Annotated in this window: 60 protein-coding genes (2 of these 60 cut by a window edge); 41 read left to right on the top strand and 19 right to left on the bottom strand. The window is 65.1% G+C overall.

The genetic code is table 11. The features are described 5' to 3' along the window. The 6 genes from mutM to AC1ROT_RS08495 all read left to right on the top strand — a co-directional run. Positions 1-585, top strand: partial view of a bifunctional DNA-formamidopyrimidine glycosylase/DNA-(apurinic or apyrimidinic site) lyase gene (gene mutM, locus AC1ROT_RS08520; protein WP_492998404.1) — the 3' portion only. It extends 240 nt beyond the left edge of the window; 585 of the gene's 825 nt are visible here — the last part of the coding sequence; its start codon lies off the left edge, out of view; its stop codon occupies positions 583-585. Positions 586-738: 153 nt separating this feature from the next. Beyond that, positions 739-1,113 (top strand): hypothetical protein, encoded by a 375-nt coding sequence (locus AC1ROT_RS08515; RefSeq protein ID WP_492998402.1) that lies wholly within the window; start codon positions 739-741, stop codon positions 1,111-1,113. A gap of 31 nt (positions 1,114-1,144) precedes the next feature. Beyond that, the gene (locus AC1ROT_RS08510; RefSeq protein ID WP_492998400.1) at positions 1,145-1,921 is read left to right on the top strand and encodes an enoyl-CoA hydratase; all 777 of its coding nucleotides are present in this window, start codon (positions 1,145-1,147) and stop codon (positions 1,919-1,921) included. Between the two features lie 14 nt (positions 1,922-1,935). Further along, on the top strand, positions 1,936-3,105 hold the full coding sequence (locus AC1ROT_RS08505; protein WP_492998398.1) for an ATP phosphoribosyltransferase regulatory subunit: 1,170 nt from the start codon (positions 1,936-1,938) through the stop codon (positions 3,103-3,105). Between the two features lie 114 nt (positions 3,106-3,219). Next, positions 3,220-4,515 (top strand): adenylosuccinate synthase, encoded by a 1,296-nt coding sequence (locus AC1ROT_RS08500; protein WP_492998396.1) that lies wholly within the window; start codon positions 3,220-3,222, stop codon positions 4,513-4,515. A 198-nt stretch (positions 4,516-4,713) separates the two neighbouring features. Continuing rightward, on the top strand, positions 4,714-5,400 hold the full coding sequence (locus tag AC1ROT_RS08495) for a hypothetical protein (RefSeq protein ID WP_492998394.1): 687 nt from the start codon (positions 4,714-4,716) through the stop codon (positions 5,398-5,400). A gap of 92 nt (positions 5,401-5,492) precedes the next feature. On the opposite strand, the gene rpoH is transcribed toward AC1ROT_RS08495, so the two are convergent. Further along, entirely contained in the window at positions 5,493-6,392 is a 900-nt protein-coding gene (gene rpoH, locus AC1ROT_RS08490) for an RNA polymerase sigma factor RpoH (protein WP_492972648.1), read from the bottom strand. A 186-nt stretch (positions 6,393-6,578) separates the two neighbouring features. On the opposite strand from rpoH, the gene AC1ROT_RS08485 reads away from it, so the two are divergent. Beyond that, entirely contained in the window at positions 6,579-7,538 is a 960-nt protein-coding gene (locus AC1ROT_RS08485; protein WP_492998392.1) for a dienelactone hydrolase family protein, read from the top strand. Between the two features lie 12 nt (positions 7,539-7,550). Here AC1ROT_RS08485 and AC1ROT_RS08480 read toward each other — a convergent pair whose 3' ends face one another. After that, positions 7,551-8,594 carry an RluA family pseudouridine synthase gene (locus AC1ROT_RS08480; RefSeq protein ID WP_492998391.1) on the bottom strand — a complete coding sequence of 348 codons (1,044 nt, stop codon included), beginning with the start codon at positions 8,592-8,594 and terminating at the stop codon, positions 7,551-7,553. Between the two features lie 22 nt (positions 8,595-8,616). Between AC1ROT_RS08480 and AC1ROT_RS08475 the strand changes: the two genes are divergently transcribed. From AC1ROT_RS08475 to AC1ROT_RS08465, 3 genes are read left to right on the top strand one after another with little or no spacing between them, the layout of a single operon-like run. After that, a complete protein-coding gene (locus AC1ROT_RS08475; protein ID WP_492972651.1) occupies positions 8,617-8,955 on the top strand; it encodes a hypothetical protein in 339 nt (112 codons plus the stop codon). Beyond that, positions 8,952-9,380, top strand: a complete 429-nt coding sequence (locus tag AC1ROT_RS08470; protein WP_492998389.1) for a M67 family metallopeptidase — start codon at positions 8,952-8,954, stop codon at positions 9,378-9,380. The genes AC1ROT_RS08475 and AC1ROT_RS08470 overlap by 4 nt, the downstream gene beginning before the upstream one ends. 4 nt (positions 9,381-9,384) lie before the next feature. Further along, complete coding sequence (locus AC1ROT_RS08465) at positions 9,385-10,416, top strand: threonine aldolase family protein (protein ID WP_492998387.1); 1,032 nt, start codon at positions 9,385-9,387, stop codon at positions 10,414-10,416. Positions 10,417-10,420: 4 nt separating this feature from the next. Here AC1ROT_RS08465 and AC1ROT_RS08460 read toward each other — a convergent pair whose 3' ends face one another. Next, on the bottom strand, positions 10,421-11,335 hold the full coding sequence (locus AC1ROT_RS08460; protein ID WP_492998386.1) for a LysR family transcriptional regulator: 915 nt from the start codon (positions 11,333-11,335) through the stop codon (positions 10,421-10,423). Between the two features lie 114 nt (positions 11,336-11,449). On the opposite strand from AC1ROT_RS08460, the gene AC1ROT_RS08455 reads away from it, so the two are divergent. Then, complete coding sequence (locus tag AC1ROT_RS08455) at positions 11,450-11,677, top strand: hypothetical protein (RefSeq protein WP_492998384.1); 228 nt, start codon at positions 11,450-11,452, stop codon at positions 11,675-11,677. Positions 11,678-11,755: 78 nt separating this feature from the next. After that, positions 11,756-12,547, top strand: coding sequence for a DODA-type extradiol aromatic ring-opening family dioxygenase (locus AC1ROT_RS08450; protein WP_492998382.1), 792 nt, complete (start codon positions 11,756-11,758; stop codon positions 12,545-12,547). 4 nt (positions 12,548-12,551) lie between these two features. Here the strand turns inward: AC1ROT_RS08450 and AC1ROT_RS08445 are convergent, their stop codons facing one another. Continuing rightward, complete coding sequence (locus AC1ROT_RS08445; RefSeq protein WP_492998380.1) at positions 12,552-13,091, bottom strand: hypothetical protein; 540 nt, start codon at positions 13,089-13,091, stop codon at positions 12,552-12,554. Positions 13,092-13,317: 226 nt separating this feature from the next. Between AC1ROT_RS08445 and AC1ROT_RS08440 the strand changes: the two genes are divergently transcribed. The 13 genes from AC1ROT_RS08440 to AC1ROT_RS08380 all read left to right on the top strand — a co-directional run bounded on the left by AC1ROT_RS08440 (position 13,318) and on the right by AC1ROT_RS08380 (position 28,910). After that, entirely contained in the window at positions 13,318-15,111 is a 1,794-nt protein-coding gene (locus AC1ROT_RS08440) for a flagellar hook-length control protein FliK (RefSeq protein WP_492998379.1), read from the top strand. A gap of 23 nt (positions 15,112-15,134) precedes the next feature. Further along, positions 15,135-16,238 (top strand): FlgD immunoglobulin-like domain containing protein, encoded by a 1,104-nt coding sequence (locus AC1ROT_RS08435; protein ID WP_492998376.1) that lies wholly within the window; start codon positions 15,135-15,137, stop codon positions 16,236-16,238. 95 nt (positions 16,239-16,333) lie between these two features. Then, positions 16,334-16,648, top strand: a complete 315-nt coding sequence (gene sciP, locus AC1ROT_RS08430; RefSeq protein WP_492972660.1) for a CtrA inhibitor SciP — start codon at positions 16,334-16,336, stop codon at positions 16,646-16,648. Positions 16,649-16,813: 165 nt separating this feature from the next. Beyond that, complete coding sequence (gene fliF, locus AC1ROT_RS08425) at positions 16,814-18,460, top strand: flagellar basal-body MS-ring/collar protein FliF (protein ID WP_492998374.1); 1,647 nt, start codon at positions 16,814-16,816, stop codon at positions 18,458-18,460. Between the two features lie 23 nt (positions 18,461-18,483). Further along, on the top strand, positions 18,484-19,497 hold the full coding sequence (gene fliG / locus AC1ROT_RS08420; protein ID WP_492972662.1) for a flagellar motor switch protein FliG: 1,014 nt from the start codon (positions 18,484-18,486) through the stop codon (positions 19,495-19,497). Positions 19,498-19,559: 62 nt separating this feature from the next. Continuing rightward, complete coding sequence (locus tag AC1ROT_RS08415; RefSeq protein WP_492972663.1) at positions 19,560-20,213, top strand: FliH/SctL family protein; 654 nt, start codon at positions 19,560-19,562, stop codon at positions 20,211-20,213. 47 nt (positions 20,214-20,260) lie between these two features. Continuing rightward, positions 20,261-20,596, top strand: a complete 336-nt coding sequence (gene fliN, locus AC1ROT_RS08410) for a flagellar motor switch protein FliN (RefSeq protein ID WP_492972664.1) — start codon at positions 20,261-20,263, stop codon at positions 20,594-20,596. Between the two features lie 40 nt (positions 20,597-20,636). After that, positions 20,637-22,007, top strand: coding sequence for a sigma-54-dependent transcriptional regulator FlbD (flbD, locus tag AC1ROT_RS08405; RefSeq protein ID WP_492998371.1), 1,371 nt, complete (start codon positions 20,637-20,639; stop codon positions 22,005-22,007). A 34-nt stretch (positions 22,008-22,041) separates the two neighbouring features. Beyond that, positions 22,042-24,168, top strand: a complete 2,127-nt coding sequence (flhA, locus tag AC1ROT_RS08400) for a flagellar biosynthesis protein FlhA (RefSeq protein ID WP_492972666.1) — start codon at positions 22,042-22,044, stop codon at positions 24,166-24,168. A 14-nt stretch (positions 24,169-24,182) separates the two neighbouring features. Further along, positions 24,183-25,256 (top strand): flagellar biosynthesis protein FlhF, encoded by a 1,074-nt coding sequence (locus AC1ROT_RS08395; RefSeq protein ID WP_492998370.1) that lies wholly within the window; start codon positions 24,183-24,185, stop codon positions 25,254-25,256. Next, positions 25,253-26,092, top strand: a complete 840-nt coding sequence (locus AC1ROT_RS08390) for a MinD/ParA family protein (protein ID WP_492972669.1) — start codon at positions 25,253-25,255, stop codon at positions 26,090-26,092. The genes AC1ROT_RS08395 and AC1ROT_RS08390 overlap by 4 nt, the downstream gene beginning before the upstream one ends. Positions 26,093-26,119: 27 nt before the next feature. Then, positions 26,120-27,910 carry a hypothetical protein gene (locus AC1ROT_RS08385; RefSeq protein ID WP_492998368.1) on the top strand — a complete coding sequence of 597 codons (1,791 nt, stop codon included), beginning with the start codon at positions 26,120-26,122 and terminating at the stop codon, positions 27,908-27,910. An 88-nt stretch (positions 27,911-27,998) separates the two neighbouring features. Next, positions 27,999-28,910: a DMT family transporter gene (locus tag AC1ROT_RS08380; protein ID WP_492998367.1), complete on the top strand. Its 912-nt coding sequence runs from the start codon at positions 27,999-28,001 to the stop codon at positions 28,908-28,910. On the opposite strand, the gene AC1ROT_RS08375 is transcribed toward AC1ROT_RS08380, so the two are convergent. Both AC1ROT_RS08375 and fliI read right to left on the bottom strand, forming a co-directional pair. Further along, on the bottom strand, positions 28,898-29,335 hold the full coding sequence (locus tag AC1ROT_RS08375) for a flagellar export protein FliJ (RefSeq protein ID WP_492972672.1): 438 nt from the start codon (positions 29,333-29,335) through the stop codon (positions 28,898-28,900). The two genes, AC1ROT_RS08380 and AC1ROT_RS08375, sit on opposite strands and share 13 nt — an antisense overlap. 26 nt (positions 29,336-29,361) lie before the next feature. Next, positions 29,362-30,690, bottom strand: a complete 1,329-nt coding sequence (gene fliI / locus AC1ROT_RS08370) for a flagellar protein export ATPase FliI (RefSeq protein ID WP_492972673.1) — start codon at positions 30,688-30,690, stop codon at positions 29,362-29,364. A gap of 272 nt (positions 30,691-30,962) precedes the next feature. Here fliI and ctrA point away from each other — a divergent pair, with 272 nt between their 5' ends. Both ctrA and AC1ROT_RS08360 read left to right on the top strand, forming a co-directional pair. Beyond that, on the top strand, positions 30,963-31,682 hold the full coding sequence (gene ctrA / locus AC1ROT_RS08365) for a response regulator transcription factor CtrA (protein WP_492972674.1): 720 nt from the start codon (positions 30,963-30,965) through the stop codon (positions 31,680-31,682). 67 nt (positions 31,683-31,749) lie between these two features. Next, positions 31,750-32,700, top strand: coding sequence for a DNA methyltransferase (locus AC1ROT_RS08360; protein WP_492998366.1), 951 nt, complete (start codon positions 31,750-31,752; stop codon positions 32,698-32,700). Positions 32,701-32,703: 3 nt separating this feature from the next. Here the strand turns inward: AC1ROT_RS08360 and AC1ROT_RS08355 are convergent, their stop codons facing one another. Beyond that, complete coding sequence (locus tag AC1ROT_RS08355; RefSeq protein WP_492998364.1) at positions 32,704-33,333, bottom strand: histidine phosphotransferase family protein; 630 nt, start codon at positions 33,331-33,333, stop codon at positions 32,704-32,706. A gap of 85 nt (positions 33,334-33,418) precedes the next feature. Between AC1ROT_RS08355 and AC1ROT_RS08350 the strand changes: the two genes are divergently transcribed. The 3 genes from AC1ROT_RS08350 to AC1ROT_RS08340 are packed head-to-tail and all read left to right on the top strand — an operon-like array spanning position 33,419 to position 34,982. Then, positions 33,419-33,598: a DUF3553 domain-containing protein gene (locus tag AC1ROT_RS08350; RefSeq protein ID WP_492972677.1), complete on the top strand. Its 180-nt coding sequence runs from the start codon at positions 33,419-33,421 to the stop codon at positions 33,596-33,598. Between the two features lie 20 nt (positions 33,599-33,618). Further along, positions 33,619-34,410: a 3'(2'),5'-bisphosphate nucleotidase CysQ gene (gene cysQ, locus AC1ROT_RS08345; RefSeq protein ID WP_492998362.1), complete on the top strand. Its 792-nt coding sequence runs from the start codon at positions 33,619-33,621 to the stop codon at positions 34,408-34,410. Further along, positions 34,410-34,982, top strand: coding sequence for a DedA family protein (locus tag AC1ROT_RS08340; protein WP_492998361.1), 573 nt, complete (start codon positions 34,410-34,412; stop codon positions 34,980-34,982). The genes cysQ and AC1ROT_RS08340 overlap by 1 nt, the downstream gene beginning before the upstream one ends. Here the strand turns inward: AC1ROT_RS08340 and trhA are convergent. From trhA to AC1ROT_RS08315, 5 genes are all read right to left on the bottom strand, one after another. Further along, the gene (gene trhA / locus AC1ROT_RS08335) at positions 34,979-35,647 is read right to left on the bottom strand and encodes a PAQR family membrane homeostasis protein TrhA (protein ID WP_492998359.1); all 669 of its coding nucleotides are present in this window, start codon (positions 35,645-35,647) and stop codon (positions 34,979-34,981) included. The two genes, AC1ROT_RS08340 and trhA, sit on opposite strands and share 4 nt — an antisense overlap. Before the next feature lie 74 nt (positions 35,648-35,721). Next, positions 35,722-36,282 (bottom strand): periplasmic heavy metal sensor, encoded by a 561-nt coding sequence (locus AC1ROT_RS08330; protein ID WP_492972832.1) that lies wholly within the window; start codon positions 36,280-36,282, stop codon positions 35,722-35,724. Between the two features lie 80 nt (positions 36,283-36,362). Next, positions 36,363-38,159, bottom strand: coding sequence for a feruloyl-CoA synthase (locus AC1ROT_RS08325; RefSeq protein ID WP_492998358.1), 1,797 nt, complete (start codon positions 38,157-38,159; stop codon positions 36,363-36,365). 99 nt (positions 38,160-38,258) lie between these two features. Next, positions 38,259-39,248, bottom strand: coding sequence for an acrylyl-CoA reductase (NADPH) (gene acuI, locus AC1ROT_RS08320; RefSeq protein WP_492998357.1), 990 nt, complete (start codon positions 39,246-39,248; stop codon positions 38,259-38,261). Between the two features lie 22 nt (positions 39,249-39,270). Further along, complete coding sequence (locus AC1ROT_RS08315; RefSeq protein ID WP_492998356.1) at positions 39,271-40,437, bottom strand: acetyl-CoA acetyltransferase; 1,167 nt, start codon at positions 40,435-40,437, stop codon at positions 39,271-39,273. A gap of 406 nt (positions 40,438-40,843) precedes the next feature. On the opposite strand from AC1ROT_RS08315, the gene AC1ROT_RS08310 reads away from it, so the two are divergent. The 5 genes from AC1ROT_RS08310 (at position 40,844) to AC1ROT_RS08290 (ending at position 44,365) form a co-directional block, all read left to right on the top strand. Continuing rightward, entirely contained in the window at positions 40,844-41,203 is a 360-nt protein-coding gene (locus AC1ROT_RS08310) for a peptidoglycan-binding domain-containing protein (protein WP_492998354.1), read from the top strand. A 252-nt stretch (positions 41,204-41,455) separates the two neighbouring features. After that, complete coding sequence (locus tag AC1ROT_RS08305) at positions 41,456-41,752, top strand: usg protein (protein WP_492998353.1); 297 nt, start codon at positions 41,456-41,458, stop codon at positions 41,750-41,752. Positions 41,753-41,868: 116 nt separating this feature from the next. Continuing rightward, the gene (locus AC1ROT_RS08300) at positions 41,869-42,435 is read left to right on the top strand and encodes a D-sedoheptulose-7-phosphate isomerase (protein WP_492998351.1); all 567 of its coding nucleotides are present in this window, start codon (positions 41,869-41,871) and stop codon (positions 42,433-42,435) included. A 4-nt stretch (positions 42,436-42,439) separates the two neighbouring features. Continuing rightward, a complete protein-coding gene (locus AC1ROT_RS08295) occupies positions 42,440-43,213 on the top strand; it encodes an alpha/beta hydrolase (protein WP_492998349.1) in 774 nt (257 codons plus the stop codon). A gap of 12 nt (positions 43,214-43,225) precedes the next feature. Further along, positions 43,226-44,365 (top strand): transposase, encoded by a 1,140-nt coding sequence (locus AC1ROT_RS08290; protein WP_492998347.1) that lies wholly within the window; start codon positions 43,226-43,228, stop codon positions 44,363-44,365. A 4-nt stretch (positions 44,366-44,369) separates the two neighbouring features. On the opposite strand, the gene AC1ROT_RS08285 is transcribed toward AC1ROT_RS08290, so the two are convergent. From AC1ROT_RS08285 to AC1ROT_RS08275, 3 genes are read right to left on the bottom strand one after another with little or no spacing between them, the layout of a single operon-like run. Further along, positions 44,370-45,704 carry a dihydroorotase gene (locus tag AC1ROT_RS08285; RefSeq protein WP_492998345.1) on the bottom strand — a complete coding sequence of 445 codons (1,335 nt, stop codon included), beginning with the start codon at positions 45,702-45,704 and terminating at the stop codon, positions 44,370-44,372. 5 nt (positions 45,705-45,709) lie between these two features. Then, positions 45,710-46,477, bottom strand: a complete 768-nt coding sequence (locus AC1ROT_RS08280; RefSeq protein WP_492998343.1) for a glycosyltransferase family 2 protein — start codon at positions 46,475-46,477, stop codon at positions 45,710-45,712. A 5-nt stretch (positions 46,478-46,482) separates the two neighbouring features. Next, positions 46,483-47,442: a glycosyltransferase family 9 protein gene (locus tag AC1ROT_RS08275; RefSeq protein WP_492998342.1), complete on the bottom strand. Its 960-nt coding sequence runs from the start codon at positions 47,440-47,442 to the stop codon at positions 46,483-46,485. A gap of 100 nt (positions 47,443-47,542) precedes the next feature. On the opposite strand from AC1ROT_RS08275, the gene ygfZ reads away from it, so the two are divergent. After that, positions 47,543-48,406: a CAF17-like 4Fe-4S cluster assembly/insertion protein YgfZ gene (gene ygfZ, locus AC1ROT_RS08270; protein ID WP_492998341.1), complete on the top strand. Its 864-nt coding sequence runs from the start codon at positions 47,543-47,545 to the stop codon at positions 48,404-48,406. Positions 48,407-48,414: 8 nt separating this feature from the next. Further along, the gene (locus tag AC1ROT_RS08265; RefSeq protein WP_492972693.1) at positions 48,415-49,041 is read left to right on the top strand and encodes a DNA-3-methyladenine glycosylase I; all 627 of its coding nucleotides are present in this window, start codon (positions 48,415-48,417) and stop codon (positions 49,039-49,041) included. A gap of 40 nt (positions 49,042-49,081) precedes the next feature. Here AC1ROT_RS08265 and AC1ROT_RS08260 read toward each other — a convergent pair whose 3' ends face one another. Next, positions 49,082-50,176: an acyl-CoA dehydrogenase family protein gene (locus tag AC1ROT_RS08260; RefSeq protein WP_492998340.1), complete on the bottom strand. Its 1,095-nt coding sequence runs from the start codon at positions 50,174-50,176 to the stop codon at positions 49,082-49,084. A 211-nt stretch (positions 50,177-50,387) separates the two neighbouring features. On the opposite strand from AC1ROT_RS08260, the gene AC1ROT_RS08255 reads away from it, so the two are divergent. Beyond that, positions 50,388-51,125, top strand: a complete 738-nt coding sequence (locus AC1ROT_RS08255; protein WP_492998338.1) for a winged helix-turn-helix transcriptional regulator — start codon at positions 50,388-50,390, stop codon at positions 51,123-51,125. On the opposite strand, the gene AC1ROT_RS08250 is transcribed toward AC1ROT_RS08255, so the two are convergent. After that, a complete protein-coding gene (locus AC1ROT_RS08250; protein WP_492998335.1) occupies positions 51,100-51,699 on the bottom strand; it encodes a DUF924 family protein in 600 nt (199 codons plus the stop codon). The genes AC1ROT_RS08255 and AC1ROT_RS08250 overlap by 26 nt on opposite strands. After that, on the bottom strand, positions 51,696-52,202 hold the full coding sequence (locus AC1ROT_RS08245; protein ID WP_492998334.1) for a PAS domain-containing protein: 507 nt from the start codon (positions 52,200-52,202) through the stop codon (positions 51,696-51,698). The genes AC1ROT_RS08250 and AC1ROT_RS08245 overlap by 4 nt, the downstream gene beginning before the upstream one ends. 106 nt (positions 52,203-52,308) lie before the next feature. Between AC1ROT_RS08245 and AC1ROT_RS08240 the strand changes: the two genes are divergently transcribed. Genes AC1ROT_RS08240 through AC1ROT_RS08230 form a run of 3 tightly spaced genes read left to right on the top strand, consistent with a single transcriptional unit; the run spans position 52,309 to position 54,044 of the window. Beyond that, the gene (locus AC1ROT_RS08240; RefSeq protein ID WP_492998332.1) at positions 52,309-53,061 is read left to right on the top strand and encodes an SDR family NAD(P)-dependent oxidoreductase; all 753 of its coding nucleotides are present in this window, start codon (positions 52,309-52,311) and stop codon (positions 53,059-53,061) included. A 16-nt stretch (positions 53,062-53,077) separates the two neighbouring features. Then, positions 53,078-53,416 carry a heat shock protein HspQ gene (hspQ, locus tag AC1ROT_RS08235; RefSeq protein WP_492972699.1) on the top strand — a complete coding sequence of 113 codons (339 nt, stop codon included), beginning with the start codon at positions 53,078-53,080 and terminating at the stop codon, positions 53,414-53,416. A gap of 25 nt (positions 53,417-53,441) precedes the next feature. Beyond that, positions 53,442-54,044: a BON domain-containing protein gene (locus AC1ROT_RS08230; protein ID WP_492998330.1), complete on the top strand. Its 603-nt coding sequence runs from the start codon at positions 53,442-53,444 to the stop codon at positions 54,042-54,044. A gap of 3 nt (positions 54,045-54,047) precedes the next feature. On the opposite strand, the gene AC1ROT_RS08225 is transcribed toward AC1ROT_RS08230, so the two are convergent. After that, positions 54,048-54,245, bottom strand: partial view of a sulfate/molybdate ABC transporter ATP-binding protein gene (locus AC1ROT_RS08225; protein ID WP_492972701.1) — the final stretch only. Its footprint extends 849 nt past the window's final position; only the last 198 of its 1,047 coding nucleotides appear in the window; the start codon falls outside the window, past its right edge; it ends in the stop codon at positions 54,048-54,050.

Genomic DNA, 54,245 nt, shown 5'->3' with positions numbered 1-54,245 from the left:
GTAATGCGGCAGGGCTGGCCCAACGATATCGGGCCGCACGATCACGTCATCTTCGGCACCGATGAAGGCTGGGCCGTCACCTTCAACGATGCCCGCCGGTTCGGCATGATGGATCTGGTTCCGGGCAAAAAGCTCGCGGCCCACAAACTGCTGGCCGGTATCGGGCCGGAGCCGCTCGACGAGGCCTTCACGGCTGCGGTTTTGCTGACTGCCCTGCAGGGCAAGAAGGCCCCGATGAAGGCGGCCCTGCTTGACCAGACCGTGGTGGCCGGTCTGGGCAATATCTATGTCTGCGAGGCGCTGTTCCGCGCCGGCATCCATCCGGAAAAGCTGGCCGGCAGTGTGAAGGCCGACAAGCTGCACAAGCTGGTGCCGGCCATCAAGGCCGTACTGGCCGAAGCGCTTGAGGCCGGTGGCTCCAGCTTGCGCGATTACGTGCAGTCGGATGGCGAGCTGGGCTATTTCCAGACCCGCTTCCGCGTCTATGACCGCGAGGGACAGGCCTGCGTCACCTGCAAGGCCAGCGTCCGGCGCATCGTGCAGTCCGGCCGCTCTACGTTTTACTGCGGGAAGTGCCAGAAATAGGGTTTTTCGGCCCGGATTCGCGGCCTGATTCCACCCGCCCGGGGCTTCCAACCGCCGGCCTGATCTGCCAAATTCCCGGCCATGTTCCGCCCCGGCTGGAGGTTTGTCCCGGTCCCGGCGCTAGCTGCACTTTTCGTCCTTGGCGGCCCTCTCTTGAGCGGCAGCGTCATGGGTGGTCTGGAGCTGGCGGGGATTCGTGCAAGTTTCTCCGAAGCCCTGATTGGCGGTGCCCGGGCCGCGGCCAGCTTCCTTTCGATTGCCGAGGACGTGCCGTTGATGCCGGGCCTGGCCGAGAATGCCGATGCCGCCACCGTGTTCGACAAGCCGACCGGCCGGATCGGCAGCACCGAGGCCAAAGGCAATGTCACCACCGCTGCCGTCCGGCAGTTCTATGCCGCCACCCTGCCGCAGCTGGGCTGGCAGGCGGCCGGGCCTGAGCAATACCGCCGCGAGACCGAACGACTGAAGATCGGTTTTGCCGGCCGTGATGGCGCGCTCACCGTGCGCTTCGAACTGCTGCCCCAGTAGTCCAAGAAAGTCCAATCAGAGGAAACCCGTCATGGCTTACGAGAACATCCTGGTGGAGACGCGCGGCTCGGTCGGCCTGATCACGCTGAACCGCCCAAAGGCGCTGAACGCCCTGAATGCGCAGCTGATGCAGGAGCTGACGCGTGCCGTGGATGCTTTCGAGGCTGACGATGCGATTGGCTGCATCATCGTCACCGGTTCGGAAAAGGCCTTTGCTGCCGGCGCCGATATCAAGGAAATGCAGCCCAAGACCTATATGGACGTCTACAAGGAAGACTTCATCACCCGCGACTGGGAGCGCGTGGCCAGGTGCCGCAAGCCGGTGATCGCGGCCGTGGCCGGCTATGCCCTGGGCGGCGGCTGCGAGCTGGCGATGATGTGCGATTTCATCCTGGCCGCCGATACCGCCAAGTTCGGCCAGCCGGAAATCAATCTCGGCACCATCCCGGGTGCAGGCGGCACACAGCGGCTGACGCGCTTTGTCGGCAAGTCCAAGGCGATGGAAATGTGCCTGACAGCCCGCATGATGGATGCCGGCGAGGCCGAGCGTGCCGGCCTGGTCAGCCGCGTGGTCCCGGCGGCCGAGTTGCTGAATGAAGCCTTCAAGGCCGCCGAGAAGATCTGTTCGTTGTCGCAGCCGATCGTGATGATTGCGAAAGAATCGGTCAATCGTGCCTATGAAACCACGCTCGCCGAGGGTATTCGCTTCGAGCGCCGCGTCTTCCATTCCACCTTCGGGACGGAAGATCAGAAGGAAGGCATGAGCGCTTTTGCTGAAAAGCGCAAAGCCAGTTTCAAGAACAAGTAACGGATACAGACACCATGGCTCCGCGCGGACGCAATCCTGCGAATGACGGCGAGACGAGTGCAGCCGCCGGCCTGCTGCCGGCTGGTCTGCGCGACGTGCTGCCGCCGCGCGCCGAAGCCGAAGCGCAGGCGAGCGAGAAGCTGATCGCCAGCTTCACGGCGCAGGGTTATGCCCGCGTGAAGCCGCCGCTGATCGAGTTCGAGGAAACCCTGCTGGAAGGCTCGGGCCAGGATCTGGCTGGCCAGATGTTTCGCGTCATGGATCCGGTGTCGCAGCGCATGATGGGCCTGCGCACCGATATCACGCTGCAGGTGGCACGCATCGCCGCTATCCGCATGCGGGATGCGGCGCGGCCCGTCCGCCTGGCCTATGCCGGCCAGGTGCTGCGCGTGCGCGGCACGCAGTTGCGCCCGGAGCGCCAGTTTGCCCAGGCCGGCGTCGAGCTGATCGGCTCGGATGCGCTGGCCGCCGATGTCGAGGTTGCCGTGTTGGCGGCCGAAGCCGTGGCCGCGCTGGGCGTGACCAACCTGTCGCTCGATATCACGCAGCCCTTGCTGGCGCCGGAGATCATGGCGGCCCATGGCCTGGAGCCGAAGCAGGCGCGCACCGCCCGCCGCGCGCTGGACCGCAAGGATGCCGCCGAACTGAAAGAGGTGGGCGGTGCCGCGGCGCCGACGCTGCTGAAACTGCTGGCGCTGGCCGGTCCGGCCCGTGCCGCGCTGGATGGCCTCAAGGCGCTGAAGCTGCCCGAGGCGGCCGCGAAGATCGTGGCCGATCTGGATGCGCTGGTGCGCGAAGTGACGGCAGCGGCGCCGGATCTGCTGGTAACACTCGATCCCGGCGAGTTCCGCGGCTTCGAATATCACACCGGCATCGCATTCACGCTGTTCGCCCGCAATGTGCGCGGCGAACTTGGTCGTGGCGGCCGCTATACCGCGCCGGCTGGCGAGACGGCCACCGGCTTCACGCTCTATCTCGACAGCGTCATGCGCGCCCTGCCGGCACAGGCAGCATCGCCGCTGGTTTATCTTCCCTTCGGCACGCCGCGTAGCGCGGCGGCGAAACTGCGTCGGGATGGCCATGCCACCTGGGCAGCGTTGCACGAACAGGCCGATGTGAAAAAGGCGGCCAGGGCCGCCGGGTGCAGTCACTGGTGGGACGGCAAGGTCGTCCAGCCGCTTTGAGTATCTCTCGTCGTCATTCCCGCGAAAACGGGAATCCAGGGGCCATGTGAAAATCCTCTGGGTCTCCGCTTCCGCGGGGACGACGAATGTAAACTGGAATTAGAGGACTTTACGATGAGCAACGTTGTGGTGGTCGGCGCCCAGTGGGGCGACGAGGGCAAGGGAAAGATTGTTGACTGGCTCTCCTTGCGTGCCGATGTCGTGGTGCGGTTCCAGGGCGGTCACAATGCCGGCCATACGCTGGTGATCGGCAACAACGTCTACAAGCTGTCGCTGCTGCCCTCGGGCATCGTGCGCAGGAACAAGCTGGCTGTGATCGGCAACGGCGTGGTGGTCGATCCCTGGGCGTTGTTCGCCGAGATCGATAAGCTGCGCGCCCAGGGTGTCGAGATCGGCGAGCATAACCTGAAGGTCGCCGACAATGCCTCGCTGATCCTGCCGCTGCATCGCGAGCTGGATGGTCTGCGCGAGGATGCCACCGATGGCGGCGTCAAGATCGGCACCACGCGCCGCGGCATCGGCCCGGCCTATGAGGACAAGGCCGGCCGCCGCGCCATCCGCATCTGCGACCTCGCCGATCCAGCCACGCTGGCGGTCAAAGTCGACGGGCTGCTGGCGCATCACAACGCGCTGCGCCGCGGCTTCGGCGTCGAGCCGGTGGATCGCGCCGAGCTGCTGAAGCTGCTGGCCGAGATCGCGCCGAAGATCCTGCCCTATGCCGCGCCGGTCTGGCGCGACCTGGACGAGGCTCGCCGCGCCGGCAAACGCATCCTGTTCGAAGGCGCCCAAGGGTCGCTGCTGGATGTCGATCACGGCACCTACCCTTACGTGACCTCGTCCAACACCATGGCGGGTTCGGCTTCGGCCGGTTCGGGCCTGGGGCCGGGCTCGCTCGGCTTCATCCTCGGCATCGTGAAGGCCTATACCACCCGCGTCGGCGAGGGTCCGTTCCCCACCGAACTGACCGACGAGACCGGCCAGTGGCTGGGCGAGAAGGGCCATGAATTCGGCGTGGTCACCGGGCGCAAGCGCCGCTGTGGCTGGTTCGATGCCGTGCTGGTGCGCCAGACGGTCAAACTGAACGGCATCCATGGCATCGCCCTGACCAAGCTGGATGTACTGGATGGCCTGAAGGAACTCAAGATCTGCGTCGGCTACGAGGTGAACGGCAAGGTGCTGGATTACTTCCCCGCCGGTATGGGCGACCAGGCCGCCGCCAAGCCGGTCTACGAGACCCTGGAAGGCTGGAGCGAAACCACCCGAGGCGCGCGGAGCTGGGTCGATCTGCCGGCCACCGCGGTGAAGTATGTCCGCCGGATCGAGGAGCTGATCGGCGCCCCTGTGGCGCTGCTCTCCACCTCGCCCGAGCGCGACGACACCATCCTCATGAAAGACCCCTTCGAGGACTGATCGGCGCGGCAGCCATCATTGCCGTTTTCCGCGAATAAGTGCGAGATATCGTCGGGACGGCGGGTAGGTCCGCCGTCTAAACCCGCACCAGTGGCGGGTAACGTTACCGACTCTTAATGTCGCGTTATTGAGCCGTAACCTGCCGCTCTGCGCCAGCCGGGTGGAAACTGCCGCCATCGCGTTCGTACGGAGGGCGGCATGCTCAGGACCCAGGAAGCAGTTTTGTACGGTACCGACACCGGCGGCATGGCCAGCCTGTGCGAAGCGATCTGCCTCGATGTCGTTGAAGTGGTGGATGCCAGCCGCGTCAGCATCTGGTTTTTTGACGACAAGGGCGACCTGATCTGCGAGCGCCTGCTCGATTCCCGCGATGGCCGCTTCCAGCAGGGTGCGGTGATCCCGCGCTCGGCGACCCAGGCCTATATCGACGCCGCCGGCCAGGGCCTGGCCGCCATGACCACCGAAGATGCGCCCACCGAGGGCAGCGCTGCCGATGTCAAGGCGCGCATCGATCTGCTGCTGGTCGACAGCCAGAACCAGCCGGCCGCGATTTTCCGCTGCGAACGCTCCAGCGGTGGCGATGACTGGCGTCCGCGCGACATCACCATCCTGCGCAACCTGGCGCAGACTCTGGCCGCCGCCGTGCGCGAGCAGGGCCTGCGTCATATCGACCGCGAAATGCTGGATGAACTTTCCGTTGCCGGCCTGTCGGAGATGGGCTCGGTGAAACAGGACCTGTCCTGGCTGCGCCGCGGCTCCGAGCCGTCGATCTGGCTGCAGTCGGTGGACGGCACCCATGCCTTCGATGCACTGGGCCTGCAGGCGCCGCTGCCCAATCTGGACATGGATGCGCTGTTCGACAGCGACGAGGACGAAGCCTTCTGAGTCGACTTTTCTAACGACTCTGTATGCAGGGCCGCGTCACAAGAATTGTGGCGCGGCCCATTGTTTTTTTGCTTTAGAGGCGAAATCCGCCGTCAGGCCTGGGCCGTGATGCCCTGTGCGGCGGCAGAAGCGCGCACGGCTTTCTGCAGCTTCTCGAAGGCCCGCACCTCGATCTGGCGCACGCGCTCGCGGCTGATGCCATAGCGTGCCGACAGGTCTTCCAGCGTGGTCGGTTCCTCGGTCAGGCGGCGCTGCATCAGGATATCGCGCTCGCGCTCGTTCAGGGTCGCCATGGCGGTGGTCAGCATGGCCTTGCGGCTGTCGAATTCATCACCTTCCACCAGGCGGGTTTCCTGGTTCGGCGTTTCGTCGACCAGCCAGTCCTGCCATTCGCTGCTGCCTTCCTCGTCGCCGCGCACCGGCGCGTTGAGCGAGCTGTCGGAGCCCGCCAGACGGCGGTCCATGGTGATGACCTCTTCCTTCGAGACATCGAGCTGGGTGGCGATCTTCTCCACCTGGTCGGGCGTCAGCTGGCCGCCGTCGATCGCCTTCATCTGGCCGCGCAGGCGGCGCAGGTTGAAGAACAGCTTCTTCTGGGCCGCCGTCGTGCCGATCTTCACCAGCGACCACGAACGCAGGATGTATTCCTGGATCGAGGCGCGGATCCACCACATGGCATAGGTCGAAAGCCGGAAGCCCTTGTCGGGATCGAAGCGCTTCACCGCCTGCATCATGCCGACATTGCCTTCGGAAATCAGTTCGCCGACCGGCAGGCCGTAGCCGCGATAGCCCATGGCGATCTTGGCCACCAGGCGCAGATGGCTGGTCACCAGCTTATGCGCCGACTGCACGTCGCCATGATCGCGCCAGGATTTGGCGAGCATGTACTCTTCCTGCGGCTCCAGCATCGGGAAGCGGCGGATTTCGGCGAGATAGCGGGCCAGGCCGCCCTCGACGGAGGACAGGGCTGGCAGACTGGCAGTGGTCGACATCTTGGAAACTCCCCCGGCCGGACGATCACCCGGCACTGGTTCAGATTTGGGTGCCTTGTCTTTCATTTGCAATGAGGAAAGCGGCCAAATACGGCGAAAGTGCGACAGCGGAAGCCGGTCCGGATGCCGGCTCGCCGCCTTTGTGATAGTGCTCACAGGGTTGACGCAACCTTAAGGGAGGGGCGCATGCGGGGCGGACTGGCCGTGGTGCTGACAGTCGTATTCGGCCTGACGGGACCGGCAACGGCGCAGGTCAAGGAAATCCTGGAATTCCAGGGTCCCTCCCGCGCCGGCGGCATGGTGACGGTCAAGGCCGACCTGTTCCTGCCGGAAGGCAGCACCGGCCGGGTGCCGGCCATGGTGATCGTCCATGGCAGCGGCGGCGTGAGCGATGCCCGCGAATATGCCTATGCCCGCGAGTTCATAAAGATGGGCGTGGCGGCGATCATCCCGGATTCCTTCACCCCGCGCGGCGTGAAGAACACGGTGGTGGATCAGGCCCCGGTGCCGGCCATCGACATGGTCGCCGATGCCTTCGCCCTGCTGAAGGTCGCCGTCCAGCATCCCCGCCTCGATCCGGCCCGCATCGGCATCACCGGATTTTCCAAGGGCGGCAGCGTGGCACTGCGTACGCCGATCCTGGCCGTCGCCGACCGCTTCGCGCCGGCAGGCCCGCGCTTTGCGCTGCATGTACCTTTCTACCCGGGCTGCGACACGCATTATGCCAATGTGAAAACCACCGGTGCGCCGATCCTGGTGCTGATCGGCGGCGCCGACACCTATGCCGGCACCCAGCCCTGCCTGGATTTCGCCGCCAAGATGAAGGCGCAGGGCGCCAATATCGACACCGTCGTCTATCCCAATGCGCAGCATAGCTGGGACAGTACCGGCAGGCCGTACAGCATCGCCAATGGCGAGAACAACAGCCGGTGTGTCTATGTCGAGCAGGCCGACCGCAGCTGGGTCGAGCAGACCTCAGGGATCACCACGGCCGGTCCGGGTGGCAGGGCGATCGAGGGCGCCGCCCAGAAGGCGGCGGCCGTCTGCCGCAGCCGCGGCGTGACCGGCGGGCCCGATCCGGATGCCAGGGCGAAATCGCTCGAGGCCCTGAAAGGCGCGGTGCGGACGGCGTTCGGGCTGAATTAGCGGGGCCCGAACTTAACGGGGCGTATTGCGCTGGGTGGAGAGCAGCTTCAGCAGCGTGGCGAAATCCGCCGGCAGCGGGCTTTCGAACCGCAGGGCCTTGCCGCTCACCGGATGGCGGAAGCCCAGAGTTGCGGCATGCAGGGCCTGGCGGCGGAAGCCGCCCAGGGTGGCGCGGGCAGCATCGCTGAGCTGGTAGCGCTGCAGGTTGCGGGCGCGGCCATAGGTGGGGTCGCCGATCAGCGCGTTGCCGCGGCTGGTCATGTGCACGCGGATCTGGTGGGTGCGGCCGGTCTCCAGCGTGCAGCGGACGAGTGCGCAGACCGGCTGGCCCTTGCCGTCGAAGATCATCTTGCTGGTGGCGTAATGCGTGATCGCCTCCTTGCCGCCGCGGGTGACGATGGCCATGCGCTTGCGGTCCTTGGGGTCGCGGCCAATGGCGCCCTCGATGGTGTCCTGCAGCGGATTGGGATGCCCCCAGACCAGCGCGTCGTAACTGCGTTCGATATCGTGTTCGGCGAAGAGGGCGGCCAGCGCGTGATGGGCGCGGTCCGTCTTGGCGGCAACGACAAGACCTGACGTATCCTTGTCGATGCGATGCACGATGCCCGGCCGCTTGACGCCGCCAATGCCCGACAGGCTGTCGCCGCAGTGATGCAGCAGGGCGTTGACCAGTGTGCGGTCGGGGCTGCCGGGCGCGGGATGCACCACCAGGCCGGCCGGCTTGTCGACGACGATCAACTGGTCGTCCTCGTAGACGACATTCAGTGCGATATCCTGCGCTTCCGGGATCGCGGCCACGGCGGCCGGCTGGCCTACGGCATAGACCTCGCCCGGTTTGATCTTGCGCGAGGGGTCGGTTATCGTCGCCCAGCTTTTGCCTTCGGCAAGCTGCACATGGCCGTCGAGGATCAGCGACTTGAGCCGCGAGCGCGACAGCGAGGCCTCGTCGGCATCGGGCAGCAGTGCCATGGCGCCGGCGAGATAGCGGTCGAGCCGTTCGCCGGCGATCTCCGACGGAACAGGCGGCAGGCTTTGCGGGGCGGACAGGTTTGACATTGACCGGGAAAGTTGGAGCAGGATGAGCGAGGCGCCGGAACAGACCCTGAAGATACGGTGGCTGAAGGCTGTCGTCATCGGTCTGGGCGTCATCTTCGTCGGTCTCGCCACCCTGCTGATCGTGCTGATCATGACCGGCGGGCCGAAACGTACCGCCACCACCCCGGCCGCGCCGCGTAATGTGGCCGTCGAGGACATGGTATTCAGCCTGCCGAAGAACAGCCGGGTCGCCGATGTGCTCAGCACCGGCAACCGCATCGTGCTGCGGGTCCGGCTGGCCGACGGTACCGAGCGGCTCTACGCGCTGGATGGCGAAACGCTGAAGCCGCTGGGCAGCATCACGGTCCAAGTCGAGAAATGACACTGCGCCTGACGCAGACCCAGGTGGCGCAGCTGGCCGCCCTGGCGGAAGCCGCCTTTCCGCGCGAGGCCTGCGCGCTGCTGGTCGGGAACGAAGACCTGCAGGTCAGCGAGATTGTTCCGGCCGGTAATCTGGCCGCCAAGCCCGACCGCGAATTCGAACTCGATCCGGCGGTGCATGTCGCCGTGCTGCGTCGCCTGCGCGACTCTGGTGGAACCAATCGCGTGATTGGTCACTGGCACAGCCATCCGAACGGCCGAGCCGAGCCCTCGGCGCAGGATGCGGCAATGATTTACGATCCCGCTCTGGTCTGGCTGATCAGCGCGGTGCAGGATGGCCGGACCGGTGCGCCGCAGGCCTTCAAGCCGGTGCCGGCTGCCAACGGATTTTCCTTTCTTCCCCTGACGATCGAAACACAGGACTAGCCTTATGGATTTTCGCAGCGACAACGTGGCCGGCGCGGCGCCGGAAATTCTGGCAGCCCTCACCGAAGCCAATGCCGGCACGGTCTCGTCCTATGGTGCCGATCCGTGGAGCGTCGAACTCGATGGGGCCTTCTCGAAATTGTTCGATCATGAGTGCAAGGTGTTTCCGGTCGCCACCGGCACGGCCGCCAATGTGCTCTCGCTCGCCTGTCTCAGTCCCGGCCATGGCGCGATCTTCTGCCATCAGGACAGCCATATCGTCACCGACGAATGCAACGCGCCGGAATTCTATACCGGCGGCGCCAAGCTGGTGACCCTGCCGGGCGCCGAGGGCAAGATTGATCTTGCGGCCCTGGATGCCGTGCTCAGTCTGGGCTGGGCGGGCTCGCAGCATAATGCGCAGCCGGCCGCCATCAGTATCACCCAGGCGACCGAGGCCGGTACGGTTTATTCGCCCGATGAAGTGGCCGCCTTTGCCGAGCGCTGCAAGGCGCACAAGATGCATCTGCATATGGATGGCGCGCGCTTCGCCAATGCCGTTGCCGGTCTGAACTGCGCGCCGGCCGATCTGACCTGGCGTGCCGGCGTCGATGTGCTCAGCTTCGGCGCCACCAAGAATGGCGCATTCGCCGCGGAAGCCGTGGTGTTTTTCAAGCCCGAGCTGGCCGACAGCTTCCTCTATCGCCGCAAGCGCGGCGGCCATCTCTTCTCCAAGGCCCGATTCCTGTCGGTGCAGCTCATTGCGATGCTGAAGGATGGCCTGTGGCTGCGATTGGCGCGTCAGGCCAATATGCGGGCGCGCGAACTGGCCGAAGGCCTGGGCAAACTGCCCGGCGTGCGTGTCGTCGGTCCGGTGCAGGCGAATGAAGTCTTCATCACGCTCCCATCTGCTGCGGCCGATGCGATGCGGGCGCGCGGCGCGCTGTTCCACACCTGGAGCGAGGCCGACGGTCTCTATCGCTTCGTCTGTTCATTCGACAAGACCGAGGCCGACACAGCAGCGCTGGTGCAGGCGGCCACCGCTGCCCTGGCCTGACGTTTCAGTCGGTCATCAGCCAGGGCGGGTGCGGCGCGAAGCGCTCGACCAGATAGTCGGCGAAGGCGCGCACTTTTGCCGCCAGATGCTTGCGCGCCGGATAGACCACGTGGATCGGCCGCAGGATATCGGCGGTGTGATCGGTCAGCACCGGCACCAGCTGGCCATCTTCCACCGCCTGCTTGATGCCGAAGTCGGCGGCGTAGCATAGGCCCACCCCGGCCAGCAGCATGCGAAAGATCGCATCGCCGTTGCTGCTGCGGAAATTGCCCTTGATCGGCAGGCGCATGATGCTGCCATCGGCGCGGCGGAACGGCCATTCATTCAGGCCTTCGGGTCCGTCGAACAGTAGGCAGTTGTGACGGGTGAGATCGGCCGGCGTCTGCGGCGTGCCGTATTTCTTCAGGTATGATGGCGCGGCACAGATGATGCGGCGGTGTTCGCCGAGCTTGCGTGCGATCAGCGTCTCATCCTGAAGCTGGCCGCTGCGGATGCCGAGATCTTCGCCCTCGGCCACCAGATCGACGATCTGGTCGGCGAAGGTGATCTGCACATCCACCTTCGGATAGCGCGCCAGGAAACCGGGGAGCAGCGGCACGATCTGCGTCATGCCGAAGCCATGCGCCACGTTGATGCGCAAAGGCCCGCGCGGCTCGGCTTCGGCGCCGCCGACGCTGGATTCCACCGCATCGATATCCGCCAGGATCTCGCGCACCTGATCGGCATAGACGCGGCCCTCGGCGGTGAGGCTGACCCGCCGCGTGGTCCGCTGCAGCAGCCGCGCGCCCAGCCGGTCTTCCAGGCGCGAGATCAGCTTGCTGACAGCCGAAGGCGAGAGATGCAGCACCTTGGCGGCCTCGGTGAAGCCGCCCTGATCCACCACCTGCATGAAGCCCTGCATTTCGCCATAGCGGTCCATGAAATGCCTATTTGTGAATTTCAGTCATTAAATACTGACATAATTCCATATTAATGAAAAGTGCAGTGCAGCATACAGTGGAGCCATCAGCCACCCAGCAGAGGACGGCCTCCCATGACCAACCTGATGACCGACATCGACAAGCGCTTCACCTTCGCCGATGGCTTCCCGCCGGTCCGTTACATTTCCCCCGACGAGATGGCCTATATCCGCGCCCGGGCCGTGACCCTGCGTTCGGAAACCAGCCGTGCGCTCTTCCGCATCCTGGCGGTCAAGGTCGCGACCCTGTTCCGCAGCCGGCCGGATGCCTGGGCCGGCGGTCCCGCGGTCACCGCAAAGTAACGTCTTGCGGGGCCGGCGCGGCTGACTTAGGTGAAGCGCGGCGCAGCGAAACCGCTGCGCAGTGCGGAGTTGCCCCTTATGTCGTCACCTGCGTCGATGCCGGCCCTGTTCATCAGCCATGGTTCGCCCATGCTGACCCTTGAACCCGAGCGTGCGGCGCACCGTTTCCTGCTCGGCGCCGCCCAGAACTGGCCGAAGCCGAAGGCGATCCTGGCGATTTCTGCCCATTGGGAAACCGATGCGCCGGAAGTGGCCGCCACGGCGCAGCCCGCCACCATCCACGATTTCTACGGCTTCCCGCCGGCCCTGTATCAACAGGCCTATCCGGCCCCCGGTTCGCCGGCGCTGGCCCAGCGTGTGAAGACGCTGCTGGAGGCTGCCGGCATCCCGACCCGTCTGGATCCTGAGCGCGGCCTGGATCACGGCGCCTGGTCGCCGCTGCTGCTGGTCTATCCCGAGGCCGATATCCCGGTGTTGCAGCTCTCCCTGCAGCCAGACCTCGGCACCGAGCATCATCTGATGCTGGGCCGCGCCCTGGCGCCGCTGCGTGACGAAGGCGTGCTGATTATGGCCACCGGCTCGCTGACCCATAACCTGCGCATGCTGGATCGTCGTGATACCGGCCCGATCGCTGACTGGGCGCAATCCTTTGCGGACTGGATGGCCGGCCGGCTGGCGGCGCGCGACGATACGGCGTTGCTGGATTACCGCCGCCAGGCACCCCATGCGGCCATGAACCATCCGACCGACGAGCATCTGCTGCCGCTGTATGTGGCGCTGGGTGCGGCGACGCCGGGCGTCAGTGCCGAGCGCCTGCATGCCAGCTTCGCCCATGGTTCGCTGTCGATGGACAGCTATCTGTTCCGCTAGGGGCTCAGCGCCCGAGGTCGGTGAGCAGCCGCACGATCACCACGTCCATCACCACCACATAGAGCATCATCGCGGACAGGATGATGTAGCGGTGGATGTCGCCGCTGGTGCTGGATTTGAGGCGCAGGGCGGTGCGCGCGAAATTCGAAAAATCGCGGATCAGGTGGCTCATTTTTGCATGTTCGTGATGCTGCCAGGCCTGCAGCATCAGCAGCACGCCAATGCTGATCAGGCCGACCAGCACCAGGAAGCCGGCGACGAACCGCGCCACGTCCTGGGCGAAGGGGATGGCCACGCCGATGGCCACCAGGGCCAGCGCCAGCAGGGTGAAATATTCCAGCACACGCCATTGCTGACCCTTGGCGAAGAGGATGTTGCGGGCGGCTTCGTCATACAGCAGCCGGTATTCCGCATGGGTCAGGTCGTCCAGATCGCTGGCTTCGAGCTGCTCGACAGCCGCTTCGGTCGCTTCGCCGGCCACTGCCGGTTTGGGGGCCAGGGGGCGGGGCGGCGCCCCGACAGGCTTTTTCGGCGGCATGCTCATGCGGGCAGCCTAGCGCGTCTGGCGTTGTAAACGAAGCGGCGTTCGGGACGGCGATTCGGCTCGGACGGCAGGGTCCGGAGGTCCCGGCAGAAATTGCCGGCCGGCAAAGGCGGGTGGGGTGCTGCACCAGCCGGCTTTTATAAATCTGTTATAAATCAATATATTAAGTGCTAGTTCGGAGTTGGCCCACGGCTTGCTTATTAGGGACCGTCGAATGAGGTTTCCCATGCAAGTGAACGCGGTCAACAGCTCTGTCGCTCCCGTCACCGGCCCCAGCCAGGCCGATGAGACCAGTCGTCGCGCCGAGGATTTCTCGCGCGTGCTGCAGACGGCCTTCTTCGGCCAGGGCAGCCAGGCCGTGGCCAAAGCCGGCGAGCAGGCGGCCCAGGATCAGGCCCCGCGCACCGAAACCCGGCCGGTGGAACGCCCGACCACCGCCGAACGCCCTGTCACCGATCGTCCGGTCGAGCGTCCCGCCGAGCGCCAGCCTGAGCCGAGCGCCAGCCGCGACCAGACCGCCAAGACTTCCGAATCTGCGCCGTCCAAGCCGGTCGACAAGCCCGCCGAGCAGCCGGCCAAGGCCGACAAGGCTGACGACAAGCCCGCCAAGGATGCCGCCCCGGCCGATACCGATACAGCGCCGAAGGCCGAGGAGGCCCCGAAGGCTGAAGCCGCCAAGCCGGCAACGGCCGAAGGCGAGACGGCAGAAGAAGACACGCTGGAAGACGTCGCCAAGCCGGTGGTGGCTGCCGCTCCCGATGCCTCCCTGATTCTCAGCCTGTTGCAGCAGTTGCAGACGCCCGTGGTCACGCCGGTTGCCACCGTTGCCGCAGGCGGCGAGACCGCTGTCCCGGCGGTTGCCGCCACCGGTCTGATTGCCCCGGTCACCGTCGAAGCCGCGCTGGCCGCCCAGGTGGCCGGCGAAATCGAGATCGCTACCGAAACTGTCATGCCGGTGTTGACGCCGGTTGTCGCCGATGCGACCGCCGTTGTCGCCACCAAGGAAGCGACCGAAACCAGTGTCGCCGCGCTGCTGTCGCAGCAGCAGACCATGACCAAGGAAGATTTCGCTGCGATCCAGCAGGCGCTGACCCGCCAGGCCGAAAGCCAGCTGCAGGCCGATGTGCAGACCCAGGCCGTCGAGCCGGAGCTGCAGGTGCAGATCGCGCAGCCGATCGTCACTGGCCTCGTCGCGCCGAAGAGCGAAGGCAAGACCGAAAAGACCCTCACCGTCGATGTGCAGACGGTCGGTGCCGTTGCGGCCAAGAGCCTGGTCGACCAGTCGGCGCTGATGGCGATGCAGGGCGACGACGAGAGCGCCGATGCGGCCCAGCTGATGCAGCAGCAGATGCAGGCGCAGCAGGCCCATACGAATGCCGTGCCGGATGGAAAATTCGCCACCGCCCTGCATCTGCAGGCCGCTGCCGAGGTCGCCGTCCCGGTCAACACCTCTGCCACCACGCAGAGTCCGGCGCATCTGGCGCCGCAGGCCGGTTCCGTCGCCACCGTGTCGGGCAGCCAGGCCGCGCAGGCGAGCCAGCATGCCAGCAACCAGACGCTGGCCCGCAATCTCAATGCCTATGTGTCGGCCGGCGAACAGGTGGCCGTGCAGATCAAGCGCGGCGCCGCCGAAGGCATGGACAAGATTTCGATCCGTCTCGATCCGGGCAACCTCGGCCATGTCGACATCAAGATGGAAGTCGGTCATGACGGCCGCCTGATGGCTGTGATCGCGGCGGAAAAGCCCGAAACCCTGCAGATGCTGCAGAAAGACTCGGCCAGCCTGGAGCAGTCGCTGCGCGATGCCGGCCTGAAGACCGACCAGCAGTCGCTGAGCTTTGCCCTGCGCGACCCGAACCAGAATCAGGATGGCCGCGACGGCGGTCAGGGGCGCGGCAACCAGCGTGGCCGCGGTCATGACGATTACGCCGATGCCGGCCGCACGGATCCCGTGCAGACCGCCGCTGCCGCCAGTGCCCAGCGCGCTGCCGCGCGCGGCGGGCTTGATATTCGCATTTAAAGATTGCCGCGAGGAGCACCATCATGGTCACCGCAGTCACCACCACCCCGACCACCACCAACACCACGCCGACCGCCTCTGAAAATGCAGGCGTGTCGCTGGCGAAGAATTTCGATACCTTCCTCACGCTGCTGACCACGCAGCTGAAGAACCAGGATCCGACCTCGCCGATGGACTCGAAAGAGTTCACCAACCAGCTGGTGATGTTCAGCCAGGTCGAACAGTCGATCAATCAGAACAAGAATCTCGAAAAGCTGATCTCCCTGTTCGGCTCGCAGCAGAGCTCGAACCTGGTCAACTACATCGGCAAGCAGATCGATGTCGATTCGAACAAAACCAATCTCACCGCTTCGACGCCTGCCACCTGGTATTACGATCTGCCGAGCACGGCGGCGGCCGGTGAGCTGCGCGTGATCGACAGCAGTGGCAAGATCGTTCATACCGCGGCGCTGCAGAAGGCCGAAGGCGAGCATTCCTTCATCTGGGACGGCACGCTTGCCAGCGGCAACAAGGCGACGCCGGGCGAATACAAGCTGGAAGTGGTGGCCAAGGATGCCACCGGCGCCAACATGAAGGCGGCGATCAAGACCCGCGGCCTGGTGGAAAGCATCGAACGCGTCGATGGCACCGATTTCCTGGTGGTCGGGGGCAAGAAATATGCGGCCTCCGATGTTCTGACGCTGCGTGCCGCGACGCCGGCGCCGGGCCTGCCGCAGGACAACGGCTCCTACGTCAACTACATCGGCAAGGAAGTCGAGTTCTACGGTGCCAACACCGTGTTCCAGGGCGGCGATGCCAGCTGGAGCTACGGCGTGGCCAGCGGCGCCGCGACGGTGGCGATCAAGGTCTACGACTCCAACAACAACCTGGTCCACAGCGCCACCGGCGATGCCACCAAGGGCCGCCACACCTTCGACTGGAATGGCGTCAAGACCGACGGCACCACGGCCACCGAAGGCGAAATCTACAAGATCACGGTCGAGGCCAAGTCTGCGAGCAACACGGCGGTCGGCGTCGACGTGCTGGCCAAGGGCAAGGTCGACAGCGTGGCCTTCGAAAACATGCAGGCGATGTTCTCCATCGGCGGCCTGGGTGTGCCGCCGAGCTGGGTCGTGGCGGTGCACTGATCCAGGCCAGCAACCACTCATCTTCACGTTTAGGGCTTTGTTAAAAGCGGATAGATACCATGCAGAACCTCCAGTCCTTGAATTCCCGAGCGCGTATGCTGCCGTCGCAGAGCCAAGCCAGTGTGATCGGCCCGGAAGGGCAGCGGATCACACGCGACAGCCTGCCGGCCGCCAACACGAAACGCTGGGTTATCCGCCGCAAAGCCGAGGTCGTGGCCGCCGTGCGCGGCGGGCTGCTGACGCTCGACGAAGCTTGCGAGCGCTACGCCCTGACGGTGGAGGAATTCCTCTCCTGGCAGCGCGCCATCGAGCAGCATGGCCTGCCCGGCCTGCGCACCACCCGCCTGCAGGAATACCGGCCCGGCAGCCTACCGGAGCCTGGCCTTCGCCCGGCACGGATTTCGCCGTAAATCGCTAAATAAATCTCGCCATTCAGGGCAACATCCCGGTAGGCAAAATTTGCCGGGGTGTTAACCTCTTTTTCATCCCGCCTACCTACCCTGCAAACAGGCAGGAAGGGCCTGCCGCAACGCGTGCCGGGTGCATGGGGTGATGCCGTGAATGGTATTATGAATATGATGCGGAATATCGGTCCGGCGCGCCTGGCGATGCTGGCGGCCACCGCAGCCGTGCTGATCGGCTTTTTCGTATTCCTCGGCTTGAAGATCACGCAGCCGAAGATGGCGCTGCTCTACGGCAACCTCGACCTGCAGTCCTCGGGCGAGATCGTGGCGCGCCTGGAAGCCCAGAAAATCCCCTACCAGATCGCCGCCAACGGCGCGCAGATCCTGGTGCCCGAAGACCGCGTCCTGCGCGCCCGCATGCAGCTGGCCGAAGGCGGCCTGCCGTCGGGCGGCGGCGCCGGCTACGAGATCTTCGACAAGGCCAATGCCCTGTCGGCCACCAATTTCATGCAGAATATCAATCACTTGCGTGCGATGGAGGGCGAGCTGGCCCGCACCATCCGCTCGATCGACCAGGTGGCCTCGGCCCGGGTCCATCTGGTGCTGCCCAAGCGCGAGGTGTTCAGCCGCGACCAGCGGGAGCCCTCGGCCTCGATCGTGATCAAGACCCGCGGCGGTCGCCTCGACCAGCCGCAGGTGCGCGCCATCCAGAATCTGGTCGCCTCCGCCGTGCCAGACCTGAAGCCGTCGCGGATCGCCGTGATCGACGACCGCGGCAACCTGCTGGCCGGCACCCAGGAAGAGCCCGACGCGGCGACGGCTGGCGCCAACCGCATGGCCGACATGCGCCGCCAGAACGAGGAGCGCCTGCGCAAGAATGTCGAGGCGCTGCTGGAGCGCTCGGTCGGTGTCGGCAATGTGCGCGCCGAGATTTCGGTCGATATGGATTTCGACCGCGTCACCACCAATCAGGAGCTGTTCAATCCGGATCAGCAGGTGGTGCGCTCGACCCAGACCATCAGCGAGAATAACCAGAGTTCGGAAGGCCAGCAGAACGTTTCGGTCGCCAACAACCTGCCGGAAGCGCAGGGCCAGGGCGGTTCGCAGCAGTCATCCTCGGGCAACCGCACCGAAGAACTGGTCAATTACGAAATCTCCAAGACCGTGCGCACGCAGGTGCGCGAAGCCGGCGTCATCCGCCGCGTTTCGGCTGCCGTGCTGGTCAACAACATCATCCAGGTCGATGGTTCGGGCCAGCGCTCGTACCAGGCGCGCTCGCCCGAGGAAATGCAGCAGATCAATGCGCTGGTGCGCAATGCGATCGGCTTCGACCAGCAGCGCGGCGACACCATCGAAGTGGTCACCATGCGCTTCGCCGAGCCCGGCGACGTGCCTGAGGAAGTCGATCCGGCGAGCATCCCGGTCTTCCTCGGCCTGACCAAGGCCGACCTGTTCCGCATCGGCGAGATCGCCGGCTATGTGCTGCTCGGCCTGCTGGCCATGCTGCTGGTGGTCCGCCCGCTGATCCGCCGCGTGCTGGAAGCCTCGCAGGAAAGCGACGACATTCCGCCGGGCATGCTGACGCCGGCGATGCCGGCCCTGCCGATGGTGGTGGGTGGCGCGCCGCTGGCCGAACTGCCGGCCGCCCCCGATGCCGGCATGGCGCCGCCGACGCCCGGTATCGAATCGATGATCGACATTGCGCGCATCGAGGGCCAGGTGAAGGCATCGAGTCTGAAGAAGATCGGCGAGATCGTCGACAAGCATCCGGAAGAAGCGGTTTCGATTATCCGAAACTGGCTCTACCAGACCAGTTAATAGCTGCGGTCTAGGAGCGGCTCATGGCAGAAAAAGACTTCCGGCAGCTCAAGGGGCCTGACAAGGCCGCCATGCTGATGCTCGCGCTCGGCGAAGAGCATTCCTCCAAGATCTGGCCGTTGCTCGACGACGAAGAGATCAAGGAAATCTCGCAGAACATGGCCAACCTCGGCGCGGTGAATTCCGACGTCGTGGAAAAGCTGTTCCTCGAATTCGTCAACAACTTCTCCTCCACCGGGTCGCTGACGGGTACGTTCGACAGCACCGAACGACTGCTGATGAAGGCGCTGCCGTCCGAGCGCGTCAATCAGATCATGGAAGAAATCCGCGGCCCGGCCGGCCGCACCATGTGGGACAAGCTCGCCAACGTCAACGAAAACGTTCTGGCCAGCTACCTGAAGAACGAATATCCGCAGACCGTCGCCGTCGTGCTGTCGAAGATCCGTCCCGAGCATGCCGCCCGCGTGCTGGCGGCACTGCCGGAAGAATTCTCGATGGAAGTGGTCATGCGCATGCTGCGCATGGAAGCGGTGCAGAAGGAAGTGCTCGACAAAGTCGAGCAGACGCTGCGCGCCGAGTTCATGTCGAACCTGGCGCGCACCAACCGCCGCGACGCCCACGAAATGATGGCGGAAATCTTCAACAGCCTGGATCGCAACACCGAGGCGCGCTTCCTCGCCGCCCTGGAAGAGCGCAGCCGCGACGCTGCCGAGCGCATCAAGGCCCTGATGTTCACCTTCGAGGATCTGATCAAGCTGGATCCGTCCGGCGTGCAGACCCTGCTGAAGAATGTGCCGAAGGAAAAGCTCGGTCTGGCGCTCAAGGGCGCCTCCGAGACGCTCCGCGACCTGTTCTTCTCCAATATGTCCGAACGCGCGTCCAAGCTGCTGCGTGAGGAAATGGAATCGATGGGTCCGGTGCGTCTGAAGGATGTGGACGAGGCGCAGCTGCTGATGGTCACCACCGCCAAGGAACTGGCGGCCAAGGGCGAAATCATGCTGGCCGACAACAAGGGCGAAGACGAACTCATCTACTGATGAGGCCGATTTTACGAATCAAGCCGGTTTTCCGGATCAAGAAGGGCATGGCGTAACCACTGATGGCAAGCAAGGCGAAATTCCTGTTCGACATGCCCTTCGACGGCACCAAGCCGCGGGTCGAACGCAATTACGCGCCCAAGGCGCCGCCGCCGAAATTCTCGGCCGAGGAAATCGATGTCGCCAAGGCTGCGGCTTATGCCGATGGTGAGGCGGCCGGGCGCGCGGAAGCCTATGGTGAGCATCAGCAGCGCCTGGAGCAGGCGCTCAAGGCGATCCAGCTGCAGCTCGCGGCCATTGCGCGCGGCGAGGAGCGCTCGCAGATCGCCGCCCGTTCGGAAGCCACCGAACTGGCCGTGGCGATTGCGCGCAAACTGGCGGGCCGTCTGATCGAGCGTCAGCCGTTTGACCAGATCGAGGCCCTGGTGCTGCGCTGCATGGACGACATGCGCGAGGAGCCGCGCCTAGTGGTGCGGGCTGCCGAACCGGTGATCCAGCATCTGGATCAGAAGATCGACCAACTGGTGGCGCAGTCGGGTTTCGGCGGCAAGGTCGCCCTCGTGCCGGACGAGACGATGGCACCCACCGATTGCCGCATCAACTGGGCGGATGGCTCGGCCGAGCGGCGCCAGGCGACTCTGGAGCAGGATGTCGAGCAGGCGGTTGAACGTTATATCGCCGGCCTGCAGGCGCAGCTGGCGGAGCCGGAACAATGATCGGCGCGTGGCGGTTGGTCGCCGCAGCGACCAGGGAGTGATCGAGTATGGCTGACAGCGACGATCTCGAGTTGAAGGACCTGGGGCAGACCCCGGGCATGATGGAAGAGGAAGATCCCAATGCAGCGCGGACTGCAGCGGATCTCCAGGCCGTGTTCGATATTCCCGTGCATGTTTCGGCAGTGCTGGGCAAAGCCAATATGCAGGTCAGCCAGTTGCTGAAGCTCGGTCGTGGCGCCGTGGTCGAGCTCGACCGCAAGGTCGGCGAGGCGATCGATATCTATGTGAACAACCGTCTGGTGGCGCGTGGCGAAGTGGTAGTGGTGGAAGACCGCCTGGGCGTGACCATGACGGAAATCATCAAGGGCGGCCGCGGCGGTTGATGCGGCCTGTATCTGAAGCGGTAAGCTGGGGCGGATTGTTATGCGACTGATCATCATTGGCACGCTCAACGGGCAGATCGGTGCGGCAACGCGCATTGCGCTGCAGCGCGGCGCCAAGGTCATGCAGGTGGACGATATCGAGCAGGCGCTCAACACGCTGCGCGCCGGCAAGGGCGCGGACCTGGCCATGATCGATGTGAGTCTCGATGTGAAGCACCTGGTCGACAGCCTGAAGGCGGAGCGCATCAACCTGCCGGTGGTGGCCTGCGGCATCGGCAACGATGCCCGCGCCGCGGTGGCTGCGATCCGTGCCGGCGCCAAGGAATATCTGCCGCTGCCGCCGGAGGCCGATCTGATCGCCGCCGTGCTGGAAGCGGTGGCCGAAGACAGCCACCAGATGATCTTCCGCGATCCGGCCATGGGTCAGGTGGTCAAGTTGGCCGAACAGATTGCGCCCAGCGGCGCCTCGATCATGATTACCGGCGAAAGCGGGACCGGCAAGGAAGTGATGGCGCGCTTCATCCATGCGCGTTCGCCGCGCAGCGAGCGGCCCTTCGTCTCGGTCAATTGCGCCGCCATTCCCGACACGCTGCTGGAATCCGAACTGTTCGGCCATGAAAAGGGCGCCTTCACCGGTGCGGTGGCGCGGCGCCTGGGCAAGTTCGAGGAAGCCAATGGCGGCACGCTGCTACTGGACGAAATCAGCGAGATGGACGTGCGCCTGCAGGCCAAGCTGCTGCGCGCCATCCAGGAACGCGAGATCGACCGCATCGGCGGGAGCAAGCCGGTCAAGGTCGATATCCGCGTCATTGCCACCTCGAACCGCAACCTGGCCGATGAAGTGGCCAAGGGCAATTTCCGCGAAGATCTTCTGTTCCGCCTGAATGTGGTGAACATCAAACTGCCAGCGCTGCGTCAGCGCCCGGCCGATGTCGAACTGCTGGCGACCCATTTCCTCAAAAAATATGCCGAGGCGAACGGCGTACCGGAGCGGGCGATGGCGCCGGCCACGCTGGAAGCCCTGCGGCAAGCGCCTTGGCGCGGCAATGTGCGCGAGCTGGAAAACACCATGCACCGCGCCGTGCTGCTGGCGCTGGGCGCGCAGATCGAGATCGAGGATGTCCGCCTGCCGGACGGGACGGCGCTGTCGGAAGCCATCGGCCGCCCGGGCGGCGCCTCGGCCATGCTCGAAACCGAAGGTGGTGGCCAGATCAATCTGGTCGGCCGCACGGTTGCCGATGTGGAGCGAGACCTGATTATCGACACGCTGAAGCATTGCCTCGGCAATCGCACCCATGCAGCGACGATCCTGGGAATCTCGATCCGCACGCTGCGCAACAAGCTGAAGCAGTATACCGACGAAGGGCTGGCCGTTCCGGCCGCCAACGAAGGTAGTCGCGTCACCGCCTGAGGCGGCGACGCATTGGGGTTGAGGAGAGACGGGTATGGCGGAGAATCTGCCGGCTGATGCCGCACCTGCCGCCGCGCAAGGCGGCGGTGGCGGCGATCTGTTCGGCCGGCTGCGCAATATCGGCCAGCATGGCGATATCATTCTCGCCATTGGCGTCATGGCGATCCTGTCGGTGCTCATCCTGCCGATGCCGACCTGGCTGCTCGACATTGCCCTGGCGATCTCGATCACCATGTCGGTCATGGTGATGATGACCTGCCTGTTCGTCCAGCGCCCGCTCGAATTCTCCAGCTTCCCGACCGTACTGCTGATCACCACGATGCTGCGGCTGTCGCTGAATCTGGCGTCGACCCGCCTGATCCTCAGCCATGGCCATGAAGGCACCGATGCCGCCGGCCATGTGATCGAGGCCTTCGGCCAGTTCATCATGGGCGGCAACCTAGTGATCGGCGTTATCGTCTTCGCCATTCTGGTGATCGTGAACTTCGTCGTCATCACCAAGGGTTCCGGCCGTATCGCCGAAGTGTCGGCCCGCTTCACCCTCGATGCCATGCCCGGCAAGCAGATGGCGATCGACGCCGATCTGTCTGCAGGCCTCATCGATGAAGCCACCGCCCGCCTCCGCCGTAAGGAGCTGGAAGACGAGTCCGGCTTCTTCGGTTCGATGGACGGTGCGTCCAAGTTTGTGCGTGGCGACGCCGTCGCCGGCATCCTGGTCACCTTCATCAACCTGATCGGCGGTGTGCTGATCGGCGTGATCCAGAACGGCCTCAGCTTCGCCCAGGCGCTCAACACCTATTCGATCCTGTCCGTCGGTGACGGCCTGGTGGCGCAGATCCCGGCCCTGATCATCTCGGTCGCCGCCGGTATCATGGTGTCCAAGGGCGGTGTTACCGGTTCGACCGACAAGGCGCTGTCGCGCCAGCTGTCCTCGGTCAAGGCGCTCGGCATGTCGGCTATCCTGTCGGCCGGCTTCGCGCTGATCCCCGGTATGCCCTTCTTCCCCTTCATCCTGCTGGCGGCCATCACCGGCGGTCTGGCCTATGCTGCAGATCAGGCGGAGAAACGGGCCAAGGTTGCGGCCTTTGTGCCGCCGCCCGAACCGCTGGCGCCGCTCAGTCCGCTGGACGAGCCGGTCACCAGTGCGCTGGCTATCGACGATCTGCGCCTGGAGCTGGGCTTCAGCCTGCTGCCGCTGATCAACGATGCGCGCGGCTATCGTCTGACCGACCAGATCAAGGCGCTGCGCCGCCAGATCGCCATCGATATGGGCTTCATCATGCCCAGCGTGCGTATCCTCGACAACATGCAGCTGCCGGGCACCACCTATGTGATCCGGGTCAAGGAAGTGGAAGCTGCGCGCGGCGAAGTGCGCCCGAACGCCCTGCTGGTCATGGATCCGCGCGGCGAGCGCATCGCGCTGGCCGGCACCGAGACCGTCGAGCCGACCTTCGGCCTGCCGGCCATGTGGGTTGACGAGAACATGCGCGACGAGGCGATGTTCCGCGGCTATACCGTGGTCGATCCGGGCACCGTCATCACCACCCATCTGACCGAGGTGGTGAAGGACAACATGTCGGACCTGCTCAGCTTCGCCGAGACCCAGAAGCTGATCGACGAGCTGAAGAAGAGCAACGAGAAGCTGGTGGGCGAAGTGATTCCGGGCCGCATCAATGTCAACGGCGTGCAGCGCGTGCTGCAGAACCTGTTGTCCGAGCGCGTTTCGGTACGCGACTTCGCCTCCATCCTCGAAGCCATCGCCGAAGCCAGCGGCTATACCCAGTCGATCACCCAGATCACCGAGCATGTGCGCGGCCGCCTGGCACGGCAGATTTCCAACGCCAATGTCAGCCCCGATGGCTATATCCCGCTGGTGACCCTGTCGCCGCAATGGGAGCAGAATTTTGCCGAGGCGCTGGTCGGCCAGGGCGAAGATCGCCAGCTCAGCATGCAGCCCTCGCGCCTGCAGGACTTCATCGCCCAGGTGCGCCAGACCTTCGAGCGTCTGGCTTCCGAAGGCCATATGCCGGTCCTGCTCACCAGTCCGGCGATCCGGCCCTATGTGCGCTCGATCATCGAGCGCTTCCGCCCGGCCACCGTGGTGATGTCGCAGCAGGAAATCCATCCGAAGGCCAAGCTTCGGACGGTTGCCCAGATCTGAGGATGACCTAGACGATGCGGCTCAAGACCTTCCAGGCAGCGACGATGACCGAGGCGATGGACCTCGTGCGTCAGGCCTTGGGCGATGAGGCAATCATTGTATCGACCTACAGCCATCGCAATGGCGAGGGAGTCGAGATCACTGCGGCTGTCGAGCAGCGCAGCGATGACGATTTTTCCACGCCCGAAGCGCAGGCGCTGCGTTACGGGCAGGGCAATGGCCGGCTGTTCGTGCCGGGCGAGGATTTTGCCGACCACCAGCCCGAACAGGTGGGCGAACTGATCCTGGGCGCACTGCAATGGCATGGCGTGCCGGCCCGCGTGGCCGAGCGTCTGGCCCAGGCCGCCATGCGCGTCGGCCTCGACGATCCGGTGGGGGCGCTCGCCGAAGCGCTGGACGAGACCTATCGCTTCCCGGGCCTGAGCGGTGACAACCGGCCGCTGATCCTGATCGGCCCGCCGGGCAGCGGCAAGACCATTGCCAGTGCCAAGATCGCGGCGCGCTGCGTCATCGACCGCCGCCGCGTGCATGTGATCTCCTGCGATGGCAGCCGTGCCGCAGCCGGCGAGCAGCTGGCGGCGCTGTGCCGCGTGATGAATGCGCCTTTCTCTGAAGCCGGCGATGCCCGCGATCTGGCTGCCGCCATCGCGGCGGTGCCGCCGGAGGCCAAGCTGGTGGTGGACACTGCCGGCGTGAACCTGCATGACGGTGCCGACCGCAAGCTGCTGACCGGCCTGATCCAGGCCAGCGGTGCCGAGCCGGTTGCGGTCTTTGCCGCTGGCGGCGACGCCATGGAAATCGGCGAGCTGGCGGCGCAGGCCGTGGCGCTCGGCGCCCGCCGCTATATCGCCACCCGTATCGATGCGTCGCGCCGCCTGGGCGCATTGGTGGCGGCCGCCGATCTGGGCGGTCTGGCCTTTGCCGATGCCAGCGCCAGTCCCTTCGTGGGCAAGGGCTTCGAGCGTTTCGATGCCCTGCTGCTGGCCCATCGTCTGCTGGCTGATCCGGATGCCCAGGCCACTGTCGACCCGGATCTCGATGCCCGTTATTTTGCCCCGAAACCCGCTGCCCTGAAGGCCGCTGAATGACCGTGATAACCATGACGCCGACCACGCCGACGCCTCCTTCCGCTGCTCGCCCGGTCCGCCATCCATCCGCGGCCATGCGACAGTCCAATGTGATTGCCATCGCCTCGGGCAAGGGCGGTGTGGGCAAGACCTGGCTCTCGGTCACGCTGGCCCACAGCTTCGCCCGCCAGGGCCAGCGCGTGCTGCTCTTCGACGGCGATATCGGCCTGGCGAATGTGGACATCCAGCTTGGCCTGATGCCGGATCGCGATCTGGGCAGCGTCATCGCCGGCCGTTTCAGCCTGGCCGATGCGGTGATGCCGTCCGAAGCCGGCTTCGATATCATCGCCGGTAAATCCGGTTCCGCCTCGCTCGCCACGCTGGATGTGCCGGCCATGACCGCGCTGCGCGACGAACTGATGCAGCTAGCCAAGAGCTACGACCGCGTCATCATCGATCTGGGCGCCGGCGTCGATGCCGTGGTGCGCACCTTCTCGTCGGCCGCCGCCATCACCCTGGTGGTGACCAATGACGAACCGACAGCGCTCACCGATGCCTATGCCTATATCAAGCTGGCGCGCATGGCCGACCGCAATGCCGATGTGCGCGTGGTGATCAACATCGCGCAGACGACCCGCGAGGGTGAGCGCACCTATGCCAAGCTCAACAAGGCGGCCGAGAATTTCCTGAAATATTCCCCGCCGCTGGCCGGCGTGGTCCGGCGCGACGACAAGGTGCGCGATGCGATCCGCAACCAGGTGCCGCTGCTCACCCGCCATCCGATGTGCGAGGCGGCCGAGGATATCGAAGCCCTCATGAATGGCCTGATGCGGACCGCGCCCGCAGTGCAGCCCTGACCATGACGGCATAGCAGGCAGAGACGCATGAGCGATCTCGGCCCGCTTGCGCCTGCGGCCCCTCCGGTTTCATCGACGCCGGCCACCGCGCCGGTTGCCCAGCCGCCGGCACCGCAGACTCCCGCGCCGACCAGCGGTCAGACTCCGCCATCGCCCGGCACGCTGCTGCAGGGCAGCGCCGCCGCCATCGATGCCGCCGCCAGCGAACTGAGCCAGGGCGGCCAGATATCGGCCCAGGTGGTGGCGCGCGACCAGGCCGCGCTGGTGATCCGCACAGCGGCGGGCAACCTCATCAGCCTGGCCGGCGATCTCGCGGCCAAGCTCGAACAGGCCAATATCGCGGTGCTTACCGCCGCGCTGAAAATCCAACTCACCCCGCAGAACCCGCAACAGGCCACGGTGCTCAGCGCCAATGGCGTGACGCTGCAGCCGCCCCTGCCGGCTCTGGCGCAGCCGCCGACCGCCGCGCAACTGGCGCTGGCCGTATCGCCGCCGCAGCCTTCGGCATCGCCGACGCCGGTGCTGCCGCAGCCGGGCCAGACTCTGAGCGCCGTGGTGGTCGCGCCGCCTGCACCGGGCACGCCAGCCGCCGCCATGCCATTGCCGGCAGGCAGCCAGTTGCAGGTGGTGGTGCAAAGCGCCACCTTGCCCGCCACGCCAGCCACACCGGCGGGCGCTACGCCATCGATGCCGCTGCCGGCCGCCGCGGGCACACCCGCCGCGATTCCGCCGGCCGCAACACCAGCTGCCGCCACGCCGGCCGTGGCGCCGGCTGTGACTGTGCCGGCGCCCTCGATTCCGACCACGCTTTCAGCACCGCTCGCCGCCGCCTTGCTGCAACAGGCCGCGGCCACGCCGCACACCGCTCCGCAGCCGATCCTGCCGCAGGCCCAGGCGGCCCAGCAGGCGCTGCCCTCTGCATTGGCGAACCAGCAGCCCCTGCCGCAGCCGGCGATGGCCGGGCAGGTGATCACCGGCGTGGTTTCGGGCCAGACTGCCAACGGTCAGATGCTGGTCAGCACACCGCAGGGTATCTTGACCCTCAGTCTGAGCCAGCCGCTGCCGGCCGGTACGCAGCTTTCGCTCGAACTCGCCGCCATCACCCGGCCGCCGCCACCGACCGCCACCGCCCTCGGCCCGCCGCCGCTTGGCAGCGTGCTGACGCGGCTGCAGGGCGAATGGCCGACACTGCAGCAGACGCTCGATGCCGTGCGCGCCACCGATCCGGTGCTGGCCCAGCGCCTGCAGGATATGCTGCCGCAGGCCAATGCGCGGCTGGCCTCTGCCGCGCTGCAGTTCATGGCCGCTGCCGCGGCCGGCAGCGCCCAGGCCTGGCTCGGCGCCGAGACCGTGCGCAAGCTGGAGGGTCAGGGCAAAGGCGACCTGCTGAAAAAGCTGGATGACGATTTCCGCGAACTTGGCCGCCTCAACAGCCGCCAGGGCGATACCGACTGGCAGGCGGTGGTGATGCCGATGCTGATCGGCGGCAAGGTCGAGCCGATCCAGATTTTCATGCGCCGGCGCAAGAACAAGGAAAAGAAGCAGTCGCAGACCCGCTTCATCATCGACTTCGATCTGGAAAGCACGGGGCCGATCCAGTTCGACGGTTTTGTCGGTCCCAAGCAGCTGGATCTGGTGCTGCGTTCGGAAAGCGAATTCGGGCCGGCCTTCCGCCTGGATGTGACCGGCATTTTCACCAGCGCCCTGGAAATCACCGGCATGGTCGGCTCGATCCGCTTCCATGACCGGGAAAAACCACTGCCCTGGCCGAGCCCCGAGCTGGAAGGCCGGGCCCACAGCACCGAAATCAAGGCCTAGGCCCCACCTCTCGCGACAGGCGCAAGAAACGGATATCGATACGACGCGACAGCGCTACAGTGCGCCGGCGCTGAGGGAGAGCGGCAGGATGAGATTGCAGGTCTGGCTGATGCTGCTGGCGCTTTCGGTGCTGTGGGGTGGCTCGTTTTTCTTCGTTGCCATCGCCGTGCGCGAACTGCCGCCGCTCACGCTGGCCACCTGCAGGGTCGGGCTGGCGGCCATGGTGCTGCTGCCGGTGCTCTACGCCACCGGCCGGCGGCTGCCGGCAGACGCCGCCACCTGGCGCGCCTGCATCACCATTGGGCTGTTGAACAACGTGATTCCCTTCTCGCTGATCTTCTGGGCGCAGAGTCAGATTCCCAGCGGGCTGGCTTCGATCCTCAACGCCACCACGCCGATCTCGACGGCGCTGGTCGCGCATGTGTTCACGACGGACGAGAAGCTGACGCCGAACCGCATCCTCGGCGTGCTGCTGGGCTTTGCCGGCGTCGCGGTGATGCTGGGCCCCGATCTGCTCACCGGCCCGGACAGTCTTTTGAGCCATAATGTGCTGGCGCAGGGCGCCGTGCTGCTGGCCACGCTGTCCTATGCCTGCTCGGGGGTCTACGGCCGGCGCTTCCGCCAGATGAATGTCGAACCGGTGGTCGTCGCCGGCGGACAGCTGCTGTCCTCCACCGTCCTGCTGCTGCCCATCGCGCTGCTCGCCGACCAGAGCTGGCGGCTGCCGCTGCCGTCATGGCAGGCGCTGGCGGCCTTGCTGGCGCTCGCCATCTTTTCAACGGCGCTGGCCTATGTGCTGTTCTTCCGTGTTATGGCCGCCGCCGGCAGTAACGTCAATCTGGTGACTCTGCTGGTGCCGGTCAGCGCGATCCTGCTGGGGGTGCTGGTTTTGGGGGAAACCCTGGCGCCGCGCCATTTTGTCGGCATCGGCGCGATTGCACTCGGTCTGGCCGCGATTGACGGCCGCCTGCTGCGCCGCTGGCAGAGTCAGCCCGGCTGATCGCCCGGTTGTTCCTGGCGGCGGCGGAAGCCCTGCAGGCCGGCCTCGTCCATCTCCGCCTGCTCGCGCTTTTCCTGCTTCTGGCGTTCGCGCTTTTCCCAGTTCTCGAGCACCAGTTCGTATTTCTTCAGCTCGCGGAAAGCGTCGTTGACCTCTTCCTGGGCGGCGGCGATGCGGTCGATCACTTCCTCGCGCGAGACATCCAGATTGGCGCGACGCTCGCGGTTCATCTTGCGATAGGCGGCAAAGCCGAAGCTGGCTTCATAATGCTGGGTGGCAACCTTGCGTTCCTGTTCCAGCTGCTCGTCCAGCGCCATCATCTGGCGCTCGATGCCGGTGCGCAGGATTTCCAGATCGACAACGACGCGACGCCGCTCGTCGAGCTTCCATTTCCATAACCGGATAAGGCCGCCAATGCCGCGCATGGTTCAGGTCCTGCCGCTTGCCGACATCAGCGCGAGATGCCTTCACCCTGGAGGAAGATATCGGCCAGCTGGACGTAGCAGCCTTCCAGATCGGCGCGCTCGCTTTTCTGCTGCTTGAGGAAGGCTTCCAGCATTGGCTGGTAACGGATTGCCTCATCGACTTTCGGATCGGAGCCGTTGCGATAGGCGCCCAGCCGGATCAGTTCGGCCATGTCGTCATAGGTGGCCATCAGCTGGCGCGCCCGCGTCACCAGCAGGTTTTCATCTTCGGTATTGCAGCCCGGCATGGTACGGGAAATCGAACGAAGAATATTGATGGCGGGATAGCGGCCGCGCTCGGCGATGGCGCGTTCCATCACGATATGGCCGTCGAGAATACCGCGGGTCGCATCGGCGATCGGCTCGTTATGGTCGTCGCCGTCCACTAGCACGGTGAACAGCCCGGTGATGCTGCCCTCCTCGGTGCCGGGGCCGGCGCGTTCCAGCAGGCGCGGCAGTTCGGCGAAGGTGGTGGGCGGATAACCCTTGGCCGTTGGCGGTTCGCCGCCCGACAGGCCGATCTCGCGCTGGGCCATGGCGAAACGCGTCACCGAGTCCATCAGGCAGAGCACCTGGTTGCCCTGGTCGCGGAAATACTCCGCCACCGCCAGCGTCATATAGGCGGCCTGGCGGCGCACCAGCGCCGGTTCGTCCGAAGTGGCGACCACGATCACGGTGCGGGCGAGGCCCGCTTCGCCCAGATCGTCCTCGATGAATTCCTGCACCTCGCGGCCGCGTTCGCCGATCAGGCCGACCACGTTGACGTCGGCTTCGGTGTAGCGCGCCATCATCGACAGCAGCACGGATTTACCCACGCCCGAGCCGGCGAAGATGCCCATGCGCTGGCCGCGGCAGCAGGAGATGAAGGTGTTGATCGAGCGGATGCCGAGATCGATCTTGGCGCCGACGCGCTTGCGCGAATTGGCCGGCGGCGGATTGGCGCGTAGCGGATAGGGCCGGTTGCCGTTCTGCAGCGGCGGTCCGCCATCCAGCGGACGGCCGAGGCCATCGATGACGCGGCCGCGCCAGCTCAGATCGGGATAGACCACCGGCTGGTCCTCGCCGACCACGGCGCGGCAGCCCAGGCCGACACCGTCGAGCGAGGCATAGGGCATCAGCAGGGCGCGGTTCTGGCGGAAGCCGACCACTTCGCATTCGACATTGCGGTGGTCGCGGGCCAGTAGATGGACGCGGGAGCCGATGGACAGGTGGCGCTCGACACCGGCGATTTCGACCAGCAGGCCTTGGATGGAGGTCACCCGGCCGGTGAAGCTGACATCCTTGATCCGGTCCAGGTCCATCAGCAGGCTGTGCATTGCGCCTCATCCATCGGGTTGAAAAAAGACCCTACAGGTCAAAGCCTTAACCGGCGGTAAAGCCTCTGGTTATGGCAGCCCGGCCAGGCCAATTTACCATGGTTTTTCGGGCCCAGCCTGCCCATATAGGATGCAGCGTTAAAGAATGCGTTAACTTCGTTTGTTAACGATGGTAAATTAACCCGAATCGGGCGGAAAAACGCCAAACCTAGGATGACGGGCCTGTTGATAACCCGCAATCCGCAAACGCCACCGCGCGTGGGGGTGCTGCCATGCGAGTGCTGTTGATCGAAGACGACGCCAATATGGCCAAGAGCATCGAACTGATGCTCGGCGCCGAGGGCTTCAATGTCTATCGCACGGAATACGGCGAAGAGGGCTTGGACCTCGGCAAGCTGTATGACTACGACATTATCGTGCTCGACCTGAACCTGCCCGACATGCACGGCTATGACGTGCTGAAAAAGCTGCGGGCCGCCAAGGTGAACACCCCGATCCTGATCCTCTCGGGCATGGGCGAGCCCGACAAGAAGGTGAAGGGCCTCGGCTTCGGCGCCGACGACTACATCACCAAGCCCTTCAACAAGGACGAGCTGATCGCGCGCATCAACGCCATCGTGCGGCGCGCCAAGGGTCATTCGCAGTCAGTGATCCAGACCGGCAAGCTGACCGTCAATCTCGACGCCAAGTCGGTCGAGGTCGAGGGCGGCCGCCTGCATCTGACCGGCAAGGAATATGCCATGCTGGAGCTGCTCTCGCTCCGCAAGGGTACGACGCTGACCAAGGAGATGTTCCTCAATCATCTCTACGGCGGCATGGACGAGCCGGAGCTGAAGATCATCGACGTCTTCATCTGCAAGCTGCGCAAGAAGATCGCCTCGGCCACGGCCGGCGACAATTACATCGAGACGGTCTGGGGCCGCGGCTATGTGCTGCGCGACCAGGTCGAGCCGGTGGCCGCTGGCGCCAAGCGGGCCGCTGGCGCACGCTGAGCCGCGCTGAACGGAATCTGGGAAAGCCGGCCATGGGCCGGCTTTTTCATGTGCTAGACTCATGCCCATGACGACGCGCGAATCATCAGATGTCGATATCCGGACGGGCGATGCGCTCGACATTCTGTCGACACTGCCGGACGCATCCGTCGATCTGGTGATCGCCGATCCGCCGTATAACCTGAACAAGGATTACGGCAACGGCTCGGATACCCGCGATTTCGACGCATATCTGGATTTCTCGCGCCGCTGGCTGGGTGAATGCCGGCGGGTGATGAAGCCGCAGGCCACGCTTTATGTCTTCATGGGTGTGCGCTTCATCTCGTATATCTACGACATTCTGGAGCGCGAACAGCGCCTGCGTTTCAACAGCTGGATCTGCTGGCATTACACGCAGGGGCTTGGCAAGACGCGTGGTTTCTCACCGCGCCATGACGATATCCTGATGTTCACGGCATCCGACGCCTTCACCTTCAATCTCGACGCCGTGCGCGTGCCGCAGAAATACTATCGCGAGCGCAACAACATGCGGGGCGCCAATCCGGGCGATGTCTGGGGCTTTTCCCATGTGCATTATTCACATCCGAACCGCCAGCCGCATCCGACCCAAAAGCCTGAAGGGCTGATCGAGCGCATGGTGAAGGCGTCGAGCCATCCCGGCGATCTGGTGCTTGATCCCTTTGCCGGCAGCGGCACGGTGCCGCGGGTCTGTCAGCAACTGGGCCGGCGCTGTATCGGGATCGAGCTTAATCCCGATTATGTCGCCGGCATCGAACAGCGGCTGGCGCAGCCGTTTGACGGATTCGACAGTATCGATCCGCGCATGGAACGCGTGCCGCTCGACCTGCGGCGGGCGGACTTACGCGAAAGCTATCTCGCCAATCATGAAGACTGGTTTCTCGACAAGCACGAGAATGCAGTCGACAAATTCCGCAAGGAAGTGAGGCGGGTCTATGGCGGCAAAGGTGCGCTGCCACCAGCCGCCGATGACGGCGACGATCCTTTCGACGGGCAGTAGGCGTCAGGCCGTAAAGCTCAGGCGCAGCGTTTCGCCTTCGGTGCTGCTACTCACGCGATGGCCGGCGCTTTCGGTCAGCAGCCGGGCATAGCGGGCCACGGCCGGACCGGGATCGCGGGGCCAGTCGGCGGCATCGCCGAAAGCCGCCGCGATGTCCTCGTTCCAGCGCAGCATGGCGCCTTCGCCGCGGATCGCCCAGCCATTGCCCTCGCGCTGCAGCGTCAGCGTGCCGCCGCGCGGCAGGGCGCCGCCGGCCAGCGACAGGCCCAGCAGCAGCGCCTTGCCCAACGGCTTGGGGATATCGGCATCCTGTTCGGGCAGGTGCAGGGCGAGTTTGCCGCCGGCGAAATAGTCGCGCGCCACCCGGCCCAGTTCCGACAGGCCCAGGCTGTCCTGCAGGCCCCCCGAAGCGCCCAGCGCCAGGCGGAAAAAGCCCAGCCGCCGCGCGGCATCGCCGGCCGATTGCGCGATCAGGCCGATGGCTTCCTCGCGCATCGCGGCATCGGTTTCCTCGGCCAGCAGTTCGACGCCGTTATTCACCGCGCCGATGCTGCCGGCCAGGTCGTGGCAGAGCCGCGAGCAGATCAGCGCGATCAGTTCGGCCGTTTCGGCGGTGGCGGGCGGATGTCCCATGCGGATTCCCGAGTTCGGCATATGGCAGGCGGGCGTCGCCCTGTTTAGAATGTCCGCTTCAGGCAAGCAACAGCGAGTATCGGGCATGCTGGCGCCATATGCTCCGGGCGACTGGGTGGAGAATCCGCTGGAACGGGACTGGGGCCCGGGCCAGGTGCAGTCTGCGGTCGGCCCGCGCGTCACCGTGAACTTCCTGCATGTCGGCAAGCGCCTGATCAATACCGAACAGGTGCCGCTGAAGACCATCCGGCCGCCGGAAGACTGAGCTGGGACTGTGAAACCGTCATGAGCACCGATCTGCGTCCGTTAGGCGCCGCCCTGCTGCCGCTGGCGCGCGAGGCCGGTGCCGCCATCATGGCGGTCTACGCCACCGCCTTCGCCACCCGCGCCAAGGCCGATCACAGCCCGGTCACCGATGCCGACGAGGCGGCCGAGACCATCATCCTGCAGGGCCTGCACCGGCTGACGGCCGATGTGCCGGTGGTGGCGGAAGAGCAGATGTCGACCGGCCATGTGCCGCAGATCGATGGCGAGCGTTTCTGGCTGGTCGATCCACTGGATGGCACGCGCGAATTCGTCGAGCGCAACGGCGAATTCACCGTCAATATCGCCCTGATCGAACGTGGCCGGCCGGTGCTCGGCATCGTCAGTGCGCCGGCGCTGGGCGACACCTGGCTCGGCATCGCCGGTATCGGCGCACGCCGCTTCAACGGCCATAGCGACACGGTCGGGCGCGAGATCGCCGCACGTACCGTGCCACGCGCGGGCGCCCAGGTGCTGGTCAGCCGCAACCATCGCGAGGCCGCGGTGGATGCCTGGCTGCAGAAGCAGCTCGCTCCGCTGACCTGTACGGTCGGCAGTTCGCTGAAATTCTGCCGCATCGCCGAAGGTGCGGCTGATCTCTATCCGCGCTTTGCCTCGATCTCGGAATGGGATACCGCGGCGGGGCAGGCGGTGCTGGAGGCTGCCGGCGGCGCGGTGCTGACCTGGGATGACCATTACAGGGAAGGCGGCCCGCTGGCCTATGGCAAGCCGCAATTCCGCAACCCGGGTTTCCTGGCGCGCGGCGCGCTCTGATGGCGCAGATCGGGGCGCTGCTTGACGAGTTCGGTTATCTCGCGGTCCTGATCGGTACGTTCCTCGAAGGCGAAACCATCCTGGCGCTGGCCGGTTTTGCCGCGCATCAGGGCTATCTCCGTCTCGACCTCACGATCCTCGCCGCCTTCATCGGTTCGGCGACCGGCGACCAGCTGTGGTTCCTGCTGGCGCGCTGGCGCGGCCGCCGCTGGCTGCTGCAGCGACCGGACTGGCAGGCGCGGCTGGCGCCCGCCACCCGCTGGCTCGAACGCTATCCGGTGCTGTTCGTTCTGGGCTTCCGCTTCGTTTACGGCATCCGCAATGTGGCCCCGGTGGCCATCGGCCTCAGCAATGTGTCGACCGGCCGCTTCGTGCTGCTGAATCTGTTTGCCGCCGCGATCTGGGCGACGGTGTTCGGCTGGCTCGGTTATCTGTTCGGCGAGGCGATCGAGACTCTGCTCGGCCGGCTGCAACGCTTCGAGCATATCCTGCTGGCGGGACTGGTGCTGGCTGTCGCGCTGGTTTTTCTGGCGCGCTGGCTGGCCCGGCGTCTGCGGCGCAAGCTGCCCTAGACGACGGCCACGTCCACCAGGATGGCGGCATAGTGACAAGCCGCCGCTGCCAGCACGAAAACATGCCAGATGGCATTCTGGAACGGCAGGCGCTCCCACAGATGGAAGACGACGCCCAGGCTGTAGAGCGTGCCGCCGGTGATCAGCAGGATCAGGCCGGCCAGCGAGGCGCTGCTGACCAGTGGCTGCAGCGCCGCCAGCACGGTCCAGCCGAGCAGCAGGTAGACGGCCACCGACAGCCTGTCGAAGCGCGTGGGATAGATCAGCTTCAGCGCCACGCCGATCAGCGCCACGCTCCAGACGAAGCCGAGCAGGGCCCACCCCCAGGCGCCGCCGATCAGCAGCAGGCTGAACGGCGTGTAGGTGCCGGCGATCATCACGAAAATGGCGGCATGGTCGAAACGGCGGAACAGGGCTTTGCGTTGCGCATGGCTGGTCAGGTGATACAGCGCCGAACAGCTGATGGTGGCCAGCAGGCCGAAGCCATAGAGGCCGAGGCTGATGCCGCGCGGCAGGTCCGGGTTCAGGCAGAGCAGCACGACCAGCGTGGCGACCGCGCCGACGGCGAAGGCGAGGCCCAGCAGATGCACCACGGCATCGGCGATCAGCTCGGCACGGCTGCACTGTCGAGGAAGAGATTGGCGAGCGACAGACTGACGGACCATGACGGCGCTCCCGACAAAAGACGAGAGCAGCTTACAGGATAAAATGCGGCGGGAGAATGACGGCTTTTGCAGGCTTAGCGGTAGAGGTCGTCGCCGCGTTCGCTGACCTGGGCCGGTTCATAGCCGCGCAGCGAGGCGAAGAGCAGCAGCTGGTCGGGTGTCAGCGTATCGCGGGCGGCCAGATGGCCGCGCAGGCGGGTGGCGCGGATGCGGCCCTGCAGCGAGCCGATCTTCTGCGTCAGCGCATCGATCCGGGTCGGCTCGACATTATTCTCGACAAAGGCGCGGTCCAGCCGGCGTTCCTCGATGACAACGCGGCGGGCCAGCGAGGTCACCTCGGAGTCAAGGTCATGCTGCATCTGCCGCAGGCGCTGGCGTTGGTCAGGCTCCAGGCCGAGCGCATCGGCCAGCAGCAGCAGGCTCTGCGGGGCGGGGAACAGGTTGCGCTCGCTGAGCGTCAGGTCGGCGGCATTGGCCGGCACCACGAAGGCGGCGGTGGGCGGAATGGTCGGAATATCCGCATCGGCTGCGGCCTGCGGCTGCGGTGTGCGCAGCTGCTCGCGGGTGATCGAACCGACAGCGACCCCGGCGGCAAGCGTCAGGCCGAACAAAAGCGTGGCGACCAGACGGCGCATCACAACATCTCTCCCTAAATTTACGGGCGGCCGAATCTCTCTGTGGATTCGGCAGCGAGCGCAACCTAGGGCGGTCGCGTTTATTTTTCGGTGACGATGATCACGCTGGCGTCGGGTGATTCGGCATAAAGCCGCATCACATCGGCGTGACGGCGCTCCAGCGTCGCCCGCTGGTTGATATAGCCCTTGTCGGTGATCTCGTTGGCATCGATGGATGGCGGGTCCGACAGCAGGATCACACGGGCGATCTTCATGGAGCTGCCACCCTGCGCGGTATTATGGGACGCAAGCATCTGCGCAATGCGGGTGTGCAACTCCGAAGACGGCAAGTCTTTCGCGGCAGCCGAGGGCCAGGCCAGCAGGCCGACGAAGCCGTGATCCTGCCCGGTGACCACGGCGTCCTGCAGCAGCGGCGAACAGGCCGCCAGTGCCGCCACGCGCACGCCGCCCACATGCACCCAGGTGCCGGTGGTCAGCTTGAAGTCTTCGGCGATGCGGCCGTCGAAGACCACGCCCCTGGCCGGATCGGTCTCGTCGGCCAGTCTTGCCGCGTCGCCGATGCAGTAAAAGCCCTCCGTGTCGAAGGCCTTCCGCGTCTGCGCGTCGTCGCCGATATAGCCCGGCGTGACATTCGGGCCTTTCACGCGGATCTCCAGCTTCGAGCCGGACGGCACGAATTTCAACTGCACGCCCGGCACTGGCACGCCGATCACGCCGGCGCGCTCGATGGGGAAATGCGCCGCCGTCGCCAGCGGCGAGGTCTCGGTCGAGCCCCAGCTCGAGGTCATGCAGACGCGCTTGCCGAGCGTGCGGATGCTCAAGGCCTCCAGCCGCGTCCACAGATCGGGCGGCAAGGCAGCGCCTGCATAAAATATCATTTGAAGGCGGCTGAAGAACTGGCGGCACAGCGCCTCGTCCTGTTCCAGATGCGGCAGCAGCATGGCGTAGCCGGCGGGTACATTGAAATACACGGTCGGCGCGATCTCGCGCAGGTTGGCGACGGTCTTTTCGACCAGGCCCGGTGCCGGCTTGCCATTGTCGATATACAGCGTGCCGCCCTGGCGCAGCACCATGTTGAAATTGTGGTTGCCGCCGAAGGTGTGGTTCCACGGCAGCCAGTCGAGCAGCACGGTGCGCTGCTCTTGCAGGAAGGGCCAGATCTGCGCGATGGCCTGCTGGTTGCTGCTCAGCATGCGATGGGTGTTGATCACGCCCTTGGGCAGGCCGGTGGAGCCGGAGGTGAACAGATACTTCGCCACCCAGTCGGGGCTGATGCTGTTGAAGCGCGCATCCACGGCCGGTGTAGGCTTGGTATCCAGCAGCGGTTTCAGGTCGGTGATCTGTTCGATACCGGCGGGCAGCGTGGCCAGCACCTTCGCGAACGGCCCGCTCCCTTCGGCGAAAAGCAGCTTCGGCTGCACCAGGCCGACGATGTGATGCACCTTGGCGCAATCGCCGCTCATCAGCGAATAGGCGACGCTCACCGGTGTCACTGGCACGCCGGCGACGAAGCCGCCCAGCATCAGCAGGGCATGGTCGATGCTGTTGCCCGAGAGGATGACGATGGGCGTGGTCTGGTCCAGGCCGCGGTCGAGCAGTGCCTGCGCGATGCTGCGGGCGGCCTGCCAGGCCTGGCCATAGGTGATCTCGCGCCAGCCGTCGCCGCGGCGCTCGGCGAGGAACAGGCCATCAGGCTGGCTCTGTGCCTGCTGCATCAGCACCAGGCCGAGATGGTCGGGATGCGGCTCCAGCGCGGCCTCGGCTTCCAGGATAAAGCTGCCATCGGCATGGTTGGTGCGGCGCACGCGCGGCTTGGCCAGGGCGAGCGGCAGGAAGGGCGGCTTGGTCTCGGACGCGGATTCGCCCTGCTGGATCATGTTCCCTCCCGGAAACGGCGCTGCGATTTTGTAAGGCAGCATTACAATATGACTGCATCATAACCGAAGCGCCGCGACGCTCAAGAGGGAATTGCGCGTCTACTTTGCGATATCGAGCACCACGCGGCCGCGGATCTGGCCGGCGAGGATTTTCGGTGCAAGGTCGAACACGGCGGAGAGCGGATGCTCTTCGGTGATCGTGCCCAGCTTGTCGCGGGGCAGATCCTGGGCGAGCTGCCACCAGGCGCGTTTGCGCTTGTGCATCGGCGCCATCACGGAATCGACACCGAGCAGGCTGACATTGCGCAGGATGAAGGGGAAGACACTGGCGGGCAGGTCCATGCCGCCGGCCAGGCCACAGGCGGCAACGAAGCCGCCGTATTTCACTTGGCTCAGTACGGTGGCGAGCGTCTGTCCGCCGACGGAATCGACCGCCGCCGCCCAGCGTTCCTTGGCCATGGGCGCGCCCTTCTGTGCCAGTTCCTCTCGGGTGACGAAGCCTTTTGCGCCCAGGGCGGTCAGATAGTCGTGGGTCTCGGGCCGGCCGGTGGCGGCGATCACCGTATAGCCGCGCTTGGCCAGCAGCGTCACGGCAATCGAGCCGACACCGCCGGCCGCACCGGTCACCAGCACCTCGCCATCGGCCGCATTGAGCCCGGCATCTTCCAGCGCCTGCACGCAGAGCATGGCGGTATAGCCGGCGGTACCGATGGCCATCGCCTGCTGCATGGAAAACGCATCGGGCAGGCGCACCAGCCAGTCGCTTTTCATCGAGGCGAAGCGGCTGTAGCCGCCCCACTGGGTTTCCGACAGGCCATAGCCGTTGACGATCACCTTCTCGCCCGGCTTGAAATCCGGGTTGCCGGAAACCACCACGGTGCCGGCGAGGTCGATGCCGGCCACCATCGGCAGCTTGCGGGCGATGCGTCCGCCGGTCAGCGCCAGGCCGTCCTTGTAGTTCAGGGTGGAATAGCCCACCTCGACCAGCACGTCGTTGGCCGGCAGCTCTTTTTTGGTCAGGTCCTTGAAGCCCGCCTTGGGCTTGCCGTCGACGTCTTCAATGACGACAGCGCGGAATGTCTCGGCCATTTTGATGGTGTTCCTGTCTGACTTAACGCAACGGCTCGAGGATCGAGACGTAGTTGGCGACGGCGACGCCGCCCATGTTGAAGACGCCACCCAACTTGGGGTTCTTGATCTGGATATCGCCGGCGGTGTTGGAGAGCTGCATCGCCGCCATCACATGCATCGACACGCCGGTGGCGCCGATCGGATGGCCTTTCGACTTTAGGCCGCCCGAAGGATTGACCGGCAGCTTACCGTCGGCCTGGGTCCAGCCTTCCATGATCGCTTTCGCGCCCTGGCCTTTTTCCACCAGGCCCATGGCTTCGTATTCGATCAGCTCGGCAATGGTGAAGCAGTCATGGCTCTCGGCGAAGGAAAGATCCCACACGGAAAGCCCCGCTTCGGCCAGCGCATCGGCCCAGGCCTTGGCCGGGCCATCGAAGGCAATGACGTCGCGCTTGGCCATCGGCAGGAAGTCCTGCACATGCTTGGAGGCTCGGAAGGCAATCGCCTTCTTCATGCCCAGCGCCGTCTGCACGTCGGTCATCACCAGGGCGGCGGCGCCGTCCGACACCATCGAGCAGTCGGTGCGGCGCATGCCGCCGACCACGATGGGGTTCTTGTCGGACACGGTCTTGCAGAAGTCGTAGCCGAAATCCTTCTGCATATGCGCCAGCGGGTTCTTGCTGCCGTTCTTGTGGTTCTTGGCAGCGATCATCGCGGTGGCGTCCGACTGGTCGCCATAGCGCTGGAAATACTGCTTCTGGATCGAATCGAACACGCCAGCGAAGCCGCCTTCGTTGAAAACTTCCGTCTTCTTGTAGCTCGCCTTCACCAGGATATTGCCGACCATTTCGGTCGAGGCAGAGGTCATTTTCTCAACACCGACGCAGAGCACGAAGCGCGCCTTCTTCGCCGCAATGGCATTCAGGCCCTGGTAGATCGCCGCGGTGCCGGTAGAGCAGGCATTCTCCACGCGGGTCGCCGGCTTGAAGCGCAGGTCGGGGCTGGCCTGCAGCACAAGGGATGCCGTGAAATCCTGGTCGATCAGGCCGCCGTTGAAATGGCCCAGATAGATGGCATCCACATCCTTGGGCTCGATGCCGGCATCGCGGATCGCGCCGACCGCGACCTCGACGATCAAGTCCTCGGCATCGCGGCTATCCAGTTTGCCGAACTTGCTGTGGCTCCAGCCAACGATGCAGGCAGTCATGATGTCTCTCCCTGGTCCCTTGAATCAGTCTGTTCGGATTGCCCGTAAGGAGAGGGCGACACCGGTATTCCGTCAAGGCACGGGCCCGGCCTCGGCCTGCCGGACCCGGGAAGCCTCCGCATCGCTCCGGATTGTTCCGGACGGTTCCCGGTGTTTCCGGATGCTTCCCGGTGCTTCCGGGTGCTTCCCCTTGCGTCCGGATGTTTCCCGTTGCTTCCGGCCGGTTCGGTTCCGGTTCGTTCAACTCTCACCTGTCTGTGGTTGCGGGACATACAACTAAAACGAATACATAAACTAAGGCATTGAAATATATAAACACGATGTGGGAACATTTAGTGAAAATCATCTTGATTTCAAGAGTGCACCGCTATAATGTTCCTGTATCGTTCAATTCAGGAGTTTTCCTATGACCGATTTCAGCGACCACCTGTTTTCCGATACGGCAGCCGCCTTTCCGGTCGACCAGCGCCTGTTCGACCTGGTCGAAAGCGTCGGCATCGGCCGCGCCAACCGGCGCTCGGATGTCTTCAAGCTGCAGACCCTGCTGCATCGGGAGGGCTATCTGGATGCGGCCGGTCCGGCCAATGGCTGGGGCGGCGACTGGAGCAACCGCGATGACTACGCGCTCCGCCGCTTCCAGCGCGACAACGGCCTGGGCATCGACGGGCTGGCTGATCCCGATGGCGAGACCATCAGCGCCTTCCGCGGCTTCTATCCGCAGCCCGGTCTGCCGGTCGGGCAACCCGGTGATCGCGCCGCCGCCTGATGGCGGCATCGTTTCACTGAACCCGCGCGCGGGGTGGCGTTTCCGAGACCCACCGTCATCCCGCGCAAAGGTGCTTTTTGATGCGGGCTCTGCTGGCAGCGGAATCGGACGAGTGCCAATCGGCGTCACATTTACATAATCTTATTGCAATGCAGCGCACGCTGCCCGCAGGCTTTGACTGTTGGCGTGCCGGCTCCCGAGTCGGTTTCCAGGACGTCGGGTGTCGGCTCCCGCAGAAAGCAGGAGGCGCAGATGTCCGTTCATTCCCCAGGCAAGAAAACCGACCATGCAGCATGGCTACAGAAGCTGCTGACCCACCGCCTGACCACGGCGGAAATCCTCTATCACATGCCCGATCACCCGACCCTGCTGCAGACCTATGTCTGGCAGGATTACGATCTGGCGCCGCGCTATCCAGGACTGAAGAAGTTTCTGGATTTCTGGGAGCGCGATCTGGATGGCAAGCTGCATTCGGTGCGGGTGGTTTCGGCCCGGCTGGTCAGCCCGGCCGAGGTGCGGGCTGCGGCAGCCAGCTACCATCTGCACTGAATAACCGGCAGGGACGGCAGGGTTTCCGGCGATTTCGCCGGCGGCCAGCGGCTGCGGCCAGCCGGCCGCCGTGCTAGGCTCGGCGCGGGGTATCATCACACCGCGAGCCGAGCCGTATGTCCGTCATTGCGTATCTGGAAGACTCCGCAGCACTGATCGCCAAGGCGGCGACGCCGGAAACGGCCGCAGCCGTGGAAAAGGCCATCGACCTGATCGTTGCGGCCCTGCGCCATGACCTGCCGCTGCTGGTCTGCGGCAATGGCGGTTCGGCTTCCGATGCCATGCATATCGCCGGCGAGCTGGTCGGGCGCTTCCTGAAAGAACGCCGCGCCCTCAACTGCATCGCGCTCGGCACCGATGCGGCGGTGACCACCGCCTGGAGCAACGATTACGATTTCGCCAGTCTCTACGCACGCCAGGTGGAAGCCTATGGCCGCGAGCGCGGCGTGCTGCTGGGCATTTCCACCTCGGGCAATTCGGCCAATGTCATCCAGGCCGCCGAAGCGGCGCACAAAAAAGGCATGACGGTGATCGCGCTGACCGGCGAGACCGGCGGCAAGCTGAAAGCGGCTTGCGATGTGCTGATCACCGCGCCCTCGCGCCATACGCCGCATATCCAGCAGATCCACGCCTGCTATTACCATTACATCTGCGAACAGGTGGAAGCGCGGCTGGTGGCCTGATCGCGTGAGCGCAGGTCTCCAGAAACATCTCCTCACGCTGCCGGATGGCCGGCAGCTCGGCTGCTATCACCAGGCCGGAGCCGGCCCGGGCTTTTTCGGCGTCGGCGGTTATGCGCGGCAGAGCCCGATGGCCAAGCCGCTCGGCCCGGCGCTGTTCCAGTATGCGCAAAGTCGCGGTCAGGCCTGCCTGCTGTTGGATTTCCGCGGCCAGGGTGCATCGCCCGGCCAGCTTGCCGACCTGACGCTGCCCAACATGCGCGCCGACATCCTGTCGGTGGCGGCGCAGTTCAACCTGTCGGGCATGATCGGCATCGGAGCCAGTCTCGGCGGCTGGGCCCTGCTGGCGGCGCAGCAGGAAAATCCAGGACTGCTGCACAGTATGCTGGCGCTGGCACCAGCCGTGGACTGGGACCGGATTTACTTCGCGCCCAAGAAAGCCGCCGGCCAGATCGGCCAGACCAAGACCGGCGAATGGGTGGTGCAGGCCGATGGCATCGTCGCCCATCCGGCGCTGGTCGAGACCGCCGGCCAGGCCCGGCTCGATCCGGCCAAACTGCGGCTGCCCGGGACATTGCGCATCCTGCAGGGCGAGGCGGATACGATCGTGACGGCCGCGGCGACGCAGGCGCTGGCCGGGTTGCTGGTGCCCTGTGCCGCTGTCAGCCTGCGGCTCATGCCCGGCATGGACCATAACCTGACGACGCTGCGCAGTGACGGTTCGGTAACGGCTTTTGCCGAAGAATGCGACGCGTTGCTGGCCGCGGCCGCAAAATCCTAACAGGCGGGAGCCATGGCCGAGTCAGTCCGTCCGTATATTTTCATGAACCTGTGGGGCCGCTGCGGCGCCATCTTCTTCCACAGCCTGTTCGACAACCATCCCGACCTCTCCACCATTCCCGGCATCGGGCCTTATAACCTGCTGGCCGAATATCTGCGCAAGCCGCCGGTCGCCACCGATCCGGTCACCGTGGCGAAATGGATCGCCACCGTCTTCAACAATTATTTCAACAACGATTTCTTCCGCAACGAAACCGGCCTGGATCGCCTGGGGCTCAACGGCGATGAAAAGGCGGCGGTGGATATCCAGCGCTTTTTCGAATTCGCCCTGGCCGATCAGCGCCAGCGCAACGACACTTCGCTGTTCGGCATCGCCGAGACCCTGCACAATGCCTGGGATCGCGTGCTCGGCCGCGCCGCGCCGCTGCCGATGGTATTCCTGCAGCTGCATAAGATGGCCATCGAGGCTTCGCCGAATATTGTCGCGGCGCTGCCCGAGAACCGCCGCGGCGTGCTGCTGGCGCGTGCCCCTATCGACACCGCGGAATCGAATCTGAACTACATGATCAACCGGCCGCCGATCCAGCGGAATCGCCTGAGCAAAATGTATGTGGTCAGCGGCGGCATGCTGGATTACCAGTACGGACCGGCTTTCCTCGACCACCGCGCCATCACCGTGCGGCTGGAAGACCTGAAGAAAGCGCCGGAAGACTTCATGCGCCGCTTAAGCGATTTCTTCGGCCTGCGTTTTGACGACAGCCTGCTGCAGACCACGCAGATGGGCCGCTACTGGAAGACGCTGCCGACGCGCCGCAATCCGCAGATCAAGGATTTCGTCGCGCCGTCTTCGAACCCGGAAGGCTATCGCCTGACGCCGCGCGACCGTTCGCTGTTCGCCGCCCTCTATGACGGCATGCGCCGGTTCATGAACTATCCGGTGGAGGCCGAGCCGGCCTCGGAAAAAGAGCTGCAGGAGATCGTCAGCGGCGCGCCATTCGACTGGGAAATCATGATGGCCGAGGTGATCGGCTTCGATCCCCGCACCCTGCCGCAACAGCCCGACTACATCGGCTTCCGCCGCACGCTGGCCGCCCATATGGCGCGCCCGCGCTGGCAGGACTCGCACCTCAAGACCGAACGCCTGATTCTCTGACGCCTTACTGAGGCTGCGTGGTCTCGCCGAAGCGCACCGGCGCGCCGATCGGCGTCTGCAGTTCGGCATCCCGCATGGCGAACTGTCCGCGGATGATGGTGGCCATCGGCCAGCCGGTGACGCTGTCGCCGGTGAACGGCGACCAGCCGCATTTCGACTGCAGCCAGCTTTCCTCGATCACCTTCTTCGCCTTCAGGTCGACGACGGTGAAATCGGCATCGTAGCCGAGCGCGATTCGGCCCTTGCCGCTCAGGCCGAAGACGCGCTGGGCGCCGGCCGAGGTCAGGTCGATCAGGCGCTGCAGGGTCAGGCGGCCCTGGTTCATATGGTCGAGCAGCAGCGGCAGCAGGGTCTGCACGCCGGGCATGCCGCTCGGGCTCTGCGGATAGGGCTTGCTCTTTTCCTCTTTGGTATGCGGCGCGTGATCGGACCCGATCACGTCCACCACGCCCGAGCGCACGGCGCGCCACAGGCCCTGGCGATGTTCGTCGCTGCGGATCGGCGGGTTCATCTGCGCATAGGTGCCGAGCCGGTCGTAGCAGTCGGGCGCGAACAGCGTCAGATGCTGCGGCGTGGTCTCCACTGTGGCGATGTCCTTGTGGTCGACCAGGTAATCCATCTCCTGCGTCGTGGTGACATGCAGCACATGCACGCGGCGGCCGACCTTGCGCGCCAGCGTCACCAGACGCCTAGTCGCCAGCAGCGCACTTTCGGCATCGCGCCATTCCGGATGCAGATGCGCGGTGGCGCCGGCCACCTCGGTCAGGGGCTTGCGGTCGCGCATGCGGTATTCGTCCTCGCAATGCACGGCCATGCGACGCTTGCCGTGGCGCAGCACGCGTTCCAGCGTGGCGTCATCGGCCACCAGCAGGTCACCGGTGGAGGCGCCCATGAACAGTTTCACGCCGGCGCAGCCCGGCAGCTTTTCCAGCTCCGGCAGGTGCTCGACATTTTCCGCCGTGGCGCCGACATAGAAGGCATAATCGCAATGGGCGCGGCCGGACGCGCGCTTCAGCTTGTCGTTCAGCTCTTCGGTGGTGGCGGTGCTCGGCTTGGTGTTCGGCATCTCGAAGACCGCGGTCACGCCGCCCATGGCGGCGGCGGCGGTGCCCGAGGCGAGGTCTTCCTTATGCTCCAGGCCGGGCTCGCGGAAATGCACCTGGGTGTCGATCACGCCGGGCAGCACGGTGAGGCCGTTGGCATCGTAGGTGGCGGCAGTGTCGGCCTGGCCGAGCGACCCGATGGCGACGATCTTGCCCTTGCGGACGCCGATATCGGTCGCCTCGATGCCGTTGGGCGTGGCGACCTGGCCGTTGCGGATGACGAGATCGTAGCGCATGGCGGTTACTCCTGTTCGAGATCGGCCTTCAGATAGCTCAGGATCGGATAGAGGCCGGCCATCAGGGCGATGAGAAAGCCGTAGCGGCCTTCGCGATAGCCCTTGCGGCCGATATAGCATTTGTAGAAGCGGCTGAAGATGCGGCGCACGTTATGGCCAAAGCTGCCGATATCCTTGCCCTCGGCGCGCTGGGCCCGCAGGTCGGCGGCTTTCGCGCTGGTATAGCGGTTGAGCCGGGCGATCATGTCGGTGATGTCGCGGTCGACATAATGGATCATGCGGGCTTTCAGGAAACGCCGCTCGCCCTTCAGTTCCAGTGCCGGATGCACGCGCTGCTCGCCCCAGCTTTTGGCGCCCTTCATGAACAGACGCGGCGCCATCATCACGCCAAACGCGCCACCCCAGCCATAGCGCACCAGGCGCTGGCCGACGTAGTTGTCGAAGGGGATCAGCACATGGCCGAATTTCGCATGGCCGATCAGGTCGCGGATTTCGCGTGCCATCTCGGCCGGCACGCGTTCGTCGCTGTCGACTTCCAGAATCCAGTCGCCGCTGCAGGTGGCAATGCCGGTGTTGCGGCGCGGGCCTTCCAGTGGCCAGCCGCCCTCGACGATCACGGCATTGAAGCCCTGCGCGATCTCTCTCGAGCGATCCGTGCAGCGGTCGAGCACGACGACGATCTCGTCGGCGAAGCGCAGCCGCTCCAGGCAGTCAGCGAGCTGGGCTTCCTCGTTATGGGCAACAACCAGTGCGGAGAGTTTGGGCGGCGTCATCGCGATCAGTCCTGGGCCAGGCGCCACATATCCTCGGCCGCCTTCTGGGCCTTGTCGACACTCAGGCTCAGCATATGGCTCTGCTGGCTGGTGTAATCGTAGCCGGGCTGGGCCAGAATCTCTTCGTAGCTCAGGTCGGTGCGGACCGCATTGTTCTTTTCGCCCCAGGGCCCATAGACGGTTTCGCGGCTGGGGCCGAACAGGCCGAGCGTCAGCGTGCCGCTGGCGGCCGCCAGATGCATCAGGCCGCTGTCGTTGCCGATGTAGAGTGCGCAGCGGCGCAGCGCGGCCGAAATGGTGACCAGGTCGAGCCGGCCGACCAGGTCGATGGTGCGGTCGGCGGGCAGCGCGGCGAGCAGCGGCTGCGCCAGCGCCTCTTCGCCCGGGCCGCCGAAGATGGCGATGCGGGCCTTCGGCAGGATGCCGGTCTTCTCGTCGGTGAGACGCAGCGCCAGCTCGGCGAAGCGGTCCGCCGGCCAGGTCTTGCCGCCCCAGTTGGCGGTGGGGCCCAGCGCCAGCACCGGGTGGTCATCCTCGGGCCAGAGGGCTGCCGCGGCCTTGATATGGCTGTCGCCGACCCAGACATGGGGCGCCGCCGGCAGTTTGAATTTCATGAAATTGCTGAGCACGATGATCTTGTGCAGCTTCGACCCCGACCCGGTGAAGGTGCGGCGGCGGCGCGCCAGCAGGAACTGGCCGATGGCCGAGCCGCGCAAATCGAGGATCAGCCAGAAGCGGGTGAAGGCCAGCTGCTTCCACAGCTCCCACCAGTGCCGGCCCCAGGGCTGCTTGTGCATCACAATCAGGCGGTCGAGATTCGGCAGGGCTTCGAACACGCCGGCGGCAGCCGGACCGGCGACCACGGTGAAGCGGGCCTTGGGGAACTGCGCGTGCAGCTGGTCGAGGATGCCGGTCGACAAAACGGCGTCGCCCAGGCGGTTGGCGGTGATGAACAGGATGCGCATGGCCGGTTTCTATAAAGACTGGCCGGTTATAGGGGGGGTATCCAGCCTTGCCAAGTCGCTGCCACTCCCATACCTGAGAAGGGCTGAATCCGGAGGTTTTATGGCCGATCTGATCTGTGCCGCCCTGCCTGACCGGGCGCTGCTGCGTCTGGCTGGCGCCGAGGCGCCCGGCTTTCTCAATGCCTTGGTTTCCAACGAGGTCAGCGCGGTCGTTCCGGGCACCGCCGTTTATGCCGCGTTGCTGTCGCCGCAGGGCAAATTCCTGCACGACTTCCTGGTCACCGCCGATGGCAGTGGTGATCTGCTGATCGATGTGGCGGCCGAGCGCCTGCCCGATCTGCAGCGCCGGCTGATGCTGTATCGCCTGCGGGCCAAGGTGGAGATCGCGGTGCTGGACGGCTGGCGCGGTTATGCGGTCTTTGGCGCCGAACCGCCTGCATCGGGCGCCGACCTGCTGTTCGCCGATCCGCGCCTGCCCGCCCTGGGCTGGCGGCTATGGCTGCCGGCCGGCACGGAACCGCCGTTCACGCCAGCCGATCCTGCCATCTACGAGGCGCATCGTCTCGCGCTTGGCGTGCCCGATGGCGTCCGCGATATCGAGGTGGACAAGGGCCTGCTGCTGGAAAACCATTTCGAGGCGCTGCACGGTGTCGACTTCCGCAAGGGCTGCTATATCGGCCAGGAGCTGACGGCGCGCACCAAGTATCGCGGCCTGGTGAAAAAGCAGCTCTATCGCGTGACAGCGCAAGATCCGGATAAGGCCGTTGCGCTGCCGGCCATCGGCACGCCGATCACTGCGAATGGCCAGGAGGTGGGCCAACTCCGCTCCAGTACGGGCCATACCGGCCTGGCGCTGCTGCGGCTGGATACGGCGCAGCAGGGTGTGGCGCTGGATGCGGCGGGGATTGCGCTCACCGCGCAACGGCCCGACTATGCGGGACCGATTCCCGAGGCGAAGACATAGACCGTTCCATGGCCAAAAAACCGATCACTGCCGTCGCCACCGATGATGGCCGCTGCCGCTGCACCTGGTGCGGCACCGATCCGCTCTATGTGAACTACCACGACACCGAATGGGGCGTGCCCGAATGGGACAGCCGGGCGCTGTTCGAGAAGCTGATCCTCGACGGTTTCCAGGCGGGGCTGTCGTGGATCACCATCCTGCGCAAGCGCGACAACTTCCGCAAAGCCTTCGACGGCTTCGCGCCGGAGAAGATCGTGCGCTATACGCCGAAGAAGCTGGATGCCCTGATGCAGGATGAAGGGATCATCCGCAACAAGGCCAAGATTCACGGCACGGTGGCCAATGCGCGCGGCTGGCTGGAGATCATGGAGCATGAGAAGGGCGGCTTCTCCGGCTATCTGTGGAATTACCTGGATGGCAAGCCGCTGCAGAACGACTGGGCGCACAAGAAACATGTGCCGGCGGAAACACCGCTCAGCCAGACGATCTCGAAGGATCTGCGCAAGCGCGGCTTCACCTTCGTCGGCCCCACCATCGTCTATGCCTTCATGCAGGCGGTGGGCATGATCAACGATCACACCACCGACTGTTTCCGTTACAAGCAGGTGCAGAAACTGAAAAAGCCGCGCGGCTGAAGGCTGCGCGGCTTTTCCATTCGTCAGTCTCTGGCGGGAATTACGCCGCCTGACCGTCCGCCGTCAGACCCAGCGCCAGCCGGCCCGACAGACGCTGCTGCGGCAGGGTAGTCAGCGGGTGGTAGCGCGCAGCCTGCAGGTCGCGGAACAATCGTTCGATGCCGTTGTCGCGATAGAAGGCGGCGCCGCCGGCCGCATCCATCGCCAGGTTCGACATCTCGATCAGCCTGTCGGAGACGATGCCCTTCAGGGTCATGATCTGTGACGTGACATCCGGGCCCGGCGCAGCCGAAGCGCCGAGCGCCAGCATCTGCTCATGCGCCGCCGTCGCGGCCGTGAGTGCGGCCTGCATCGCGCCGACCTGCAGCTGGACGTCGCTGTCGTTGCGACGGCGATGGGCCGCCTTTACCGCTTCATCGCGCAGGCGTTCGGCTACGCCGCGATACACGCTGTATACCAGCGGGAAGGCGACCAGCGACACCAGGTGGAAGAAGGGGTGCCACACCCCGGCGGGGCGACGGGCCGAGATCGCGCCGTCCGGCACGAACACGTTATCCAGCACCACGTCATGCGAGCCACTGGCGCGCATGCCCAGCGTCTTCCAGGTCTTCTCGATGGTGATGCCCTTGCTGCTCATCGGGATGGCGGCATGCAGCACTTCGTTGCCGCAGATCGCCATGGTCATCATCAGGTTTCCAGCCTCGCAGCCGCTGACGAAGCGCTTGCGCGCCGAGAAGTGATAGCCGCCCTCAACCTGCTTGGCGGTGCCCGAGCCTTCCAGCCAGTCGTTACCGCCGGTGGAGAGCAGCATCAGCTCTTCGGCCGCGATCTTGCGCAGCGGCGTCTCGACGGCGGCCGGATCGTTGCGCCAGCGCCGCACCAGCATGGCGACCGGATGGGTATGCATGGCAAAGGCCAGCGCCGTGCCGCTACAATGGCGGCCAAAGACGCCCAGCATCTCGGCCAGCTCGCGATAGCTGGCGCCACCACCACCCAGCTCGGCCGGGATGCCGACGGAGAGAAGCTTGCTCGCCTTCAGCTGTGCGAAATTGTCGACCGGAAAACGGTCGGCCGCGTCGTGCGTAGCGGCCTCGGCGGCGAAGGATTTCGCCAGCACCTGGATACGTTCTGCCAAGTCTGAATTGGCGGATTTCTGGGAAATAACAGTATGGAGAGACATGGCGGAATCACCCTGTTGAGTCATTGTCGGGCGCAGACCATGCCTGTTAGATACCGGGCGGCGATAGTTCGAAAAGTGAACCCGGATCGCCGCTGCCACTCCAAGTTGGTCTATGCACATGACGACAGGCTACGGAACGTTTTGTCCGGTGGCTAAGGCTGCCGAAGTGTTTGCCAATCGGTGGACGCCCCTGATTCTCACCGAGATGATGAAGGGTAGCGACCGCTTCAGCGATATCCAGAACGGCGTCCCGATGATGCCGCGCAGCCTGCTGGCGCGCCGGCTGAAGGAGATGGAGCAGAGCGGGCTGATCCTGCGTATCCCCTTCGAGAACGGCCGTGGCCATCTCTATCGCCTGACCGAGGCCGGCAACGACCTGCGCATGGTGGTCAACCAGCTCGCCGCCTGGGGCAGTGTCTGGCGTCTCCCCTATCTGGACGCCAAGGACCGCAATGTCAGCTTCCTGATGTGGTTCCTGCGCCAGGTGCTGCTGCCGCGGACAGAGCTGCCGGCGCGCTATGTGCTGCAGTTCGATTTCCGCAACGTGCCCAAGCGCGACCACAAGCTGCGGCAATGGTGGCTGATCCGGCGCGATGACGAGATCGAGCTCTGCTACACCGATATGGGGTTCGAGCCGGACCTGGTGATCGATGCCGATCTCGACGTGATCACCCGCGTGGTGGTGGGCGTCGCCAGCCTGCGTCAGGCGCGCATCGCCGGCGATATCGTCTTCTCGACCAATACGGATCTGGCGGCACGGCTGGTGGCGGCGCTGGAACTGAAAGAGCCGCCGCAGATGCGGCTGATGCGGGTGCCGAGCGGTGCCGAGCTGGCGGCGCTGACACCGGGCCGGTCCGAGGCCGGATCGGCAGACGAGCCTAGAACGAAGAGCCGGGCTGCTTAAGGAATTCGATTTCTTCCGGCGAACTGTCGCGTCCCAGCGCGGCGTTGCGATGGGGGAAGCGACCGAAGCGGGCAACGATCGCGCGATGCTTGTCCGCCCATAGCGCCAGGTCATGGCCGGGCATGTCCTTGTCCAGCGCCGAGAACAGCAGATGCGCCAGCTCCTGGTCGGCGATCTGTTCGCTATGCTCGAACGGCATGTAGAAGAACAGCCGCATCACGGGCGGCAATGCGATATCGAAACCGCGATCCACGGCCTGGCGCGCCACGGTCCGGGCGCGGGCATCGCCGGCAAAGGCCTTGGCCTGGCCGCGGAAGATATTGCGGGTGAACTGGTCGAGCAGGAGCACCAGTGCGAGCGCGCCGTCCGGCGTCTCGGGCCAGTCGGCATGGCCTTCTGCCAACGCCGATTCCACGGCCGCGCCAAAGCGTTCGGCAATCAGCGCATCGAACGCGGCATTCTTTTCATACCAGGCCTGGCGGAAGGCCAGGGCTTTGCCGTTGCCGCGCTCGAACCAGAAATCCAGTACGTCGTCAGAGGTCAGCGGTTTGTCGGAGGCGGTGGCGGCAGTCACGATTCGATACTCTCCCAATGCCAGTAGCCGATGACATGGCGCGCCAGGCCCGTCTCATCAAGCAGCGGCGCCAGGATACGCTGAAAGACAATGAACTCCCGGTTCTGCTTCAGCGAGGTGCGCCGGGCGAAGCAGGGCTGGCCGCCATCCAGAACGCGACGGTATTCCTGCTCGAAGTCCAGAACCTGCGAAGGCGTATAAAGTTCATCGAAGCTGCGCCCGCTGTAGTCGCGGCCGGTGGCGCGGCGATGCCCGGTGCCGAGCAGGCGGAAGCGCAGATGCAGGCGGCCGCCCCCCTGTAAGTCGCTCTGGGGCTGCGCCTCAACGAGGCCGATATTGGGGAGCAACCCGCGCGGGATCAGCAGCGGATCGACGCTGCGCCGTGGCGGTATGCCGCCGGCCGCGGTTTCCAGTGCGCGCCAGTAGGCAAGGAATGCCTCCAGCGGCGGCGGCAGCGCCGCCGGCCAGTCGGCCTGATACTGTGTTTCGGGCGCTGTGGTCATCGCCCCTCCCTGTCCCCCCAGACTAGGCAGGTTCGGTCCCGCTGCCCAGACCCGTGAAATGCCCAGACGGGTCTGCTAGCCTGCCCGTCAAACGGGAGAGAAACAGATGAACCAGATCGAGTTGAAGGGTAAGCGGGGCGTTGTGACCGGCGGCGCGCAGGGTATCGGACGCGCCGTCGCCGAACGGCTGCTGCGCTCAGGCGCCAGCGTGGCGATCTGGGATGTCGACCTGGCCCTGGCGCAAAAGGCGGCGCAGGAGATGGGGGCTCTGGGTCGCGCGGTTGCCCTGCAGGCCGATGTGACCCAATGGGCCAGTATCGAGGCGGTGGCGGCCGAGACGGCCAAAACGCTCGGCGGCATCGACCTGCTGGTCAACAATGCCGGCATCGCCGGACCCAATGCCCCTGTCGACGCCTATCCGCTGGAGGCCTGGCAGCAGGTGATCGACATCGACCTGACCGGGGTGTTCCACTGCTGCCGCGCCGTGGTGCCGCATATGAAGGCCCAGAAATACGGCCGTATCGTGAATGTGGCCTCGATTGCCGGCAAGGAAGGCAACCCCAATGCCAGCGCCTACAGCGCCGCCAAGGCCGGCGTGATCGCGCTGACCAAATCGCTGGGTAAGGAACTGGCCGGACTGGATATTGCCGTGAATTGCATCACCCCGGCGGCGGCAAAAACCGCGATCTTCGACCAGATGACGCAGACCCATATCGACTATATGCTGTCCAAGATCCCGCGTGGCCGCTTTGTCGCGGTAGACGAGATCGCCGCCATGGTGGCCTGGCTGCTGTCGGCGGAGAATTCGTTCACCACCGGCGCCGTTTTCGACGTCAGCGGCGGGCGCGCCACGTACTGAGTATTCTGGAGTAACGATGCTCGAAAGCCGTGAGGCCAAATTTGCGATCGGCGATGTGGTCAAGCACCGCCTGTTCCCGTTCCGCGGCGTGATTTACGACGTCGATCCGGTGTTCAACAACACCGAGGAATGGTGGCAGGCGATTCCGCCCGACCTGCGTCCGCGCAAGGACCAGCCGTTTTATCATCTGCTGGCCGAGAATGCGCAGGGGCCTTATGTGGCCTATGTGTCGGAGCAGAACCTGTTGCCGGATTCCGATGCGGGCCCGGTGAACCATCCCGATATCGGCAAGCATTTCGGCGCCTTCCGCGCCGGGCGTTACCAGTGGCGGACCAGCGCTGTCACGCGCATGTAAATCCTGCGCAACGGGGGAGGGGCTCATGCAACGACGACAGCTCTTGCAGATGATCGGCGGCGGTGCGGTGCTGTTGCCGGCGGCATCTGCCCTGGCCCAGTTCGATATCCTGACCGCGCCCAAGACCCTGGTGGATCGCGCCATCGAGGCGCGCAAGGCCGCCGATATCGCCAAGGACAACGAGATCGTCCTCAAGGTCAACAAGGTGATGGCCGAGGTGAAGTCGGTCAAAGCCTCAACCGAGATCTACGAGCAGCGCCTGCTCATCACCGGCCTGTTCGATGACAAGGCCGATTACGACAAGTTCGAAAAAGGCGTGCGTGCCATCCCCGATGTGAAAAAGCTCTACTGGCATGCGGTCCATCTCTCGCCGGCCGAGCAGGAAAAGCGCAAGACCGAGCTGATCAAGTGGACCGATGTCACCGTGCTGGAAAGCAAGGGCAAGGGACGTCTGATCGGCACGCGCGGCGTTGCCGATGTGAATTTCCGTCTCTGCGCCGATGCTTTTGGCACGATCTATCTGCTCGGCCGTGCCCGCAGCAAGGACGAGATGGACAAGGCCCTGGCGCGCGCCAAAGACGGTGAAGGTGTGCGCAAGCTGGTGAATTACGTCGAAGTGCGCGCCTGAGGGTTATTCGGCTGCGTAGACCTGGCCGCGTTTGGCGGTGAGGCTGACGCGGTCGCCGGGCTGCAGCGGGCGCAGGGCGAAACGGTCATGCAGCTGCATGATCTCGATGACGCGGCCGTCGGGGAGTTCTGCCTCGCTGCGCACCAGAGCGCCAACCGGCGACACGAAGCGGATCACTGCCTTGCCGTCAGTCGTCGGCTC

This window comes from Ferrovibrio sp. GW821-FHT12E11 (genome assembly GCF_058806975.1).
Note: the sequence above shows the minus strand (reverse complement) of the source record. Positions and strands in the feature narration are given on the sequence as shown.

Coding starts and splice junctions, on each gene's coding strand:
- AC1ROT_RS08245 (WP_492998334.1), bottom strand. CDS start 52,202: ATGACCACAGCGCCCGAAACACAGTATCAGGCCGACTGGCCGGCGGCG.
- AC1ROT_RS08480 (WP_492998391.1), bottom strand. CDS start 8,594: ATGTCAAACCTGTCCGCCCCGCAAAGCCTGCCGCCTGTTCCGTCGGAG.
- fliG (WP_492972662.1), top strand. CDS start 18,484: ATGGCAGAAAAAGACTTCCGGCAGCTCAAGGGGCCTGACAAGGCCGCC.
- acuI (WP_492998357.1), bottom strand. CDS start 39,248: ATGGCCGAGACATTCCGCGCTGTCGTCATTGAAGACGTCGACGGCAAG.
- AC1ROT_RS08485 (WP_492998392.1), top strand. CDS start 6,579: ATGCGGGGCGGACTGGCCGTGGTGCTGACAGTCGTATTCGGCCTGACG.
- AC1ROT_RS08285 (WP_492998345.1), bottom strand. CDS start 45,704: ATGCGCTACGATCTCGTCATCCGCAACGGCCAGGTCGCCACGCCCAAC.
- AC1ROT_RS08470 (WP_492998389.1), top strand. CDS start 8,952: ATGACACTGCGCCTGACGCAGACCCAGGTGGCGCAGCTGGCCGCCCTG.
- AC1ROT_RS08340 (WP_492998361.1), top strand. CDS start 34,410: ATGGCGCAGATCGGGGCGCTGCTTGACGAGTTCGGTTATCTCGCGGTC.
- AC1ROT_RS08465 (WP_492998387.1), top strand. CDS start 9,385: ATGGATTTTCGCAGCGACAACGTGGCCGGCGCGGCGCCGGAAATTCTG.
- AC1ROT_RS08395 (WP_492998370.1), top strand. CDS start 24,183: ATGCGGCTCAAGACCTTCCAGGCAGCGACGATGACCGAGGCGATGGAC.
- AC1ROT_RS08290 (WP_492998347.1), top strand. CDS start 43,226: ATGGCCGAGTCAGTCCGTCCGTATATTTTCATGAACCTGTGGGGCCGC.
- AC1ROT_RS08445 (WP_492998380.1), bottom strand. CDS start 13,091: ATGAGCATGCCGCCGAAAAAGCCTGTCGGGGCGCCGCCCCGCCCCCTG.
- AC1ROT_RS08460 (WP_492998386.1), bottom strand. CDS start 11,335: ATGGACCGCTATGGCGAAATGCAGGGCTTCATGCAGGTGGTGGATCAG.
- AC1ROT_RS08305 (WP_492998353.1), top strand. CDS start 41,456: ATGTCCGTTCATTCCCCAGGCAAGAAAACCGACCATGCAGCATGGCTA.
- AC1ROT_RS08450 (WP_492998382.1), top strand. CDS start 11,756: ATGTCGTCACCTGCGTCGATGCCGGCCCTGTTCATCAGCCATGGTTCG.
- AC1ROT_RS08510 (WP_492998400.1), top strand. CDS start 1,145: ATGGCTTACGAGAACATCCTGGTGGAGACGCGCGGCTCGGTCGGCCTG.
- AC1ROT_RS08355 (WP_492998364.1), bottom strand. CDS start 33,333: ATGGGACATCCGCCCGCCACCGCCGAAACGGCCGAACTGATCGCGCTG.
- fliN (WP_492972664.1), top strand. CDS start 20,261: ATGGCTGACAGCGACGATCTCGAGTTGAAGGACCTGGGGCAGACCCCG.
- AC1ROT_RS08350 (WP_492972677.1), top strand. CDS start 33,419: ATGCTGGCGCCATATGCTCCGGGCGACTGGGTGGAGAATCCGCTGGAA.
- sciP (WP_492972660.1), top strand. CDS start 16,334: ATGCTGCCGTCGCAGAGCCAAGCCAGTGTGATCGGCCCGGAAGGGCAG.
- AC1ROT_RS08275 (WP_492998342.1), bottom strand. CDS start 47,442: ATGCGCATCCTGTTCATCACCGCCAACCGCCTGGGCGACGCCGTTTTG.
- flbD (WP_492998371.1), top strand. CDS start 20,637: ATGCGACTGATCATCATTGGCACGCTCAACGGGCAGATCGGTGCGGCA.
- AC1ROT_RS08310 (WP_492998354.1), top strand. CDS start 40,844: ATGACCGATTTCAGCGACCACCTGTTTTCCGATACGGCAGCCGCCTTT.
- AC1ROT_RS08455 (WP_492998384.1), top strand. CDS start 11,450: ATGACCAACCTGATGACCGACATCGACAAGCGCTTCACCTTCGCCGAT.
- AC1ROT_RS08385 (WP_492998368.1), top strand. CDS start 26,120: ATGAGCGATCTCGGCCCGCTTGCGCCTGCGGCCCCTCCGGTTTCATCG.
- AC1ROT_RS08495 (WP_492998394.1), top strand. CDS start 4,714: ATGCTCAGGACCCAGGAAGCAGTTTTGTACGGTACCGACACCGGCGGC.
- AC1ROT_RS08380 (WP_492998367.1), top strand. CDS start 27,999: ATGAGATTGCAGGTCTGGCTGATGCTGCTGGCGCTTTCGGTGCTGTGG.
- fliI (WP_492972673.1), bottom strand. CDS start 30,690: ATGCACAGCCTGCTGATGGACCTGGACCGGATCAAGGATGTCAGCTTC.
- AC1ROT_RS08325 (WP_492998358.1), bottom strand. CDS start 38,159: ATGATCCAGCAGGGCGAATCCGCGTCCGAGACCAAGCCGCCCTTCCTG.
- AC1ROT_RS08390 (WP_492972669.1), top strand. CDS start 25,253: ATGACCGTGATAACCATGACGCCGACCACGCCGACGCCTCCTTCCGCT.
- AC1ROT_RS08440 (WP_492998379.1), top strand. CDS start 13,318: ATGCAAGTGAACGCGGTCAACAGCTCTGTCGCTCCCGTCACCGGCCCC.
- AC1ROT_RS08415 (WP_492972663.1), top strand. CDS start 19,560: ATGGCAAGCAAGGCGAAATTCCTGTTCGACATGCCCTTCGACGGCACC.
- AC1ROT_RS08360 (WP_492998366.1), top strand. CDS start 31,750: ATGACGACGCGCGAATCATCAGATGTCGATATCCGGACGGGCGATGCG.
- trhA (WP_492998359.1), bottom strand. CDS start 35,647: ATGGTCCGTCAGTCTGTCGCTCGCCAATCTCTTCCTCGACAGTGCAGC.
- hspQ (WP_492972699.1), top strand. CDS start 53,078: ATGCTCGAAAGCCGTGAGGCCAAATTTGCGATCGGCGATGTGGTCAAG.
- ctrA (WP_492972674.1), top strand. CDS start 30,963: ATGCGAGTGCTGTTGATCGAAGACGACGCCAATATGGCCAAGAGCATC.
- AC1ROT_RS08280 (WP_492998343.1), bottom strand. CDS start 46,477: ATGACGCCGCCCAAACTCTCCGCACTGGTTGTTGCCCATAACGAGGAA.
- AC1ROT_RS08230 (WP_492998330.1), top strand. CDS start 53,442: ATGCAACGACGACAGCTCTTGCAGATGATCGGCGGCGGTGCGGTGCTG.
- AC1ROT_RS08315 (WP_492998356.1), bottom strand. CDS start 40,437: ATGACTGCCTGCATCGTTGGCTGGAGCCACAGCAAGTTCGGCAAACTG.
- rpoH (WP_492972648.1), bottom strand. CDS start 6,392: ATGTCGACCACTGCCAGTCTGCCAGCCCTGTCCTCCGTCGAGGGCGGC.
- cysQ (WP_492998362.1), top strand. CDS start 33,619: ATGAGCACCGATCTGCGTCCGTTAGGCGCCGCCCTGCTGCCGCTGGCG.
- fliF (WP_492998374.1), top strand. CDS start 16,814: ATGATGCGGAATATCGGTCCGGCGCGCCTGGCGATGCTGGCGGCCACC.
- AC1ROT_RS08265 (WP_492972693.1), top strand. CDS start 48,415: ATGGCCAAAAAACCGATCACTGCCGTCGCCACCGATGATGGCCGCTGC.
- flhA (WP_492972666.1), top strand. CDS start 22,042: ATGGCGGAGAATCTGCCGGCTGATGCCGCACCTGCCGCCGCGCAAGGC.
- AC1ROT_RS08330 (WP_492972832.1), bottom strand. CDS start 36,282: ATGCGCCGTCTGGTCGCCACGCTTTTGTTCGGCCTGACGCTTGCCGCC.
- ygfZ (WP_492998341.1), top strand. CDS start 47,543: ATGGCCGATCTGATCTGTGCCGCCCTGCCTGACCGGGCGCTGCTGCGT.
- AC1ROT_RS08505 (WP_492998398.1), top strand. CDS start 1,936: ATGGCTCCGCGCGGACGCAATCCTGCGAATGACGGCGAGACGAGTGCA.
- AC1ROT_RS08475 (WP_492972651.1), top strand. CDS start 8,617: ATGAGCGAGGCGCCGGAACAGACCCTGAAGATACGGTGGCTGAAGGCT.
- AC1ROT_RS08375 (WP_492972672.1), bottom strand. CDS start 29,335: ATGCGCGGCATTGGCGGCCTTATCCGGTTATGGAAATGGAAGCTCGAC.
- AC1ROT_RS08300 (WP_492998351.1), top strand. CDS start 41,869: ATGTCCGTCATTGCGTATCTGGAAGACTCCGCAGCACTGATCGCCAAG.
- AC1ROT_RS08240 (WP_492998332.1), top strand. CDS start 52,309: ATGAACCAGATCGAGTTGAAGGGTAAGCGGGGCGTTGTGACCGGCGGC.
- AC1ROT_RS08500 (WP_492998396.1), top strand. CDS start 3,220: ATGAGCAACGTTGTGGTGGTCGGCGCCCAGTGGGGCGACGAGGGCAAG.
- AC1ROT_RS08435 (WP_492998376.1), top strand. CDS start 15,135: ATGGTCACCGCAGTCACCACCACCCCGACCACCACCAACACCACGCCG.